Genomic DNA, 55,765 nt, shown 5'->3' with positions numbered 1-55,765 from the left:
CGCCTACACCGTGCGCCGACGGCGCGCCATGTCGGGCGCCGCGGGAGCGGACGCCGCCGCGGCCGCGCGGCGGACCCCGCTGCTGCCCCTGTTCGTCGTCGGCTTCCTCGCCATGATCGCCGTGCGCAGCACCGGCGTCCTGCCGGCCGGCGTGCTCGACGGCGCGCAGCAGCTGCAGCAACTGCTGCTGGCCATGGCCATGGTGGGGCTCGGCAGCATGGTGAACCTGCGCGCCCTGGCGCGGACCGGGCCGCGCGTGGCCGCCGTCGGCCTGATCTCCTGGACCCTCATCGCCACCGTCTCCTACGCCGGCGTGCTCCTCACCAGCTGACGCCCGCACCCATGTGCCCGCCACCCCGCCGGGGCAGGCCTCTAAGGTGAGCGCATGCCGACACCGCAGACGGACCCCGACGACGCCCTGCTCCTGCTCCCGGACACCCGCCGGGCCCTGCTGCACCGCGTCGCGGTCGCCCAGTCCGGCAGCCGCACCCCCTCCCTCGTGGGGGCCGTCGTCCGGGACGGCGACACCGTGTGGACCGGGGCGCGTTCCTGCGTGGACGGGCACGCCCCGGACGGGGACACCCAGTACCGGATCGGCTCCATCACCAAGACCTTCGTGGCCGTGCTGGTGATGCGGCTGCGCGACGCGGGGCGCCTCGGGCTGGACGACCCCGTCGAGAAGCACATCGGCGGCACCCCCGCGGACGGGGTCACTGTGCGCCAACTCCTCGCGCACACCGCGGGACTGGCCGCGGAGACCCCTGGCCCCTGGTGGGAGCGCACCCCCGGCGGGCTGCGCCCGGAGACGGCCGACCTCCTCGGCGAGGCCTCGCGGCTGCACCCCGCCGGCGAACGCCACCACTACTCCAACCCCGGGTACGCCCTGCTCGGCGCGGTCGTCGAGACGCTCCACGACGGCCGGCCCTGGGACGAGGTGCTGACCTCCGAGGTCCTCGAGCCGCTGGGGATGACCCGTACGACGCGGCGCCCGCAGGCCCCGCACGCCGGCGGCTGGGCCGTCCACCCGTACGCGGAGCTGATGATGGCCGAGTCCGTGCAGGACACCGGACTGATGTCCCCTGCGGGCGAACTGTGGTCCACCGCCGACGACCTGTGCCGCTGGGCCGCCTTCCTCGCCGCGGGTGACGAGCGCGTCCTGGTGCCCGCGACGCTGGAGGAGATGCGGCGACCGGCCGCCCCGGGCGGCGACCAGGGCCTCGGCGTGCAGCTGATGCGGGGCCCGGGCGGCCGCGTGCTGGTGGGCCACGGAGGCTCGATGCCCGGCTTCGTGGCCGGGCTGTGGTGCGACACGGCGGAGGGACTCGGCGCGGTCGTCCTCGCCAACTCCACCACCGGCGCCCCGGCGACGACGATCGCCGCCGACCTGCTGCGCATCGTCGCCGAGCGCGAACCCCGCATCCCCGAGCCCTGGCGGCCCGTCTCCGACCCCGACCCGGAGCTGCTCGCCCTCACCGGCCCCTGGTACTGGGGCACGGCCCCGCACGTCCTGCGCCTGCGCGCCGGCCGCGACCTGGAACTGACCGCCCTGTCCGGCACCGCCCGCGGCGCTCGCTTCCGCGCGCAACCGGACGGCACCTGGACCGGCCTGGACGGCTACTACGACGGTGAGACCCTCCGTGCGGTGCGCACCCCCGACGGCACCGTCAGCCATCTCGACCTCGGCTCCTTCGTCTTCACCCGCACCCCCTACGAGCGGACGGCCCCGGTCCCGGGCGGAGTCGACCCCTCGGGCTGGAGCTCCCCCCTCGGCTAGAGCCCGTCGTCGAATCGGCTCTGCCGGCTCCGCCGGGGGCGTCTCGGTCACGCCGCGGAGGCCACCCGGACCGCCCGCGCCTCGGACGTGAGCACGCCCCCGTGGAGGCGCGGTGAAGGGACGTTCACGAGGAGGGCGCCGGCGAGCGTGATGGCGCGCGGCCCGTCGAGGCGGTGGCGACCGTGTCGAGCACGGCGGTGTCCGGGGAACCGCCCTCCCTGCTGCGCGGGCGCCGGGCGAGCGCGCGGGCCACTCCCGTGTTCGTGATCAGCAGGGTTCGCCACCCGCGCCCACCGGCTGTCGGCAGGGACGTCGCCGACGGGAGCCCCACGACTGCCGGAGACGGCGGCACCGATGACGCCTGCCCGGCGGACCGGAGGCACTGCCGGCGGCCCGGCCTGCCGTCCCGGGGCGGTCGGACCGTCAGGCCGACAGCGGGAACTCCCGGCCCAGCGCCGCGAAGACCGCAGAGTTGTACGCGAAGGCCCGCCGGCACTCCTCCACCACACGCTGCTTCTCGAGCTCGTTGACCGGCACGGCGTCCAGCAGGGCCCGGTACTCGCGCTTGAAGGCCGCGGGGTTGCCGATCGCCTCGAAGACGTAGAAGCGCACGCCGTCACCCTTGCGGGCGAAGCCCCAGGTCCTCTCCGCGATGCCGCGGATGACCTGCCCCCCGGACAGGTCGCCGAGGTAGCGGGTGTAGTGGTGGGCGACGTAGCCGGCCGGCCAGTCGCGGGCGGTCGCGGTGATACGGGCGGCGTAGGCGAGGGTCTCCGGCAGCGCGGCGGCGCGGTCCCGCCACCCGGGGACGAGGAGGTGGTCCAGATCGCGTTCCAGGGCGACGACCCGCATCAGCTCGGGCCTCAGGAAGGGACCGGCCACCGGATCGCCGGCCAGCGCGCCGGTCGCGTCCTCCAGCGCCCGGTACACGAACCACAGCTGCTCGGTGTAGCGGGCGTACGCGGCGACACCGAGGCGGCCGCCGAGCAGGTCGCTGATGAACGTCGAGTTCTCCGCCTCGGTGTGCCGGTCGTGGCCGGCGGTGCGGATGACGGCCGAGAACGGTGCGGCGGCGGGGCCGGGGGCTGGCGTCAAGGAAATCCTCCTGCGTCGGGCCTGCAGGAATCGTCGCAACTTAGGTAAGCCTAAGTCAATGGCTTGCCGACAACCTGTCGGAAAACGGGTGTCGGGGACCCTCGCCGGTCGGGGGCGGCGCGTCGTGTCGCGGGTGATGGTGGTCACGAGGGGGCGTGGGTGGCGGGCGGTTCGGTGGGCGCCGTGAGCTGCGGCGCGCTGAAAATTGTGACTCATACCCGTTAAGTCACTCATGGAACGCTAGACGTGTTTGTCATGATTAGCGGGGCCGAAATGGGCCATTCGGGGGTCTCCTGACCGGGGGGACCCCGAGTGCGGCCGGAATGCCGACCAGGAGCAGGATGGTTTCAACCATCCGTGGATTCCGCATACGGCCTTTCCCTCGTTACGTAGGGTGGAGCAGGGGTTCACGGGGCGAGGAAAGGGGCTCGATGGTCACCAAGGGCAGGTTGTCCGACTGGCTGCGCCGCAAAGCGGGGGAGCGTGGAGCCGGCGGAGTGGACGGGGCCGCGGTCCGCGCGGCCGCGGGTGGCCGGAACGGGGACGATCTGCGCCGGGACGAGCTCCTGCTGGAGGCCGCGGCTGCGGGCCTGCCGCTGGCGCCCGCCGCCCATCCGTCCCCCGTCTCCGGCTATCGCTGTTCCTGTGACCGGATCGGCTGCCCCACCCCGGGCACGCACCCCGTCTCCTTCGCCTGGCAGACCCAGGCCACCACCGACCCCGATCAGGTCAGGCGCTGGCTGCGCGCCCATCCGCTGGCCAACTTCATCACCGCCACCGGCATCGCCCACGATGTCCTGGACGTACCCGCCGAGGCGGGCCGGATCGCCCTGGAACGGCTGGCCGTCGAGGGCGCCGAGGCCGGTCCGGTCGCCGTCAGCGACGGTCGGATGCTCTTCTTCACGGCCAGCCGCGCCACCGCCGACGAGGACGAGTGGTGGCCGTGCGAGCTGGACTGCCATCCCGAGACCCTCGACGAGCACCCGGGGCTGCGCTGGCACTGCCGCGCCAGCTATGTGCTGCTGCCGCCCTCCCGTCTGCCGTCCGGCGCCACCGTCGCCTGGGTCGCCGGCCACGGGCCGGACCGCGCCCTGCCCGATCCGCTGCCGCTGCTCGGCGCGCTGACCGACGCCTGCGCCCAGGTCGAGCCCGAGCCGGAGGCGGCCGGCTGGCTGCACTGATCCCCCGGCTGCCGCCCGGGGTGCCTGTCCGGGTGCGACCGGGGCCGGCTGCTACTCCCCGCGTGCCGCGACCAGCCCCGTGGTGCGGCTGAGGAAGATGACCTGGCCGCCGCCGTCCTTCTTCGCCGGGACGAGCACGACCTGACGGGCGACCCGGCCCAGGGTGACCGACTTCTTCGCGGTGCCGGTCATCAGCGCCTTCGTGTACGAGTCGACCGGCGGCGCGACACCCGGCCGCAGCATGGTGATCTTCGCCGTGTGGTGCGAGGCGAAGAAGACCAGCGCGCCGCCGCCCTCGGTCCGCAGCCCGACCGGGGCGAAATCCCCCTCCTCGGCGGGCTGGTCGGCGTACTGGGTGGCCGAGTCGGCCGTACGGACGGTCTTCACCCGGCTCGTGATCAGCTGCGAGGTGGACGAGCCCGGGGCGAACAGGGATGTGTCCTTGGCGTCGCCCTTGCCCAGGTAGCCGGTGTAGGCGCCGCTCAAGTCGCCCGGATCCAGCAGCAGTCCGGACCGGTCGGCGGACACCGGTTCGACGTGGCCCCGCGCGTCGCGGGTGAACTCCGGTACGGCGGAGGCCCGGACGGGGCTCACGTACGGCGCCCGCCATGCCTCGCCCGAGCTGTTCCGTTCGAAGACCATCAGCCACCGGGTCGTGCCGGCGCCGGACCCGCCCACGCTCGGCGCGACGTCGGCCACGAACCACTTGGGCCAGCCGCGCTGGCGGGGTATCAGGAAGCGCGCGTCGCTGAGGGCGAGCTTCTTGTGGTCGGGGTTGCCACCGGAGGCGACGGCGTGCCGGGCGCGCAGACCGGCACTGTCGACGGCGCCGAGGGGGCCGGTCTCGACGGTGCCGATCAGCTTCGCGTCGAGGTTCTTGTTCGCCTCGTTGTTGACCTCGATGAAGCGGTCCAGGGCCTTGGCGGCCTCAGCCTTCGTCACCGACGGGACGAGCGCCCGTTCCCCGTGCACCGTCACGCATCCGGTCAGCGGTGCCGCCGTCAGAGTCAGCAGGACGAGCGCTGGCAGGAATCGCGACCTGCGGGTCATCGGAGGTGGGCTCCTTCGGGGCAGCGGCGGACGGCTTCACGGCCGGCGCGGTAACCCTACCGGGGCGGAGGAAGAGGAACATCGTCGGTGCGAGATACAGAGCCCAGAACACGACCTGCAGCCAGGTCGGGTTGGGCTGGAAGTTGAACACGCCCTTGAGCAGCGTCCCGTACCAGGAGTCCGGCGGGATCTGCTCGCTGATGTCGAAGGCCCGCGCGTCCAGCCCCGGCAGCCAGCCCGCCTCCTGCAGGTCGTGGAAGCCGTACGCGAGCACGCCCGCCGCGACCACGACCAGCATGGCGCCGGTCCAGGTGAAGAACTTGGCCAGGTTGATGCGCAGCGCGCCCCGGTAGAACAGCCAGCCCAGCACCACCGAGGTCAGCAGTCCGAGCACCGCGCCCACCAGCGGACGCACACCGTCGTCGGTGGCCTGCACGGCGGTCCAGATGAAGAGCGAGGTCTCCAGTCCCTCACGCCCCACGGCGAGGAAGGAGGTGACGACCAGCGCGCCGGTGCCCATGGCGATGGCGGCGTCGAGCCTGCCGTGCAGCTCGGTCTTCATGTGCCGCGCGGTGCGCCGCATCCAGAAGACCATCCAGGTCACCAGGCCGACGGCGATGATCGACAGCGAACCGCCCAGCGCCTCCTGCGCCTCGAAGGTCAGGGTGGAGGAGCCGAACTGCAGCGCGGCGCCGAAGGCCATGCTCAGCAGCACCGCGCTGCCCACGCCGAGCCAGACCGGCGGCAGCTTGTCCTTGCGGTCGGTCTTCACCAGGTACGCGACCAGGATGCAGACGACCAGGCTGGCCTCCAGGCCCTCACGGAGCCCGATCAGGTAGTTGCCGAACACCGCCTGTCACTTCCTCTCAGTTGTTCTGGAAGAGCTCGCGGCCCCACCAGTCGTCCTTGCCACGGACGCCCGGCGGTACGGCGTAGACGGCCGAACCCACGTGCTGGATGTACTCGTTGAGCGAGTCGAGCTTCGCCAGCCGCGTCTGCAGCGGGATGAAGCCGTCCCGGACGTCGCGCTGGTACGCGATGAAGAACAGCCCCGCGTCCAGGCGGCCAAGGCCGTCGGTGCCGTCCGTGAAGGAGTAGCCGCGGCGCAGGATCGTCACGCCGCTGTTGTCCGGATGCGCCAGCCGTACGTGCGCGTCCGGGAGCATCGCCTTGAAGTCCGGGGCGTCGTGCTCGCGCTGCTTGCCGATCGGGGCGCCCTCGCCCTTCGTCCGGCCGAAGATCTGCTCCTGCTCCCGCAGCGAGGTGCGGTCCCAGGTCTCGATGTGCATCCGGATGCGGCGGGCGACCAGGTACGAGCCGCCGGCCATCCAGGCCGGGCCGTCCTTGCCGGACACCCACACGTGCTTGTCCTGGGTGGCCTTGTCGGAGCCCGCGACGTTGTGCGTGCCGTCCTTGAAGCCCATCAGGTTGCGCGGGGTCTGCGCCTCGGGGGTGGTCGAGGAGGTCTTGCCGAAGCCGAGCTGCGACCAGCGCATCGCGACCTTGCCGAAGCCGATCCGGGCCAGGTTGCGGATGGCGTGCACCGCCACCTGGGGGTCGTCTGCGCAGGCCTGGACGCACAGGTCGCCGCCGCTGCGGTTGGGGTCGAGGGCGTCGCCGGAGAACTTCGGCAGGTCCACCAGAGCCTCGGGACGGTGCTGCTTCAGGCCGAAGCGGTCCCTGCCGTCCTTCGTCGTGAACAGCGAGGGGCCGAAGCCGATGGTGAGGGTCAGCCGCGAGGCCTGCAGGCCCAGCGCCTCACCGGTGTCGTCCGGCGGGGCCTCGGCGAGGCCGCCGACCGCGCCCTCGCCGACGGGCCGGCCCTGCGTCATCTTGCGGGCGGCGTCGGTCCACTCCTTCAGGAGGGCGATCAGCTCCTCGCGGTCCTCGGTCTTGACGTCGAAGGACGCGAAGTGCAACCGGTCCTGCACCGGGGTCGTGATGCCGGCCTGGTGCGCCCCGTGGAAGGCGATCGCACTGCCCGCGGCGGCCGCGGGCTGCACGTCGTTCCCGGAGCGGACGGCGGCCACGGCGCCCCCGGCCGCGGCCGCGGCGACAGCGACGCCCGCCCCGGTCCAGCCGAGCACCTTGCGACGCGACGTGACGGTCTCCTCGGACATGGTCCGATGCTCCCTTGGATTACTTGGCGACGGCCGCGGCGAGTTTGGACAGGGGCTCGGCGAGCGCGTTGACGGCGTCCGAGAGCTCCTTGCGCTGGTCCTTGCCGACGGTGTCGTAGGAGACGAACTCCGTCGAGCTGCCGCCCTTGCGGTACTTGTCCAGCAGCGTCTTCAGGGCCGGGAACTGCTTGTCCAGTTCCGCGACGAGCTCGGGGTCGTTCTCCGCGGCGACCGGCTTCAGCAGCTCGTACGCCTTCAGGGCGCCCTCGACGTTGGCGTTGAAGTCCGACAGGTCGGTGTGGGAGTAGCGGTCCTCCTCGCCGGTGACCTTGCCGGTGGCGACCTCGTCCAGCAGCTCCTTGGCGCCGTTGGCCATGCTGGTCGCGGTGATGTCGGCGGTGCCGACCCGGCTCTGCCAGTCCTTCAGGTCGTTGACCAACTGGTCGGCGAGCTCCTTGTCGCGGTCGGTGAGCTTCTTGTCCTTCCACAGGGAGCGCTCGAGGCGGTGCCAGCCCGTCCAGTCCTTCTCGACGTCCTGACCCTCCTCCAGGCCGTCCTCGCGGACGTCGACCTTGGGGTCGATGTCGCCGAAGGACTCGGCGACCGGCTCGGTCCGCTCCCAGCCGATGCGAGAGGTGGCGAACTCGGCCTTGGCGGCCTCGAGGTTGCCCTGCTTGACGGCCTCGGCGAACTCGGTGACCGCCGGGAGGGTCAGATCGGCCTGCTCCTGGGCGTACTTGCGGTACGCGGCGACCGCGGCGTCCAGGCGCGAGTCGCTCTTGGCGGCGCCCTTGCCGGTGACGGTGATCTTCTGGCGGATGCCGTCGCCCTGCATACCGGGCTTGCAGGCGATCTCGTACGCACCGGCCTTGATCTCGGCGCTGATGGTGGCCTTGGTGCCGGGGCCGATGTTCTCCCGCTCGGTCACGATCTCGTCGCCGGGCGTGTAGACGTAGACCTCGGTGACCTTCGAGCCCTTGTTCTCCACGGCGAGCTGTACGTGCCCGGCCGGGAAACTGGTCTTGGAGACCTCGCACTTGGAGTCCGTCGCGGTGATCGTGATGGCGTCGGAGGACTTGCCGTCCGCCTTCTCCGCGCAACCGGTGACGGCCGTGACGGCGACCACTATGCCGGCGGCGGCTACGGCGGACATGCGGACGGCGGACATGCGGTCTCCTGGCGGTTCGGACGAGGACGGCTTAGGCAAGCCTTTCCTGTGGAAGGCTTGCCTAACCTATCCGAGGCCCACCTCGCCTTGCCCTCATTTATGCAAAGGAAAGGTAATGGAAGGGTCAAGGCAGGGTCAGCACCTCGGCGCCTGTGTCCGTCACCACAAGGGTGTGCTCGAACTGCGCGGTGCGCTTGCGGTCCTTGGTGACGACCGTCCAGCCGTCGTCCCAGATCTCGTACTCGTGGGTGCCCAGGGTCAGCATCGGCTCGATGGTGAAGGTCATCCCCGGCCTCATCACCGTGGTCGCGCGCGGGTCGTCGTAATGCGGAATGATCAAGCCGGAGTGGAAGGCGGTATTGATGCCGTGGCCGGTGAAGTCGCGCACGACGCCGTAATCGAATCGTTTGGCGTAGGACTCGATGACCCGGCCGATCACATTGATCTGCCGCCCCGGCTTGACCGCCTTGATGGCGCGATTCAGGGATTCCCGGGTGCGTTCCACCAACAGCCTTGACTCCTCGGCGACTTCACCGACGAAGTAGGTGGCGTTGGTGTCCCCGTGGACCCCGTGGATGTACGCCGTGACGTCGAGGTTGACGATGTCGCCGTCGCGCAGCTCGGTGGAGTCGGGGATGCCGTGGCAGATGACCTCGTTGATGGAGGAGCACAGCGACTTGGGGAAGCCCCGGTAACCGAGGTCCGAGGGGTAGGCCTGGTGGTCGCACATGTACTCGTGCGCGATCCGGTCCAGCTCGTCGGTGGCGACCCCGGGCGCGATCGCCTTCGCCGCCTCCTCCATGGCTTGCGCGGCGATCCGCGAGGCGATCCGCATCTTCTCGATCGTCTCCGCCGACTGCACCTCCGGGCCGTCGTACGGCCGAGGCGCCGGCCTGCCCACGTACTCCGGACGCGGGATCGAGGCGGGCACGTGACGGGTGGGGGAGAGCTTGCCGGGAACCAGGACAGACATGTCAGTGAGTGTATCGGCGGCCGGTCGGGCAGCATGGCGGCAGGACGTCGTACGAGGAGGCACGATGGCGCTGTTCAGGCGAGTCCGCAAGCCCGCGGGGAAGCCCGGTGAGTGGTTCTACTGCATCGAGCACCACAAGGTCGAGGAGGGCCCGGAGTGCCCGGCGAAGGACCGGATGGGGCCGTATCCGAGCCGCGCGGAGGCGGAGCGGGCGATGGAGCTGGCGGCCGAGCGGAACCTGCAGTGGGAGAACGATCCGCGGTGGAAGGACCGCTCCCGCGAGGACGAGGGGGACTGACCCGGCCGGAGGCCGCCGGGTGCACGATGGAAGGGTGAAGCTCGGTCTGGCCGGCGACACCATGCTCGGCCGCATGGTCGCCGCGCGGCTGGCCGAGGCCCCTCCGGAGGCGCTGTTCTCCGAGGAGGTCGTGGCCGTCGCGCGGGAGGCGGACCTCTTCGTCCTCAACCTGGAGTGCGCGATCTCCGATCGCGGTGAGCCCTGGCCCGACCCCTTCAAGCCCTTCTTCTTCCGGGCTCCGCCCGTCGCCGTGCGCGCACTCCGGCACCTCGGCGTGAGCTGCGTCAACCTGGCCAACAACCACGCCCTGGACTACGGCCGGGTGGCGCTCCTGGACACCCTGGAGCATCTGGCCGCCGCCGGGATCACCGCCGTCGGGGCCGGACCGGACGAGTCGGCGGCGCGCGCCCCGGCGGTGATCGGCGGCCCCGGCGGTCTCGGCGTCCTGGGCGTCACCGACCATCCGTCCGACTACGCCGCGGGACCGGACCGCCCCGGTGTCGCCTACGCCGATCTGCGCGAGGGTGCCCCGCCGTGGCTCACCGACGGCGTCGCGCGACTGCGCGAGGAGACCGCGGCGGTGCTCGTCACCCCCCACTGGGGCCCCAACATGACCACCGGCCCGGCCCGCTACATCCGCGACGCCGCCTCGGCCCTGCGTACGGCGGGCGCCGCGCTGGTCGCGGGCAGCTCCGCGCACGTCTTCCACGGCGTGCGGGACGGGGTGCTCTACGACCTCGGCGACTTCGTCGACGACTACGCGACCGATCCGCGGCTGCGCAACGACCGGGGCCTGCTCTTCCTCGTCACGTTCGACGGCGCCGGCTGCCGCCCCGTCCGGGTGGAGGGGGTGCCGATCGCCCTCGACTACTGCTTCACCCGGCTGGCCAACGCCGGTGAACGCGCCTGGATCGCGCGGCGGTTCCGGCGCGCCTGCGCCGAGTTCGGGCACCGGGTCACGGAGGAGGGCGGACGGCTGGTCGTCCGCTGGGACGGCGAAGCTACCGGCCCGTAGCACAGAGAGCCCTTCCGTGTCCGAAATTCCGAACCGATTGAGGTCCAGACCAACGGCGCTCCGTTTCTGAGGACATGCGGACCGGATCCGATCGACGGCCGGTCGGAGGAAAGGGGCCCCATGTCCAGGAAACGCACGATGAGCACCAAGCAGAAGATCGCGCTCATGGCCGGCGCGGCCACCCTGGCCGGCGGCTTCGCCGTGGTCACCATGAGCATGGGCCACGCGTCGGTCGTGTGCGACGGGCTCGACCAGGCGCTGCGCAACAACGAGAACTTCATCGCGGGGCAGAAGGCCAACCCCGACGCCCAGTCGGCGGCGCGGATCGCCAACCGCGAGGCGGTGATCAAGCAGATCAACGTGCAGCGCGCGGCCGCCGGATGCGGGGCCGCCCAGGCCGCGCCCGCCGCGCCTGCCGCGCCTGCCGGTCAGGGTCAGGGGCAGAACCAGGGGCAGAACCAGAACCAGGGTCAGGCCGCGCCGCCGGCGAACGGCGCGACGGGTCAGGTGGTCTGCGCGGGCTCGACGGTCACCCTGTCCGGGGAGAGCGGCGCGCCCGCCGCCTCCAGCAACCAGTTCCCGCTGGGCACCAAGCTCAAGGTGACCAATCTGGACAACAACAAGTCGACCACGGTGTCGGTCACCTCGACCTCCGGGAGCTGTGCGCTGCTGAACAACGCGGCCTTCGAGCAGGTCCGTGAGCCCGGCAAGTTCCTGATCAGGAAGGCGCGCATCGAACGCGTCGGCTGACCGGGACCCCGCGGCCGGTCCGGGCCACTGCCGTACCAGGAAGCGGCAGTGGCCCGGACCCCTTGACGAGAGCACGACACTCCGCTTCAATCCGCGTGACAGGTCCAGACCAACGGTCCAGACCACTCGCACAGCGCAGCCCCCCGCCCCCCACAGGGAGGTCACGTGCTCTTCCGTCGTCATGTCCCCCGTACCGGATCGCGCAGATCCCGCATCCTCGCCGGCGTCACCGCCGCCTTCCTCGCCGCCGCGGGCACCCTGATCGCCCTGCCCGGCACCGCCCACGCCGCCAACCTCGTCAGCAACCCCGGTTTCGAGAGCGGCACCCTCTCCGGCTGGTCCTGCTCCGGCGGATCGGTCGTCGGCAGCCCCGTGCACAGCGGCACCAAGGCACTCGCCGGTGCCGTCAGCAGCAGCGACACCGCCCAGTGCACCCAGACCGTCTCCGTGCAGCCCAACACCGCGTACTCGCTGACCGGTTGGGTGCGCGGGGCGTACGTCTACCTCGGTGTCACCGGCGGCGCCTCCACCTGGACGCCGTCCGCCACCTCGTACACCCAGCTGACCGTCCCCTTCACCACCGGCGCCTCGCAGACCAGCGTCCAGATCTACGTGCACGGCTGGTACGCGCAGGGCACCTACAACGCCGACGACATCAGCCTCGACGGTCCGGGCGGCGGAGGCGGCGGTGACACCCAGGCGCCCACCGCGCCCGGCGGCCTCACCTCCACCGGCAAGACCTCCTCCAGCGTCTCGCTGTCCTGGAACGCCTCCACCGACAACGTCGGCGTCACCAGCTACGACGTCTACCGCGGCAGCACCCTGGCCACCACCGTGACCGGCACCTCGGCCACCGTCAACGGCCTCGCCGCGAGCACCTCGTACACCTTCACCGTCAAGGCGCGCGACGCCGCCGGAAACACCTCGGCCGCCTCCAACGCGGTGACCGTCACCACCAGCGCGGGCGGCGGCGGGGGCACCGGCTTCAAGCAGGCCGCACCCTATCTCTACCTCGGCTGGGGCGACCCGCCGAGCCCGTCCACGGTGATGAGCGCCACCGGCGTCAAGTGGTTCACGATGGCCTTCATCCTCTCCTCCGGCGGCTGCAACCCCGCCTGGGACGGCTCCCGTCCGCTGACCGGCGGCAACGACCAGTCCACCATCAACGCCATCCGCGCGGCCGGCGGCGACATCGTCCCGTCCATCGGCGGCTGGAGCGGCAACAAGCTCGGGCCCAACTGCTCCACGCCCGAAGCGCTCGCCGGGGCCTACCAGCAGGTGATCAACGCATACGGCCTCAAGGCGATCGACGTCGACATCGAGAACACCGACGAGTTCGAGAGCGAGGCCGTCCAGGACCGCATCCTGAACGCGCTGAAGATCGTCAAGCAGAACAACCCCGGCATCCGTACGATCCTCACCTTCGGCACGTCCACGACCGGCCCGACCTACTGGGGCGGCCGCCTCATCGACCGGGCCAACGCGCTCGGCGCCGACATCGACGTCTTCACGATCATGCCGTTCGACTTCGGCGGCGGCGCCGACATGTACGGCAACACCGTCAACGCCGCCGAGGGGCTGAAGACCAAGCTGAAGTCCACCTTCGGCTGGGACGACGCCACCGCCTACGCCCACATCGGCATCTCCGGCATGAACGGCCTGAGCGACCAGCAGGAGAACACCACCCCGGCCATCTGGACCCAGATCCGGGACTGGGCCAACTCCCACCACATCGCCCGGCTCGCCTACTGGGCCGTCAACCGGGACCGCCCGTGCCCCGGCGGCGGCGTGACCAGCAACTGCTCCGGCATCAGCCAGAGCACCTGGCAGTTCACCTCGATCACCGCCGGGTTCACCGGCTGATCGGACCGCAGGCCCGCCCCACGGGTCAGGCGGCGGAGGGCACCGTGTCCTCCGCCGCCTTCCGCATGCTCACGGCGTGCTCGTTGGTCCGGGCGTCGTACGCCATCAGCGTCGGCAGGCAGGCGGCCAGCGCCCCGACCGCGGCCACGCACGCCAGCCCGCCGGTCCAGACCGAGGTGCGCAGGCCCAGCACCGCGGCCGAGCCGCCGGCCCGCACCTGGCCGAACTGCGGGCCGATGGTGAAGGAGAGCAGTTCGATGCCGGCCAGCCGGCCGCGCAGCGAGTCGGGGATGGTCTGGTTCCAGATCGTGGCCCGGAACACCCCGCTGACCATGTCGAACGCGCCGGCCAGCGCCAGGAAGGCCAGCACCAGCCACACGTTGCGGGACCAGCCGGCCGCCGCCATGCACAGGCCGAAGCCCGCCGCGGCCAGCACGATCGCCCGTCCGTGCCGGTGCACCCGCGACGACCAGCCGCCGGTGAGGCTCATCAGCAGCGCACCGGCCGGCAGGGCCGCGTACATCAGGCCCAGCGACCAGGGCGCGCCCAGGTCGTCCGCCATGAACGGGAACACGGCGATCGGGAACGCCAGCCCGGTCGCCGCGATGTCCACCACGTACGTGCCCAGCAGTTCCTTGCGGCTCCACGCGTAGCGTGCCCCCTCCGCGATCGAGCGCAGGGACGGGCGCTTCGCGTCGTGCGAGGGCGGCGAGGGCCGCAGTCCGAGGCCCAGGACGACCGAGACGGCGAAGGTGACGGCGTCGATGGCGTACGCCCACCGCAGTCCGGCGTACGCGATCAGCACACCCGCCAGGGAGGGGGCCGCGATCGCGCCGATCTGCCAGCGCAGTGCGTTCAGCGAGGCGGCCGCGGTCAGCTGCTCGTGCGGGACGATGCGCGGCACGATCGCGTCCAGTGCCGGCCGCTGCAGCCCGCCCAGCGCGCTGGTCAGCGCGGCGACCACGTACAACGGCCAGATCACCGGCCGTGGCAGCAGGGTGTTGACGAGCAGCACGGCCGACAGCACACCGAGGGCGGCCTCCGTCCACAGGATGAGCTTGCGCCGGTCCAGGGCGTCCGCGAGCGCCCCTCCGTAGAGCCCGCAGACGATCAGCGGCACGAGTTCGACGGCGCCGAGGGCGCCGACCGCGAGCGTCGAGCCGGTCAGCGTCTTGATCTGGACCGGGACGGCCACGAAGGTCAGGAAACTGCCGAAGTTCGTGATCAGGCCCGCGCACCACATCAGGCGGAAGTCACGCGAGGTCCGCCAGGGTGCGAGGTCGGGAAGGAGTCGGGGCACGGTGTCGCATGCTCCGCGCGCGGGCCGCCCGGCGCAACCGGGTTTTCGCCTGTCCGCACCCCGCCGGGGCGCTCGGGAGAGGGCCGCGAGGCGGTCGGTCCCCGCACTGCCGGGGAGCCGCGCGGCCGGCGTTCCCTTCACGCAGGCCCGCCATGGCGCACCCGCCGCTACGGCATCAGCCCCGCGGCCGCCAGGCGCTGCCGGATCACCGCGACCGCGGTGTCGTCCAACGGCACCTGCGGGGGTGCCGTGGCCCCGCAGGTCAGGACGCCGCGCAGCCGCAGCGCCGCCTTGAAGGCGCCCAGCGCCGAGGAACTCGGGCCCATCGGCGCGGAGGCGGCGCCCGCGTCGACGATGGCGTAGAGCGCCGCGAGCCGGTCCTGCTCCGCCGCCGCCTCCCGCCAGCGCCCCGCGACGGCGTGCTCGTAGAGCCGCACATAGCCGTGCGGGTCGACATTGCCGAGGCCGGGCACGACACCGCGCGCGCCCGCCAGAAGGGCGCCGTCCACGGCGAGTTCGGACCCTGTGAGCAGGGAGAAGGCGGCGTCCGCGGCGCGGCGGCGGAGCTCGACGAGCAGCCGGCGCATGGGGCCGTCGGCGCCGCTGCTGTCCTTGAGGCCGGCCAGGGTGCCCTCCTCCGCGAGGGTCAGCACGGTCGCCGCGGGCAGCTTGGTGTGCACCGCCGAGGGGATGTCGTACGCGAACAGCGGCACCCCGCCCGCACCGTCCCGCACCCGCCGGAAGTGGTCGGCGATCTCGACCGGATGCGTCGCCGCGTAGAAGGGCGCGGTCGCCACCAGGGCGTCGGCGCCCGCCGCGACAGCGGCCCGCGCGTGCTCCAGGACGCGCGGGGTGGTCATGTCGACGACCCCGGCCAGCACCGGCACCCGGCCCGCCACGGCCTCCACGACCGCCGTCAGCGCGGTGCGCCGCTGCGCGTCGGTGAGGAACGCCGTCTCGCCGCTGGACCCCAGGGCGAAGACCCCGTGCACCCCCGCCGACAGCACATGGTCGACCAGGGCGCGGAGCCCCCCGGTGTCGACGTTCCCCGTCCGCGTGAGCGGGGTGCACAGCGGCGGCACGACGCCGCGCAGCGGACGGAGCGGATCGGTCCCGGTTCCGGTCATGGAGCGCTTCCTACCAGCTCGCCGGGGGCGGCGTCACCAACTGCTCGGCGAGCCGCGCGAGTCGCGGCAGCCGGTCGCGCAGCCGTACCCGGCGTCCCGCCGCCGCGCTGACCAGATGCTGCAGCACGTCCATGCCGACCTCGGACGGCTCCGGCGGCGCGGTGAGGGCGTCGTGCGCGAGACCGCGCAGCTCCGGGTCGCCCGCGTCCATCGCCAGTACGGTCGCGCCGGCGCGCCGTGCGTCGTCGACCCGCTCCAGCAGCGCGGCCTCCGCCCGCTCGGGCGTCACCACCAGCACCGTCTCGCCCCTGCGCACCGCCGCCAGCCGGGCCGTCCCGACCGCGAGATGCGGGGGCGCGCCCGGCGGTACGCGGTGCCGCACCAGGGTCGGTGACAGTTCCGGCAGCCCGCTCCAGGCGGCCTCGTCGTCCAGGTGGGCCGCCATGTGCCACGGCTCGTAACCGCCGCTGCCGACGAGCAGCAGCCCGCCCGCGGGTCCCCGCCGGACGGCCCCGCGCAGTGAGCCCGCGAAGGACCGGGTCAGCTCCGGCCACTCGCTCCCGGCCAGCAGTTCACGGACGACCTCGACCCGTACGGCATCCATGCTCCGCATCCTCGCGGACCGCGCCCCCGCCCGGCCCCGCTTCGCGCCGTGCTCACCCGAACGTGGTCAGTCCGCCTGGTCCGGGGGCAGTGTCCTGTTCACCCGCTCCCGCACGTCCGTGAAGTGCCGCCGCATGGCGGCCCGCGCCGCGCCCGCGTTCCCGGTGCGCAGCGCGCCGACGACGGCCCGGTGGTTGGCGATGAGGCGCTCGACCGGGTCGTCCGCGGGCGCGAGGGCGGCGCCGACCTCGTGGTAGGCGCTCCAGAACAGGTCGATGAGCTGCAGCACGAGTTCGTTGCCGCAGGACTCGTAGAGCAGTGCGTGGAAGGTGCGGTCGGCGTCGGGGTCGTGGACCATCCGGGCGGCGAGCGCGTCGAGTTCGTCCAGGCGCTGCGGCGGTATCGTCCCGGCCACCTCGCCTATCAGGCCGACCTCGAGCAGTTCGCGGACCGCGACCAGATCGGCCAGGGCCCGCACCCGGGAGCGGAGCTGGAAGGTGAGCGAGGGCATCAGCACCCGCAGTGGCGCCTCGCCGACGAACGTGCCCGTACCGTGCCGGATCTCGACGATGCCGAGTGCCTGCAGCGCCCGCACGGCCTCGCGCACGCTGTTGCGGCTCGCGCCGAGGAGGTCCATCAACTGCGGCTCGGTCGGCAGGGTGGCGCCGGGGGCGAGCCGCTGCTCGTGGATCAGCTCGATGATGCGGTCCTGGAGCCTCGGGCCGCGGCTTCTGCCGACGGTTCTGGTCACGGGTGGCCGCCCTTCCCTGTGCTGTCGCGCCCTCTTGACGTTCCGTCAATACCTCCGTGCGTCGTCCGCGCGGGACAAGGGACGTCCTGCGTCCGCCCCGCGGAGCGCATCGGGAGGCACCACCGATGTCATACCTCACATCCGTCGCCTTCCGAGCCGATACCGGCGCGTACGCGGGCTTTCGCGGGTCGCGCACACCCGCGGGGCGAGCGGTGGGTCACAGCGTGACCGGGAGGCCATGGACCGCCCTCACCTGGCAGGATCGGCGGTATGACTGTTGACAGTGGCAATGAGACCCCCGCCCCCAAGGCCCCGGCGAAGGACCCCTGGGAGCTGCCCGACGTGTCCGGCCTCGTCGTCGGTGTCCTCGGCGGCACCGGCCCGCAGGGCCGCGGCCTGGCGTACCGGCTCGCCAAGGCCGGCCAGCAGGTGATCATCGGCTCGCGCGCCGCGGACCGCGCCCAGGCCACGGCCGACGAGCTCGGCCTCGGCGTGCAGGGCGCCGGCAACGCCGAGACCGCCCGCCGCAGCGACGTCGTCATCGTCGCCGTCCCCTGGGAGGGCCACGCCAAGACCCTGGAGTCGCTGCGCGAGGAGCTCGCCGGCAAGCTCGTCGTCGACTGCGTCAACCCGCTGGGCTTCGACAAGCAGGGCGCCTACGCCCTGAAGCCGCAGGAGGGCAGCGCCGCCGAGCAGGCCGCCGCGCTGCTGCCGGAGTCCCGGGTCACGGCCGCGTTCCACCACCTGTCCGCGGTGACGCTGGAGGACCCGGAGATCGACACGATCGACACCGACGTCCTCGTCCTCGGCGAGAGCCGGGCCGACACCGACCTGGTCCAGGCCCTGGCGGCCCGCATCCCCGGCATCCGCGGTGTCTTCGCGGGCCGGCTGCGGAACGCGCACCAGGTGGAGGCGCTGGTCGCCAACCTGATCTCGGTCAACCGCCGCTACAAGGCCCACGCAGGTCTGCGCCTGACCGACGTCTAGGCCCGGGAGGGCATGGGGGACAATGAGCGGGTTCGTGACCGACCCGACAGGAGCCGCCCCCCATGCCCCGCCTCGCCCTCTACGCGCTCGTCCTGTGCGCCCTCGCCGTGGCCGCCGCCGTCGTGTCCTTCGTGCAGGGCAGCTGGCTCGGCGTCTTCTGGATCCTGATCGCGGGCCTGACCAGCAACATGTGCTGGTACTACCTGCGCAAGGCGAAGGCGGAGCGGGCCTCCGGTCAGAGCTGAGGGTCGCCGTCCCAGAAGCGGAAGAAGCTGTAGCCCAGGCCCGACAGCCCGTCCGGGACGCCGAAGACCCGGGTCACCGAGTCCACGAAGTCGAAGAACGCGACGTTGACCTCGGGGATCCACAGCACACCGAAGACGGCCAGCAGACCGAACTGCGCGAACGGCTCCATCTGGCGCCGCACGCCGTACGACAGCCACGGCTCGATCACGCCGTAGCCGTCCAGCCCCGGCACCGGCAGCAGGTTCAGGATCGCCGCCGTGACCTGCAGCATCGCCAGGAACGCCAGCGCGGCCGCGAAGGGTGCCTGCGCCCGGTCGTACGGGTCCACCACGTGCAGCGTGAACGGCAGCAGCAGGACGATCGCGAACAGCACGTTCGTCAGCGGCCCGGCGGCCGAGATGAGGCTGTGCTTCCAGCGGCCCCGGATCCTGCCGCGCTCGATGAAGACGGCACCGCCGGGCAGGCCGATGCCGCCCAGGATCACGAAGACCACCGGCAGCACGATGCTCAGCAGCGCGTGCGTGTACTTCAGCGGGTTCAGCGTCAGATAGCCCTTGGCGCCGATCGAGATGTCGCCGCCGTGCAGGGCGGTACGGGCGTGGGCGTACTCGTGCAGGCACAGGGAGACGATCCAGCCCGACACGACGAAGAGGAACACGGCGAAGCCGGTGCTGGTGGAGAAGGCCGTCCACACCGCCCAGCCCGATACGGCCATGATCGCCACCAGCCCGAGGAAGATCGGGCTGATCTGCCGCTCACTGCGGGTTGCTGCGGTGGTCATCGTGCGGGCTCCTGCGGAGGGCGGTACGGGATCGGTCGTCGTGCTGGCCGCCCGATCATGCCATCCGGCCGTCGCCGGGCACACCCACGGCGGCATAACGCCTGGCGAACGCCGGACGTTCCTGGGGCCCGTCGGACGTCCGGGTCGCGACGGCGTTGCGATATGTCATCGATCGCGCACGTTCCGTCCTGCGGGGGCCGCGGTGGGCGCACCCTGGAACCGTCCGGGGCCGGGGGGCCCGGGGCGGGGTCAGGACGGGGGAGTCATGACACGGAAGAGGTTCGCTGTACCGGCGCTGCTCGGCATCGCGGCACTCGGCCTGTTGCCGGGCTGCGGCGTGCCGCTGGCGGGGGTCACCGGCATCGCCGTGAGCGAGGACGGCAGGCCGCTGGGGGTGATACTGGTCTGCCACGACCACATCGACGCGGCCGTGCTGTACGACTCCGACGAGGAGGACACCTCGGCGGCCCGCCTCGGCAGGTGGAGCCGCAGCAAGCCGGCCACGGGGTTCACCGTGTGGTCGCTGGAGAGCGGCGGCAGGGGCTGGAACGCCGAGGTGCCGGCGTCCGTCCCCTTCGAACCGCAGCGCACCTACAGCCTGTTCGGCGGGACCCGGGACAACTCCTGGTCGACGAGCCATGTCGATTTCACCGCGGCCCAGTTCGCCCGCCTCGAACCCGGCCAGGTCCGCTGGTACAAGGGGATGGGGAGGCCCGGCACCGATCGGGACGGCTTCGCCACGGTGCCGGTGGGGGAGTTTCGTGCGGAGGGATGCGAGGGTCGGTGACCCGGCATTCGTCTGCGGCGCCGCGGTGGTTGCGGTCGCGGTTTTCCCGTGCCGCCAGGTTGTTGCGTGCGGGTGCGTCGCGGTTTCCGTAGGCGTGTTCCCCGCCCTCCCGCCGCGGGCGCAGGGAACCCGCACACGAGGCACGGGCGGGGCCCCCGTGGGGAGGAGGCGATCCTGGTTGCCGCGGCTTCACAACCCGGGGGCGGCCGCACAGCCGCCTCCGACAGAATGGGGGCGTGCGCTACGGCATTCTCGGGACGACCCAGGTACACCGCGAAGACGGCACCGCCGTACCGCTCGCCGGTACGCGGCTCAGAGCGCTGCTCGCCGCGCTGGCGCTGCGGCCGGGGCGGGTGCGGACCACCGAGGCGCTGATCGACGAGGTGTGGGAGGGCGAGCCGCCCGCCGACGCGACCGGGGCGCTGCAGGCGCTGGTCGCACGGTTGCGGCGGGCCATCGGGCACGAGGCCGTCGGCTCGGTGGACGGCGGCTACCGCCTCGCCGCCGTGCCCGACGCCGTGGACCTGTACCGCTTCGAGCGGCTCGTGGAGGACGGCGGCCGGGCGCTCGCGGACGGCGACGCCGCCAAGGCGGCCGAGGCCCTGGACTCCGCGCTCGCGCTGTGGCGCGGCCCGGTGCTGGCCGACCTGCCGGACCGCTCCTCCGTCGCACCCCGCTACGACGCACTGCGGCTGGACGCCAAGCGGCTGCGGATCACCGCCGAGGTGGCACTGGGCCGCGCCGAGCAGGTGCTGCCGGAGGCCGTGGAACTGGCCGTGGCGCATCCGCTCAACGAGGCCGTGCAGGTGCTGCGGCTGCGTGCGCTGCGCGAGGCCGGCCGGGCGGCGGACGCGCTGGTGGCGTACGAGGAGGTGCGGCGCGAGCTCGCGGAGACCCTGGGCACCGACCCGGGCCCCGAACTGCGGGCGCTCCACGCCGAGCTGCTCAACCCGGCGGAACCGGTCCCGGTTCCGGCCCCCGCGGCCGCGCCCTCCCCGCCCCCCGTCGTGCCGCGGCGGCTCGGCAACGCGCGGGCCCGGCTGACCAGTTTCGTCGGCCGCGAGGCGGAGCTGGACGCCATCGCCGCGGACCTGGCCGCCGCCCGGCTGGTCACGATCACCGGCCCCGGCGGCACCGGCAAGACCCGCCTGTCCCAGGAGACCGGCGACCTGGTGGCCGGTCGCTGGCCGGACGGCGTCTGGTTCGCCGAGCTGGCGCCCGTGGAGGACCCGCGCACCGTGGCCGTCGCCGTGGTGAACGCGCTCGGCCTGCGCGAGACGCTGCTGCACGCGGCCTCGGCGACCGAGGCCGCACTGGCCGCCGAGGCGAAGGGCGCCGCCGCCAAGGACCCGCTGCTGCAGCTCACCGAGTACTGCTCCGGGCGCCGCATGCTGCTGGTCCTCGACAACTGCGAGCACGTGATCGGCGCCGCCGCCGAGCTCACCGAGCGGCTGTTTGCGCACTGCCCCGACGTGGCGGTGCTCGCCACCAGCCGTGAACCGCTCGGCGTTCCCGGTGAGCTGATCCGTCCGCTGGACCCGCTGCCGCAGCCCCCCGCCCTGCGGCTGCTCGCCGACCGCGGCGCCGCGGCCCGCCCCGGCTTCACCCCGGACGAGGATCCCGAGGCCTGCGCCGAGCTGTGCCGCAGGCTCGACGGACTGCCGCTCGCCATCGAGCTGGCGGCGGCCCGACTGCGGATGATGACCCCCCGTCAGCTCGTGGACCGGCTCGGCGACCGCTTCCGCATCCTCACCGCGGGCAGCCGCACCGTGCTGCCCCGCCAGCAGACGCTGCGCGCGGTCGTCGACTGGAGCTGGGGCCTGCTCACCGAACCCGAGCGGATCGTGCTGCGGCGCTTCGCCGTCTTCGCGGGCGGCTGGGACCTGGCCGCCGCCGAGGCGGTCTGCGGCGACGATCCCGCGGGCGGCGTCGTCGTCGACGCGCGCGACGTCGCCTCCCTCCTGGCCTCGCTGGTCGACAAGTCGCTGGTCGTCGCGGACCTCACCGAGGACGGCGCGCGCTACCGCACGCTGGAGACCATCGGTGAGTACGCCGCGGAACGGCTCGACGAGGCCGCCGAGCGGGACGCGGTGGGCCGCCGCCACACCTCGTACTTCCGTGAGTACGTCCGCACCGCCGACCCCGAACTGCGCGGTCCCCGCCAGCTGTTGTGGCTGGAGCGCCTGGAGCGCGAGCACGAGAACCTGCGGGCCGCGATCCGCCGGGCCGTGGAGACCGGGGACGAGCAGGAGGCGCTCTGCCTGGTGCTGGCGTGCAGCTGGTTCTGGGAGATGCGCAACTACCGCAGCGAGATCGGCCACTGGCCCGGCGTCGTGGCGGCGATGAGCCCGGTGGACCCCTTCGCCGGCCCGCGCGAGCTGCCGCCGCTGGACCGCGGGCCGCTGGACGGCCCGCTGCCGATGACCCCCCAGCTGCTGACCGAGGCCCGACGGTGGGCGCGCACCGCCGAGGTGTTCGCGTACATGGGGGAGCGGGACGTCTGGAACGACCCGCAGTTCGTGGAGCTGGGCGAGGCGATCATCGAGGCGTATCCGCCGCATCTGCCGCAGTCCAGCCTCCGGCCGGGGCTCTTCCGCATGCTGGGCGCCATGCTGACCGGGCGCTTCGACCGGATGCCCGAGCTGATCGACGCGTCGGTCCAGAGCTGCCGTACCCATGGCCGGGTGTGGGAGCTGGCGTTCGCGCTGCAGTTCCGGGCCAAGGTGATGAACGACGTGGAGGACCGGCTCGACGCCTCCATGGAGGACATCCGCGAGGCGAGGGAGCTGTTCAGCAGGGTCGGCGACGACTGGGGCATGGCCGAGGCGCTGTCGGCGGAGGCCGAGGCGACCGCCAACGGCGGCGACTGGGCGCGGACCGTGGAGAGCTGCCGGGAGGCCATCGCGCTCGCCCGCAAGCTCGGCGCCCACCAGCATGTGCCGATCCTGATGGTCCGCCTCGGCGACGCCCTCGCCAACAGCGGCGACGACGTCGAGGGCGAGCGGCTGATCCGGGATGGCGTGGCGGACGCCGAGCGCTTCCGCCCCGTCGGCGACGACGCCAGCTACTACGGCAGGGTGCTGCTCGTCGCCATCCTCGGCCGCCGCGGCGACCTGGACGAGGCCTTCGAACTGCTCGACGCCATGCAGGCCGATCCGCCGCGGGGCATGCCCTCGTTCATCTTCGGCCTGCTGGCCGCGATCCGCGGCTGGCTGACCGGCATGGCGGGCGATCCTTACGGCGGACTGCCCCATCTCGCCGAGGCCGTCGCCTACATGGACGCGCATCCGCTGAGCCCGGTCATCGGGCCGCGCCTGGGCGTACTGCTCTTCCCGCCGGCCGTCTCCCTCTTCACCGGGATCGCCGGGCTGCGGGGCGGGGGCGAGGACGCCGAAGGGCCGGCCCGCCGCGCCGCGGTGGTGCTGGGCGCGCACGACAGCCTGCGGCAGACCGCGTGCACCCCGTGGGAGCGGCTGAGCCTCGACGAGGACGCGGCACGGCTGCGCGGGCACCTGGGCGAGGAGGCGTTCGCGGCGGCGTACCGCGAGGGCGAGGGCCTCACGTTCCCCGAGGCGAACGAGCTGCTGCGCGAACACCTGTGACGCCGTCGAGCCGGACGTCCCCGCCCGCGTGACCCGGGCGGCGCCCACCGTACCGGTTTCCCCGGCCTCCGGGCCGGCGCGGAGGGCGACGAGGGAAGGGGGCCCGCGAGCCCGCCCGCGGGCTCCTCCCGGTGGGCCTGTACGCAGCGGTCAGCCGGCCTTCTTGCGGGCCGTCGTCTTCTTGGCCGCGGTCTTCTTGGCCGCCGCCTTCTTCGCGGGGGCCTTCTTGGCGGCGGTCTTCTTCGCCGGGGCCGCCTTGCCCGCGGCGGCGGTCTTCTTCGCGCCGGCCTTCTCGCCGCCGCGGGCGTCGATGCTGGCCTGGAGCGCGGCCATCAGGTCCACCACGTTGTCGGGGGCGGCGGTCACCTCGGCCATCTCGGGCACCGGCTCGCCCTCCAGCCGGGCGGCGACCAGTTCGTCCAGCGCGTGCTGGTACTCGTCGTGCATCGACTCCAGGTCGAAGTCCTCGGAAAGGGTGTCCATCAGGCTCTGCGCCATCTTCAGTTCCTGCGGCCGCACGGTGACCTTCTCCGACGGCGCCAGCCCTTCGGCGGCGCGGAGCTCGTCGGGCCAGTACATGGTGTGCAGGACCAGCACGTCCTGGTGGACGCGCAGCAGCGCGAGCGATTCACGGGTGCGCAGCGCGATCTTGGTGACGGCGGCCTTCCCGCTGCTGTTCAGGGCCTCGCGGAGCAGGACGTACGGCTTGGCGGCGGCGGTCTCGGCCCCGACGTAGTAGGCCCGGGACAGGGACAGCGGGTCGATCTCGTCCGCGTCGACGAAGGCGAGCACGTCGATCAGCTTCTTGCTGGGCAGCGGCAGCGCGGCCAGGTCCTCGTCGGTGAGGACCACCGCGCGCCCCGCCTCGTCCTCGTACCCCTTGGCGATCTCCGAGTAGGGGACCTCCTTGCCCTCCTTCTCGCAGAACCGCTTCATGCGGATGCGGCCGCCGTCCTCGGCGTGCACCTGGTGCAGGGAGACGCCGTGTTCCTCGGTGGCCGCGTAGAGCTTGACGGGAATGGAGACCAGCCCGAAGCCGATCGCACCTTTCCACATGGATCGCATACTTTCGTCCCTTTCCGGGGACTTTCCAGACTATGCCCGCCCCGTCAGCCTCGCCCGACCGGCAGGCGGTCGAGGTGGACGGCCGCCGCGTGGTCCTCACCCACCTGGACAAGGTCGTCTTCCCCGCCACCGGCCACACCAAGGCGCAGCTGCTGCAGTACTACGCACGCATCGCCCCGGTCATGGTGCCGCACGCCGCCGGGCGCCTCGCCTCCTTCGTCCGCGCCCCCGAGGGCCCGTACGCCCAGCGCTGGTTCGCCAAACGCCCGCCCGCCGGCACGCCCGACTGGGTGACCACCGCCGGGGAGGCCGACGAACCGCACATCGTCGTCGACTCCACCCCGGCCCTGGTCACCATGGCCAACCTCGGCGCCTGGGAGGTCCACGTCCCGCAGTGGAGCGTGGCGGGCGGCCGCGACGCCCACGACCGGCTCGTCCTCGACCTCGACCCCGGCGAGGGCGCCGACCTCGTCCTGTGCTGCCGGGTAGCGGAACGCCTGCGGCAGATGATGGAGGACGACGGCCTCACCGCCTTCCCCGTCACCTCCGGCAGCAAGGGGCTCCACCTGTACGCCCCGCTGCGGCCCGCGCCCGAGGCCGCCGCCACGGGCTACGCCAAGGCGCTGGCCGCCCGCATGCGCGACGAGCACCCCGGCCTCGTCCTCTTCTCCATGACCCGCAGCCTGCGGGCGGGCAAGATCTTCATCGACTGGTCCCAGAACGCCTCCGCGAAGACCACCGCCTGCCCCTACACCCTGCGGCTGCGCGACCGCCCCGGCGTCGCCACCCCGGTCACGTGGGAGGAGGTCGCCTCGTGCCGGAAGGCCGAGGATCTCGCCTTCGCCCCGGAGGAGGTCCTGGAACGCGCCGCCGGGCACGGCGACCTGCTGGCCGCCCTCGACGACGACTCCGTACGCGGCAGCCTGCCGTGACGGGCACGCCCTCGTGACCGACCCCATCGCGCTCCCGGTCCGGGTCGCCCTGGCCCGGCGCGTCGACACGGTCCCCGCGGCCGACGCGCTCCCCGGCGGATGCGCGTACGAGCCCAAGTTCGACGGCCACCGCATGGTCGTCCTCACCGACCCGGTCCGCCTGCAGACCCGCTCCGGCCGCATGGTGACCGCCACCTTCCCCGAGATCGCGGACGCGGCCGGGGTCCTGCCGCCCGGCACCGTGCTCGACGGCGAGGTCGTCATCTGGAGGGACGGCCGCATCGACTTCGGCGCCCTCCAGCGCCGCGCGCTCGGCGGCGCCCGCCGCCGCCCCGTACTCCCCGCCAACTACGCGGCCTTCGACCTGCTCGCCGCCGGCGGCACCGACCTGCGCGGCCGGCCGTACGACGAGCGCCGCGCCGCCCTCGTCGCCCTGCTGGAGCCGCTCGGGCCACCGCTGCAGGCCGTGCCCATGACGACCGACCGGGACGAGGCCGTCCAGTGGTACGCCTCGCTCGCTCCGGCCGGCATCGAGGGCCTGGTCGCCAAGGGCCGCGGCCAGCGCTACCGCCCCGACCGCCGCGACTGGCTCAAGCTCCGCCACGCCGTCCCGCAGGACGCCGAGGCCATCGGCTTCACCGGCACCCCCCGCACCCCCCGCGCCCTCGTCCTCGACCTGGGCGACGGACCCTTCGCCTCCGCACCCCTGGACGCCCCCCTGCGTGCCGAACTGGCCGCGCTCCTCGTCGGCCCCCCGCCCCCGGACACGGTCGGCGCCGCCCTCGACGACGGCACCCCCTACCGCCCCCTCCCCGCACCCCTCCCCGTCGAGATCCTCCAGGGCGAGGGCCGCCACGCCCTCACCACGGTGCTCCGCCTGCGGCCCGACGCGTGACCGCGGGGAGGAGCTCACCACCGCGCCCCGGAAAGGCCGTTGAGCAGCGGTCGGCGCGGGAATAGCATGGCGCGTCGCCGCTCGGCCCGTCGCGCGCGACTCCCCCCGGTTCCGAGGAGACCCCTTCCGGCATGCGCGCGTTCCTCCAGGCCCTCCGGCTGCTTGTGCTGCTGCTCGGCTTCTACGTCATGGCCGTCGGCCTGCTCGCGTCGATCGTCGCCGCGGATGTCGTCGCCACCGACGTCGCGCTGCGACAGGGCTACGTGACCTTCCTGTTCCTGGGCATCAGCGTCGCCTTCGCCTCACCGCTGGTGTCGGGCCTGTTCGCCTCCGTCCGCGGCGTCAACCGTCACCTGCCCGCCGGGGTGCGGGTGACCGCCGAAGAGCAACCGGAGCTGTGGGCGCGCGTGCTCCGGGTGGCCGAGGCCATGGAGACGGCGGCCCCCGTCGAGCTCTGGCTCGTGGCGGAGCCGGTGGCGGCCGTCTGGCAGAGCTCCTGGGTGCTCGGACTGGTCCCCGGGCGCCGGCGGATGGTGCTGGGCATCCCGTACCTGACCGGACTGACGGAACGACAGATCGACGCGGTCATCGCCCACGAACTCGGTCACTTCGCCCGGCGCGACACCCTCCTGGCGGGGCTGGCCGCCCGCAACCGCGCAGGCCTGATGCGGGTCCTGGAGCGGTACGCCGAGGACGGCAACGGCATCGGCCACGCGAGGGGCTCGCTGTTCGCCGGTTACGCCCGCTTCTGCCTGCGGACGACGCAGGCCCAGGCGCGCCTCGGGGAACTCGCCGCGGACCGCGCCGCCGCGCGGATCGCCGGACGGGACACCACCGCCGCCGCACTGCGGCGCATCCCCCTGCTCGACGCGGCGCACACCCGCTACCTCCGGGAGTACGCCGGCATCGGCACCGCGCTCGGTCTGCTCCCTCCGGCCGAGGAGGTGCACCCCGGCTTCGGCGCGTTCCTGGACAGCGCCACCTGGCGGGAGGAGGAGCGGCGGCTGATCGCCGACCCGCCCCGGGAGAAGACCTCGCCCTACGACTCGCACCCCCCGATGCGCGAGCGGATCGCGGCGATCGAGGCGCTGCCCGCGGACGCCCCCGGGACGTTCCCCGGCGAGCCGTCACCGCCGGCCGCCGGCCTGCTCGGGGATCCCGCGGGAACCGGTGCCCGCACCGTGCTGGCGCTCCCCGGGGCCGCCACGCTGCGGCAGCTGCCCTGGGGGGACCTGGCCGCCGAGGTGGGGACGGCGGAACTCGACGCCGAGACGACGCCGGTGCTCCGGGCCGCCCGCGCGGTCCTGCGCACCACCGCGGACCTCGGGATGCTGCTGGACGCCCTCGACGCCGGGCGCTGGCCGGAGGTCGTCGACTGCATGCCGCGCCCCGGCCACGGGGGACACATGCTCCTCGACGACTCCCTGCGGGCACGCGCCCGCGCCGATGCCGCGGACGGGCTGTACTCCCTGGCGCTGGCGGCCCTGGTCGAGGACGGCCGGGCCCGCTGGGAACTGGACTGGGAGCGCGGCAGTCACCTGGAGTTCGACGAGGGCGTCCACGCCGCCCTGGACCGTGCTGTGGACGCCGCGATGTCCCCGCCGGAGGGAGCCGAACCGGACAGCTCGGGCCTCCGGGAACTCCTCGGGCTGCCCGCGGACCGGGCAGCGGCTCAGACCTGAGACGCCGCGGCGGGCACCTCCCGGGTCCGGGTCCAGCGCAGCAGCGTGTCCGCGTCCCAGGTGTTGACCACGCGCTCCGGGGGGACGCCGCACTCTTCGGCGCGGGCACAGCCGAAGATCTGCCAGTCCAGCTGGCCGGGGGCGTGGGCGTCGCTGTCGATGCTGAAGAGGACCCCGGCCTCCACGGCCTTGCGCAGCAGCCGTCGTGGCGGGTCCAGCCGGTCCGGGCGGCTGTTGATCTCCACGGCCACCCCGAACCGCTCACAGGCGGCGAAGACCAGGTCCGCGTCGAACTCCGACTCCGGGCGCTGCTTGCCCGCCACCAGCCGCCCCGTGCAGTGCCCGAGCACGTCCACCAGCGGGTTGCTGATCGCGGAGATCATGCGCCGGGTCATCTCGTCCCGTTCCATCCGCAGCTTGGAGTGGACGGACGCGACCACGACGTCCAGCCGGTCCAGCAGCTCCGCGTTCTGGTCGAGCGCGCCGTCGGCGAGGATGTCGCACTCGATGCCGGTCAGCAGCCGGAAGGAGTCCGGGAGGCGTTCACCGAGCTCGGCCACGATCGCCAGCTGGGCACGCAGCCGCTCCGCGGTCAGCCCGCGGGCGACGGTCAGCCGGGGGGAGTGGTCGGTGAGCGCCGCCCACTGGTGGCCGAGGTCCACGGCGGTGCGGGCCATCGTCTCGATCGGGCTGCCGCCGTCGGACCAGTCGGAGTGCAGATGGCAGTCGCCGCGCAGCGCGGCCCGCATCCGCCGGCCGGCGTCCCCCTCGGGCCGGGGCACCGCGTCGGCGGCGCCCTCCTCCAGCCGGGTCAGATAGTCCGGCCTCCGGCCGGCCAGCGCCTCCCGCACGACGGCGGCGGTCTTCGGGCCGAGCCCCTTGACCTCCTCCAGGCCGCCCGGCCGCTCCCCGCGCCGCCGGAGCTCGCCCGGAGGCAGCGCCGTGACCGCGGCGGAGGCGCCGCGGAAGGCACGGACCCGGTAGGTCGGGGCGCCGTCCCGCTCCAGCAGGAAGGCGATCCGGTCCAGCGCCTCGACGGGGTCCATGCCTCCAGGATCAGGTCTTGTTGCGGAACCTCGCCACCGCCAGCGGCGCGCTGATCACCGTGATGCCCACCGCCCAGGCCAGCGTCATCCACACCGAGTGCGCGACGGGACCCCCGTTGATGAGGTTGCGGGACGCGTCGGCGAGGTTGGACAGCGGGTTGTAGCGGGTGAAGGCCTCCAGCCAGCCCGGCATGGTGGTCGGTTTGGCGAAGATCGAGCTCCCGAACTGCAGCGGCAGGACGACGATCATGGCGAGCCCCTGGACGGACTGGGGGGTCCTGGCGACCAGACCCAGAAGGATGAAGACCCACATCAGCGAGGCCCCGAAGACCAGCGACAGCACCACCGCGCACACCAGCCCGAAGAAGCCGTTGTCCACGTGCAGGCCCAGGACGAAGCCCATGGCGAAGAGGATCAGCGAGGCGACCAGCGACCGCCCGATCTCGACGACGATCTTCGCGATCAGCACGGAGGAGCGGGCGATCGGCATCGTCCGGAAGCGGTCCATCACCCCGGTCTTGAAGTCCGAGTTGACGCCCGTGCCGACGGCCATCGCGATGTTCATGCCCATCATGGCCATCAGGCCGGGCACCATGTAGTTGACGTACTTCTCCTGACTGCCCTCCAGCGCGCCGCCGAAGACGTACACGAACAGCAGCGTGAAGACGATCGGCATCAGCAGCGCGTCGAACATCGACTCCGGGTCCTGCCGGATCTGCAGGACGTTGCGCCGTACGAGGGCACCGACGTGCCGCAGGTTGGCGCGCAGCCCGATCCGCGGATCGGCGCCCGCGGCCCCGGCCTTCGCGGCGGGGACGGTGATGGCGGTCATGCGGCGAGCTCCTCTCGGTCCCGGGTGTCGCTGCCGCGCGTGACGGCCAGGAACACCTCGTCCAGGCTGGGCAGATGGGTGTCGATGCCGGCGATCGCGAAACCGTGCGCGCCGAGCGCGGCCACGACGTCCGTCAGCTGTTCGTCGCTGAGGATCGGCACGTTGAGGACTCCGCCCGCGTGGTCCGGTACGGCCTGCGCCCCCGTGCCGAGGGCCGTCGCCATGGCGTCCAGCGCGCCCGGGTCGACCGGCCGCACCTGCAGGGTCCGGCCGCCGACCTTGGCCTTCAGCTCCTCGACCCGGCCGCCGGCGATGACGCGGCCACGGTCGATGACCGTCAGCTCGTGGGCGAGCTTCTCGGCCTCCTCCATGTACTGCGTGGTCAGCAGCACGGTCGAGCCGTCGGAGACCATGTTCTGCACCTCGTCCCACACCTCGTTGCGGGTGCGGGGGTCGAGACCGGTCGTCGGCTCGTCCAGGTACAGCACCGCGGGGCGCCCGATCATGGACGCCGCCAGGTCCAGACGGCGGCGCATGCCGCCCGAGTACTGCTTGGCGGGCCTGCGGGCGGCGTCGGTCAGCGAGAACCGCTCCAGCAGCTCGTCCGCCCTGGCCCGGGCGTCCCGCCGCGGCAGGTCCAGCAGCCGGCCGATCATGTACAGGTTCTCCCGGCCCGACAGCGACTCGTCGACCGACGCGTACTGCCCGGTCAGCCCGATCACCCGGCGCAGCTGCCGGGGCTGCGCCACCACGTCGTGGCCGGCCACCGTCGCCGTGCCGGCGTCCGGCCGGATCAGCGTCGACAGGATCCGCACCAGCGTCGTCTTGCCCGCCCCGTTGGGGCCCAGCACGCCCAGTACGGTTCCCTGCCGCACGTCCAGGTCGATCCCGTCGAGGGCCTTCGTCTCCCCGTAGCGCTTCACGAGCCCCCGCACCCTGACGGCGGCGTCCGCGCTCTTGGCATCCCGTTGTGTCATGCCCCCACGGTCGCGTGCCCCGCCGACACGCCACCGACATATCGCTGACAGCGGCACCGACACGGCGCCGACGCGTCCGCCCGGGACGGCCGAGGGGGGACGCGCGCCGCGCGTCCCCCCTGGGTCATCGGCCCCGTGGGGCCTACGTGGTGACCGACACCAGCCGCTGCCCCTGCGAGGTGATGACGTCGAACCGCGAGATGTCGTCCGGCTGCATTCCGGCGGACCCGTCCAGCGTGAGCGGGTTGGGCTGGTCCGAGGTGCCGTAGCCGGCCGTCGGAACGCTCCAGGTGGAGACCGTCTGCTGCGAGCCGTCCTTGCCGACGGCCACGAGGCGGCAGGTCAGCGGACCCTGGACCCCGGCGAGGGTGAGGCCGATCTCGCTGCCCCACTTCTTCTCGTTGACCCCGACCGTGGCCTTGACGCCCGTGGAGTTGTCGGCGCCCTTGAACTGCTCCGCGAAGACCCTGGCCTGGGCGCCGTCCGAGCCGCCGGAGGCGACCACCGCGATGGTCGGGCCCGCGACGATCAGTGCGACCGAGGCGGCGAGCGCGAACATCCTGCGCCGGGCCCGGGTCTTGCGGTCGTCGGCGACCTTGCCGACGAGGCGGCCGAGCATCTTGTCGCCGCTGGGCGGCACCGGGGCGCCGGCGCCGGCGGGGGCGAGTTCGGCGAGCACCGGCACGAGGCCGCTCAGCTCGTCGAGCTGCTGCCCGCACTGGTGGCAGATGGCGAGATGCTGCTCGAAGCGCGCCATGTCGGCGTCGTCGAGCACGCCGAGGACGTACGCCCCGACATCGACATGCGGGTCATGGGGAGTACCTGCCCCGGAGCCGTAACCGTAGACCGTCACGAGGTGGTCACACCCCTTTCCTCAAGAGCGATTTTCAGGGAGCGGAGGGCGTAGAAGACGCGCGAGCGCACGGTGCCGGGCGGTACCCCCAGCGCCGCCGCGGCCTCGTTGACCGTCCGGCCCTTGAAGTACGTTTCGATCAGCACCTGGCGGTGGGCCTCGGTGAGATCATCCAGTGCGTCGGAGATCGTCATCAGCCTCAGGGAGCGTTCGAGTTCGTCCTCGGCCGGGAGCTGGTCGAGGGCGGCCGGGGAGGCCTCCGGGGGCCGTGCCTGACGGCTGCGGTGCCCGTCGATCACGATCCGCCTGGCGACCGTCACCAACCAGGGCCTCAGGGAACGGGCCCCCGGGTCGAGCCGGGATGCGCTCTTCCACGCGCGCAGGAGCGTCTCCTGCACGACGTCCTCGGCCAGGTAGCGGTCACCGCCGACCAGCCGAAGGACGTATGCGAAGAGCGCACCCGCGTGTTCGCGGTAGAGCGCCCGCATGAGGTCCTCTTCGGGGACCCCACCTGAGCGATGGTCGGCCACGAGCGCATCCTGCCCTACTGATCGCTGCGGGTCGAGTCCTCTCAATGCCTGCTGTCCCATCAGTACCCGTCTGACCCGTTCTCGGTGGAGCTGCTCTTCGCCTGCGCGGGTGCCCCGGCCTTCGCGCCGTCCGGGGTGGCCGCGTACCAGGCGCGGTTCACGCCCTGGCCGTTGGTGTCGCCCGGGTTCTTGTCGCCCGCGAAGCGGTAGAGCGGCATGCCGTTGAGCGTGAGCTGCACGGTGCCGTCGGGACGCTTGACGCTGCCGACCAGGTTCTGGTCCACGCCCTGCACCTGGGTGTCCGAGACCGCGGCGGCCGGCTGCCACTGGGTCGCGCACTCGCCGGTGCAGTTCGAGGTCGGCGGATTGGACTTGTCCTGCTCGTAGCGGTACAGCACCCGGCCCTCCCCGTCGGTGACCAGCTTGCCGAGCTGGGCGTTGTCGACGGTCCTGAGGCCGGGCGACGCCTGCGCGGGCTGTGACGCCTGGATCGCGCCCACCGGGGGACTGGCGCTGTCGGCGCCCGCATTGCAGGCGGTGGCGACGATCAGCATCGCGGCGGCGAAAGCGCCCGCCGTGACCGATCGGCGCAACTTCGGAACGTTCATGCCAAGGCCCCCGGCATTGTCTCGTCGGTGCTCCGCCCCTGGTGGGCGGTTGCCAACTCATACGTGCACAAGGGCGGGTGTGCTCAACGTCCCCAGAAAAAACTTCCGCCCCGGGGAGGGGGTGCCCGGGGCGGAAGCCGGCGGTGGGTCGCACCGCCTCAGGGGGAAGTCGCGCATGGCGCCGCGACAGGTCTGCGGGAGATCAGTGGAAGCTGTGCTCCGGGGCCGGGTACGCCCCGCCCACGACGTCCTCGGCGAAGGCCTTGGCCGCGCCGCCGAGCGCCTCGCGCAGCGCCGCGTACTGCTTGACGAAGCGCGGCACCCGGCCGCCGGTCATCCCGGCGAAGTCCGTCCAGACCAGCACCTGGGCGTCGCACTCCACGCCCGCCCCGATGCCGACCGTCGGGATGTGCAGGCTCCGGGTGACCTCCGCGGCCAGCTCCGCCGGGACCAGCTCCAGCACGACGGCGAAGGCGCCGGCGCTCTGCACGGCCTTGGCGTCGCGCAGCAGCTGCTGCGCCGCCTCCTCGCCGCGGCCCTGGACCGGGTAGCCGCCGAAGGCGTTGACCGACTGCGGGGTGAGGCCGATGTGGGCCATCACGGGGATGCCGGCCTGGACGAGCAGCTCGATCTGCTGGGCGGAGCGCTCGCCGCCCTCCAGCTTCACGGCGCCCACCCCGGCCTCCTTCACCAGCCGGGTCGCGCTGCGCAGCGCCTGCGTCGGGCCCTCCTGGTACGAGCCGAACGGCAGGTCGCCGATGACCATGGCGCGCTTGGTGCCGCGCACCACGGCGGCGGACAGCATCGTCATCTCGTCCATGGTGACCGGGACGGTGCTGTCGTAACCGAGGTGACAGTTGCCCATCGAGTCGCCGACCAGCAGCACGGGGATGCCGGCCTCGTCGAAGACGGAGGCGGTCATGGCGTCGTAGGCGGTGAGCATGGGCCACTTCTCGCCGCGCTCCTTGGCGGCGGCGATGTCCCGGACGGTGATCCGCCGCGTCCCCTTCCCTCCGTACAGCGCCTTGCTGCTGTCGGAGACGGGCTGGGCGGGCGTCTGGGCAGCCGAAACGGCGTGCGTCATTGCAACGGCTCCTTGTGTCATCTCGAGGCGCCCTCACGGCGTCCCCGGACCGCTTCCATGCTGACACGCCCCGCCGTTCGCGCAAAGGGGGGCGTCGGTCACTCACCCCTTTGCCGAGGTTTTACAATACGAGACGGTCCCGTATCGGAAATCGGGTCTACGTTGGCCGCATGCCCGCCGACACGCCGCAGCCACAGAGCCCCAGCGTTCCCGAGGCGGTCCACCGCCGCCGCTGGGCGATCCTGACCGTCCTGCTGTTCAGCCTCCTCGTGGTGGTGCTGGACAACTCGATCCTCAACGTCGCGATGAAGACCATCGCCGAGCCCGCCCCGACCGGCCTGGGTGCCACCCAGAGCCAGCTGGAGTGGGCGATCAACTCCTACACGCTGGTCTTCGCCGGCCTGCTGTTCACCGCGGGCCTGCTCGGCGACCGCCTGGGCCGCAAGAAGGTGCTGCTCCTCGGCATGGCCGTGTTCGGCGTCGGATCGGTGCTGTCGGCCTTCGCCGGCTCCTCCGCCGAGCTCATCGGCTTCCGCGCGGTGATGGGCTTCGGCGGCGCCTTCGTGATGCCCGCCACCCTCGCCATCATCATCAACGTCTTCGAGCGCGAGGAGCAGCCCAAGGCGATCGGCATCTGGACCGGTGCCGTGGGCCTCGCGATAGCCATCGGCCCGGTCACCGGCGGACTGCTGCTCCAGCACTTCTGGTGGGGCTCGGTCTTCCTGGTCAACGTGCCGATCATCGTGGTCGCCCTGGTCGCGATGGTCCTCATCGTCCCCGACTCCCGCGACCCGCGGCCGGGCCGGCTCGACCCCCTCGGCGTGCTGCTCTCCATCGTCGGCCTGGTGCTGCTGGTGTACGGCATCATCAAGGGCGGCCAGCTCGCCGACTTCACGGCCCCCCAGGCGTGGACGACCATCGTCGGCGGCCTGGCCGTGCTCGGCGCCTTCGTCTGGCACGAGGCCCGCAGCAGCCACCCCGCCTTCGACGTGTCGTACTTCCGCAACCCGACCTTCTCGGCCTCGGTCTCCGCGATCGGCCTGGTCTTCTTCGCGCTCATGGGCGTGACCTTCTTCATGGTCTTCTACACCCAGAGCGTCCGCGGCTACAGCGCCCTGGACTCCGGCCTGCTGCTGCTTCCGCTCGCCATCGCCCAGCTCGTCTTCGCGCCGCGCGCCCGGCTGGTCGTCGACCGCTTCGGCGCCCGCGCCACCTGCGCCGCGGGCCTCGCGCTGATCGCCCTGTGCTTCCTCGGCTTCCGGACGCTGACGGCCGACAGCCCGATCTGGCTGCTCGAGGTGCTGTTCTTCTTCATGGGCACGGCCATGGCGCACGTGATGCCGCCCGCGACCGTCGCCATCATGTCCTCCCTGCCGCGTGAGAAGGCCGGCTCCGGCTCCGCCGTCAACAACACCTTCCGGCAGGTCGGCGGCGCGCTCGGCGTGGCAGTCCTGGGCTCGCTGATGTCGACGGTCTACCGTGACGGCATCGAAGACCACCTCACCGGCCTCCCGGCCGGTGTGCAGCACCAGGCCGGCGAGTCCATCGAGGCCACCCGCGCCGTGGCCGAGCGGCTCGGTCCCGCGGGCAAGGCGCTGCTCGCCCCGGCCACCGACGCCTTCCTGGACGCCATGCACATCACGGCCTACGCATCGAGCGGCGTCGCGCTGCTCGGCATGCTCGTCGTCCTGTTCTTCCTGCCCGGCAAGACCCCCGGCGCGCGCCCCGCGGGCGGCGGGGAACGCGAGTCCAGCCCGGTGGGGGCGGAGCGGTGACCGAGGCCCGGGCGGCGACGGAAACGGCCGGCGGCGCGGTCTGCGGGCCCGCCGTACGCGTCCCGCGCGGCCGTCCGCGCAGCGCCGCCGCCGACACCGCGATCATCGAGGCCGTCCTCAGCCTGCTGGAGGAGGGCGCGACGATCGCCGAACTGTCGATGGAGCGCATCGCCCGCGCCGCCGGGGTCGGCAAGGCCACCGTCTACCGGCGGTGGTCGGGCAAGAACGCGCTGATGCTCGACGTCATGAAGTCCGTCGACGAGCAGACCCCGGAGCTCGCCGGCCGCTCGGTCCGCGACGACCTGGTCACGTGCGTGGAGTTCATACGGCGCAGGGCGCTGGTGAAGCGCTCGTCCGCCCTGCTGCGCAACGTCCTCGCCCAGGCCCAGAACGAGCCCGAGCTGTGGGCCGCGTACCACGACACCGTCATCGCGGCGCGGCGCGGCCAGGTCCGTGACGTGCTGCGGCGAGGCATCCGCACCGGCGAACTGCGTGACGACGTCGACCCGGAGCTGCTCGGCGACCTCTTCATCGGCCCCATGCTCTCCCGTTCCATGCTGCGGCCGGACGCCGCGCTGCCGGAGGGACTGTCCGAGCTGGTCGTCGACTCGGTGCTGGAGGGCGTGCGCAGCGAACGCTGAACCCGTGCGGGAACAGGGGGGAATGTCCTGGTTCTGTCACAGCCGGGCGCTCTGTCGGGCGATGGGGAACCTGTCGCCCGGCGAGTCCCGTCCTCCGGTCGTCGATCCCCTATGGTCGACTCAGCACCTGGCAAGACAGTGAGGACTTCCCCCATGGCGCAGGCGTACGAGGCGGACGTGACGGCCGACGGCGGTTCGAAGCCGCAGAGTTCGGACACGAACGGACGTTTCGGGCGCATCGGCCGGTTCCGGTGGTTCGGTGACGGTATGTGGCGCCGGGGGATCGTCATCGCCGTACTGGCCGTGGCCGTCGCCGTGCTGATGGCGTTTCACGGGGCGGTGCCCAACCGGGTCGGCAACCTCGGCAGTCTGCTGGAGACCTTCCTGCCCTGGCTCGGGCTGTCGATCCCGGTGCTGCTCGTGGCCGGAGCGCTGCGGCGCTCGGCGACCGCGCTGGTCGCCGTCCTGCTGCCGGTGCTGGTGTGGGTGCACTTCTTCGGCGGACTGGTGTCGGACAAGCACGGCGGCGGCGGCGACCTGACCGTGGTGACCCACAACGTCAACGCCGGTAACCCCGACCCCGCAGGCACCGCCCGGGACCTCATCGGGTCCGGGGCCGACATGATCGCGCTCGAGGAGGTCTCCGCCGACCAGGTCCCCGTCTACGAGGCCGAGCTCAAGGGCCGCTTCCCGTATCACTCGGTGCAGGGCACCGTCGGGCTGTGGAGCAGGTACCCGCTGAGCGGGGCGCGCCCGGTGGACATCCGGCTCGGCTGGACCCGCGCGATGCGTGCCGTCGCCACCACGCCGCAGGGGAAGGTCGCCGTCTACGTCGCCCATCTGCCCTCGGTGCGGGTCAAGTTCAACGCGGGCTTCACCGCCGGTCAGCGCGACCGCAGCGCCGACGCGCTGGGCGAGGCCATCGCGGACGAGAAGCTGCCCGACGTCGTCCTGATGGGCGACCTCAACGGCACCATGAACGACCGTGCGCTCGCCAACATCACCTCCCAGATGCGCTCCACGCAGGGGGCGGCGGGCGACGGCTTCGGCTTCAGCTGGCCGGCCGGGTTCCCGATGGCCCGCATCGACCAGATCCTCGTCAGGGGCGCCGAGCCGACCGCCTCCTGGGTGCTGCCCGCCACGGACAGCGACCACCGGCCGGTGGCGGCGAAGGTAGCACTCTCGTAACGAGTTCTTTCCCTGCGGGAAGAATGGGTGGGGGAGACTTTGTTCCGTAGCTAAACTAAAGGCTGCTGCGAAGCTCCCCGACCCTGCTGCCCCGGAAAGGTCTGTCATGCCTCTCGCCCTGCTCGCACTGGCGATCAGCGCATTCGGCATCGGTACGACGGAGTTCGTGATGATGGGCCTGCTGCCCGACGTCGCGGACGACCTGCACACCTCCATCCCGACCGCCGGCTACCTCGTCTCCGGCTACGCCCTCGGCGTCGTCATCGGCGCCCCGCTGCTCGCCGCGGTCACCACGCGCATGCCGCGCAAGGCCCTGCTCCTCTCCCTCATGGGCCTGTTCACGGTCGGCAACGCACTGTCCGCCCTCGCCCCCGACTTCGGCTGGCTGCTCGCCGGACGCGTGCTGTCCGGGCTCCCGCACGGCGCCTTCTTCGGCGTCGGCGCGGTCGTCGCCGCCGGCATGGTCGACCCCGCCCGCAAGGCCCGCGCGGTCTCCCTGATGATCGCCGGGCTCACCGTTGCGAACATCGTGGGCGTGCCCGTCGCCACCCTCCTGGGCCAGCATCTCGGCTGGCGGGCCACCTTCCTCGCCGTCGGCCTGATCGGCGTCGCCGCCATCGCGGGCATCGCCCTCCTCGTGCCCCGCATCCCGGTCGTGCCCGGCGGCGGCCTGCGCCGGGAACTGTCGGCGTTCCGCAGCGGGCAGGTCTGGCTGGCGCTGGGCACCACGATCTTCGGGTTCGCCGCGGTCTTCGCGGTCTACAGCTACGTCACCCCGCTGCTCACCCGGGTGGCCGGCTTCGGGGACAGCAGCGTCACCCTGGTGCTCGCGCTCTTCGGTGTCGGCGCGACGATCGGCAATCTCCTCGGCGGCCGCCTGGCCGACCGCGCCCTGCGGCCCGCGCTGCTCGGCGGGCTCGGCGCGCTCGCGGCGGTGCTGTTGCTGTTCACGGTCACCGCGCACGCGCGGTGGAGCGCGGCGCTCACGGTCGTGCTGCTCGGTGTCGCGGCGTTCGCGACGGGGTCGCCCATGATGATGCTCGTCATGGAGAAGGCCCGGCACGCCCCCGCGCTGGCCTCCTCCGCCAACCAGGCCGCGTTCAACCTGGCCAACGCGGGCGGCGCCTGGCTCGGCGGGGTCGTCATCGCCCACGGCCTCGGCTACACCGCCCCGGCGGTGGCGGGTGCGGTGCTGGCGGTCACGGGGCTGGTGATCGCCACGGTCGCGGGCCTGTGGGAGCGGCGTGCGGGTGCGGGGTCGTCCTTGTCCCGGGTCGTCGTCGTGTCCGGGCACCCCGCAGTGCGTGAGCCCGTGCGCTGACCCCCGGTCCGGGGTGCGTTCTGTGGGGCCCGGTTGTCGTGTGCGGCGCCGTTGTGGTTGCCGTTGCGGTTTCCGCCCCGCCCTCCCGCCCGGTTGCCCCGCAGTGATCATGCCGGGCAGTCGGGAGGGCGGGTGGGGGATGCCCGCCGCAGGCGCGAACAACCCGCACACAGCGACGGGCCGCAAGGGGCACCCCAACGGTCAGGCGCCGCAGGCGTTACGCGTGCTCGCGCCAGCGGTTCGTGATGGGGAGCCGACGGTCCTTCCCGAACCCCTTCGCGGAGATCTTCGTCCCCGGCGGGTACTGCCTCCGCTTGTACTCCGCCGTGTCCACCATCCGCAGCACCTTCGCCACGAGCTCCGCGTCGAACCCGGCGGCGACGATCGCGTCGCGCCCCTTGTCCTGGTCGACGTACATCGCCAGCATCCGGTCCAGGACGTCGTAGTCCGGCAGGGAGTCCGTGTCGACCTGGCCGGGCCGGAGCTCCGCGCTCGGGGGCTTGGAGATGGAGTTCTCGGGGATGGGCGGGGTCTGGCCCCGCTCCTCCGCCGCCTGGTTGCGCCACTTCGCGAGGCGGAAGACGGTGGTCTTGTAGACGTCCTTGATCGGGCCGTACGCGCCGACCGAGTCGCCGTACAGCGTGGAGTAGCCCACCGCCAGCTCGCTCTTGTTGCCAGGGGCGAGCACGATGTGCCCCTCCTGGTTGGAGATGGCCATCAGCATCGTGCCGCGCAGCCGGGACTGGAGGTTCTCCTCGGCGAGGCCGGTGAGCCCTAGGGCGCCCATGTAGGCGTCGAACATGGGGGCGATCGGCACGGTGCGGAAGTTGAGCCCGGTGCGGCGGGCCAGCTCGGCGGCGTCGCCCTTGGAGTGGTCGGAGGAGTACCGCGAGGGCATGGAGACGCCGTACACGTTGGCGGCCCCCACCGCGTCGCAGGCGATGGCCGCGACGAGGGCGGAGTCGATGCCACCCGAGAGGCCGATCAGCACGGAGCGGAAGCCGTTCTTGGCGACGTACGCCCGCAGGCCGACGACCAGCGCGGTGTAGATCTCCTCGTCGTCGCCGAGCCGGGGGGCCTCCTCGCCGCGCACCTCGGGCTCGTAGGCCGGCAGCGGCTCGGCGGAGAGGGTGACGTGCTCGATCTCCAGGCCGTCGTCGGCGATGCCGCCCGGCACCCGCGAGGCGTCCGCGGCCGGCAGGTCGAGGTCGACCAGGACACAGCCCTCCTCGAACTGCGGGGCGCGCGCGATCACGTCGCCGTCCGCCGCGACGACGATCGAGTCGCCGTCGAAGACGAGCTCGTCCTGGCCGCCGATCATGGCGAGGTAGGCGAGCGTGCAGCCGGCCTCCTGGGCGCGCTTGCGCACCAGCTCCAGGCGGGTGTCGTCCTTGGCGACCTCGTACGGGGAGGCGTTGACCGCGAGCAGCAGCCCGGCCCCCGCGGTGCGGGTGGCGGGCACGCGGCCGCCGTCCTGCCAGAGGTCCTCGCAGATGGCGAGGGCGACGTCGACCCCGTGCACCCGGACCACCGGCAGGGTGTCGCCGGGCACGAAGTAGCGGAACTCGTCGAAGACGCCGTAGTTCGGCAGGTGGTGCTTGGCGAACTTCAGCGCCACCTTCCCGCCGTACAGCACGGCCGCGGCGTTGCGCGGCGAGCCGGCCGGCTGGCCGTACCGGGGCTGGGCCTTCTCGCTGCGGTCGAGGTAGCCGACGACCACCGGCAGCTCCCCGAAGCCCTCGGCCGCCAGACGCGCGGCGAGCGCCTCCAGGGCGGCGCGGCTGGCTTCGACGAAGGAGGAGCGCAGGGCGAGGTCCTCGACGGGGTACCCGGTCAGCGCCATCTCCGGGAAGGCCACGAGGTGGGCTCCCTGTTCGGCCGCGTGCCGGGTCCAGCGCACTACCGACTCCGCGTTCCCGGCGAGGTCGCCGACGGTGGAGTCGATCTGATTCAGGGCGAGGCGAAGTTGGGGCACGCGCCCAGTGTAATCGTCAAATCGACACGATGTCGTGGGAGACGTGTGTGCCGTCGGGCACTCGGGCCCGCAAGCGCGGGCTTCCCGGGCCTTTCCGGGGTCGGCCCCCTGTGTCAAGATCGAAAGGGTGCATCACAATGGTGGCGAGGGGTGTCCGGCGGTTCCGGCCGCCGCCGAAACAGACCGGTAATCCCGCGACGTGATACTGGTCTGGCCCTCGCTCGAGCCGGCACGGACAACAGGCCCCCATGACCTGTGAGGTTGGATAGCTATGGATAAGCAGCAGGAGTTCGTGCTCCGCACCCTCGAGGAGCGCGACATCCGTTTTGTGCGGCTGTGGTTCACCGACGTGCTGGGCTATCTCAAGTCGGTCGCCGTGGCGCCCGCCGAGCTGGAGCAGGCCTTCGACGAGGGCATCGGTTTCGACGGCTCGGCGATCGAGGGTTTCGCCCGGGTGTACGAGTCGGACATGATCGCCAAGCCCGACCCCGGCACCTTCCAGATCCTGCCGTGGCGCGCCGAGGCCCCCGGCACCGCTCGGATGTTCTGCGACATCCTCATGCCGGACGGCTCCCCGTCGTACGCCGACCCCCGCTTCGTCCTCAAGCGGTCCCTGGCCAAGGCCTCCGACCTCGGGTTCACCTTCTACACGCATCCCGAGATCGAATTCTTCCTGCTCAAGAACCTGCCGCTGGACGGCAGCGTCCCGGTGCCGGCCGACAACTCCGGCTACTTCGACCACACCCCGCAGAACGTCGGCCAGGACTTCCGCCGCCAGGCCATCACCATGCTGGAGTCGATGGGCATCTCGGTGGAGTTCTCCCACCACGAGGGCGCCCCCGGCCAGCAGGAGATCGACCTGCGCTACGCCGACGCGCTGTCCACCGCCGACAACGTCATGACCTTCCGCCTGGTCATGAAGCAGGTCGCGCTGGAGCAGGGCGTGAACGCGACCTTCATGCCCAAGCCCTTCAGCCAGCACCCCGGCTCCGGCATGCACACCCACCTCTCCCTCTTCGAGGGCGACCGCAACGCCTTCCACGAGTCCGGCGCCGAGTACCAGCTGTCCAAGGTCGGCCGGTCCTTCATCGCGGGCCTGCTGCGGCACGCCGGGGAGATCTCCGCGGTCACCAACCAGTGGGTCAACTCCTACAAGCGCATCTGGGGCGGCGCGAACCGTCCCGCCGGCGCAGGCGGCGAGGCCCCCTCGTACATCTGCTGGGGCCACAACAACCGCTCCGCGCTGATCCGGGTCCCCATGTACAAGCCCGGCAAGACCGGCTCCACCCGCGTCGAGGTCCGCTCCATCGACTCCGGCGCCAACCCCTACCTCACCTACGCCGTCCTCCTGGCCGCAGGCCTCAAGGGCATCGAGGAGGGCTACGAGCTCCCGCCCGGCGCCGACGACGACGTGTGGGCCCTCTCCGACGGCGAGCGCCGCGCCCTGGGCATCGAGCCCCTCCCGCAGAACCTCGGCGAGGCCATCTACCTCATGGAGCGCAGCGAGCTGGTCGCCGAGACCCTCGGGGAGCACGTCTTCGACTTCTTCCTGCGCAACAAGAAGCAGGAGTGGGAGGAGTACCGCTCCGAGGTCACGGCGTTCGAGCTCCGCAAGAACCTGCCGAACCTGTAGCCGCAGGTCAGCGGGGTCATCCCCGTACGACGGGATCCGGGCCGGCAGCGCGATGCTGCCGGCCCGGCGTCGTCTCATTCGCCCTGGGCCGTCTGCGTGCCGTCCCCGGCCAACCGACCAACGATGACAGCCGACGGCCACGACAACGCAGGTCGGGAACCTCAGTACTCCAGCCGTAGATCGCGATCACGAGTTGAGCCGTAGGGGCCATGGGCCTCATCAGTCATCACGCGGGAAGACTCACTGGCCGCCGAGTCGGAGTACAGCGACCATGTACAGGCTCCCGGACACCGTCAGAAGCAGAAAGGAGAGAATCGTGTGAACGACGAGCCCTCGCCTTGAGGCAAGGCCGAGATGTGCCCGGGCCGCACGGCTCACGCGGGGCCCGGGGACACCTCGCGCGGCGTTCGCGTCCGCCTTCTCGATCGCTCGGCGCAGCTTCCTGCGGCTTCTCTCGGTCGTGACACCCAGTCGCACACCGTGGGCGTCGCGCACCGACAGGGTCCGGTAGGTGCTGCCGTACGAGAAGGTCGTCAGCAGCCGGACGGTGGTGATCCGGTCGAGGTCGACGGACCGTTCGCCGGTCAAGGTGTGCGCGGTCAGGTGCGACGATGAGTGCCGGAACGGGGCTCGCTCCTCGCCCAGTTCCGGCAGCAGGACGAAGCCGGCGATCGCGGACAGCAGGCCGAGCGCGATCGGTGCGCCTTCGGGGACGACCCCCGCCCTGGCCAGCCCGTAGCCGCCGAAAGGCAGCAGAAGGACCGTCACCGCCAGGCCCGATCCCATGCGTGCCCGCGCCACGCTGCGGGTTGTGGTTGCCTTCACTGACACCCCCCGTTCCTGCCGGCAGACATCAGCATGCATGCGCGGCGGGCCTCTGCGCATCGCCGGTGTCCGGCAATCTTCGGTTTGAGACCCATCGGGTCCAGGCCCCAGTACAGCAGGACGTATGAGGCCGTGCGTCGGCCCAGCCGCGGGGATGGCTCACCACTTCCAGAAGTACCGCCGAGGAGCCCCGGCACCCCGCCCGCTGCCGGGTCGTCTGTGCGTGGCGGATAGGCTCCGAACATGCGTAGGAGATGGCCCGGCTGGCCTGTGATCGGGGCGTTCGCGGCGGCATGGATCGTGTTCACCGTCTTGATCCGGCTCGTGAGCACGATCATCGATGACGGCTCCGTGAGTTGGATGAGCTCCGCCTGCTTCGCACTGGTGGCGATGGCCGGCGGCCACCTTGGAGCGAAGTCTCAAAAGCGTCGGCAGGCTCGTGGAGCCAAGTAGCGCCCTATCGTGACACGGAGCCGGCTGGTCTCAGGCACTTCCAGCGGTTCAGTACCAGAACGTCTTGACGACTGCCTGGCCCGTCGGGGCCACTCGGGAGTAGAAGGCACGCAGGTCGGCGTGGTGCGCAAGGAAGCTGTCCTTGTCCTCGGCCCAGTTGAAGGCGGGCTTCGAATGGGCGCCCGCCCACAGGGTTTCGAAGGATGCCGCCGTCAGGAAGTCGGCTGCCTGGCGCACCTTGGTGGGGTCGAGTATCAGGAACGGTGCCTGGTTGTAGGTGGCGTGGTACACAGGCCTGCCGCCGAGAACCGGGAGCTCCCAGTCGTGCGGTCCCTGGGGGCTGTACGCCGTCCCGTAGACCTTATGGAGGGCGTGAAAGTGGTACTCGACGACTTCGGCGATACCGGCCCGGCGTCCGGCCTGGAATCGATCGAGGTCCCCAGCCTCTCCCATGAACTCCTCCAGCCAGTTCCAGTCCTCCCGGATCTCGGACTCCGGCATGGCACGCAGCTGCATCTCGATGCTCATGGCAGGCATTCTGATCGAGCCCACCGACAACAACGCCAGTGCCGATGTGGTGCTGCCACCCGTCGTAACGGGCGTCACCGGCGCGATCGGCATGGTGTTCACCTGGCTGGCGGGAGCACAGGGGCGGAAACATGTCGAACGTCTGCTCCACGAGGCGCGCAAGACCGAACGGCAAGCCCATTGGCTGCCTGGCGCAGTCCGCTACCGGTCCTTCTGGGACCTGATGAACGACGAGTACCGGCGTTTCCGAGGGGACTGGTGACGCCCAGGTGCTGCAGGGCAGGTAAGCCAGGGCGCTTGTCGCATGCGTGTCGACGCTCCCAGGAACCGCTCCACCGGCCGCGCTCTTCGCCCAGGTCGACTGGTACGACTCCGGATGCCCGGGCCTTGATCTTGTGCCGCCCGTGAGTGGCGCCGTGCCAGTCACGGGCCAGATGGACCACCGACGCCGGCCGCGCCGGATGCGATGCTGGACAGGGCCGGTCATCGCCGTTGGAGATGATCGCCCGGGTCGGATGACGGGAAAGGGTCGGCGGCGGTTCGCATGGATCTGCGGCAGATGGAAGTGGCCGTCGCGGTCGCCGAGGAGGGCGGGTTCACGGCGGCGGCGCGGCGGCTGCACGTGGTGCAGTCCGCGGTGTCCGGTACGGTGCGGGCGCTGGAGCGGGAACTGGGCAGTGCCTTGTTCGAGCGGACCACGCACCGCGTGTCGCTGACCCCGGCGGGGGAGGCGTTCGTGCCCGCCGCTCGTGCGGCGCTCCGCGCGGCCGAGGAGGCGCGAGCGGTGGTCGACGCCGTACGGGGTGAGGTGCGGGGACGCGTGACGGTCGCCATCATGCAGGGCGTCTGGGCCGGCCTGCACCGTGCCCTGGCGGGGCTGCGTGCGGAGCACCCGGGGGTGAGCGTACGTCTGCAGCAGGCACCGGTGGCCAACGTCCGGCAGGCGCTGAGCGAGGGCACGGTGGATCTCGCCGTCGTGGCGCTCGACCGGCAGCAGCAACGGGGACTGGTGACCCGTCTGCTGTCGCGCGAGGAGATGCTGCTGGTGTCGTCGCCCGCGCGCGCCTTCGCCGAGGACGACCTGGTGACCCTCGGCGAGATCTCCCGCATGCCCTTCGTGGACTTCCTGCCCGGCTGGGCCATTCGCTACTCGGTGGACCGGGCCTTCAGGGCCGCCGCGGTGGAGCGGTCCACGGTGTTCGAGGTGAACGACATCGTGGCGGCGTCCGAGCTGGTCCGGCACGACCTCGGGGTGTGCATCATGCCGGCGTCGATCGCGGCCCGTTTCCCGGATCTCGCCGTACGCCGGTTCGTGCAGCACGCCCCCGCGTGGAAGGTCATGGTGGTCCGCCGCCGGGGGGACATGTCCCCCGCGGTCGAGGCGCTGCTGCGGCACATCACCCCCCGCACGGCGGCGGAGACGGCGGGATGAGCGCGGGGCGGGCCCGCCGGTAAGGGGCGTTACCGGATCGGGGCCGCCGCGGTCGTGGTCCCGGTGTCCTTTCGGCCGGAGCGGCGCTCGGTCGCCCAGTAGGCGAGGGCGATCAGCGGCAGAGCGGCACCGAGGACGCTCACCGCCGTCCAGCCGGCGGCGTGGTAGGCGAGCGACCCGAGCTGGGAGCCGAGTGCGCCGCCCGCGAAGAAGACGGCGATGAAGACGCTGTTGAGCCGCGAACGGGCGCCGGCGTCGAGCTGGTAGATGGTGTGCTGGCCGAGGACGAGGGTGGTCTGCACGGCCATGTCGATCAGGATCGCGGCAAGGGCGATCAGGATGATCTGGTGCTGCCCGAATCCCGCCAGGGCGAAGGCCAGCGCCGCCACGGCGAAGGCGATGCCCGTCACGGGACGTACGAGCTCGCGGTCCGCCCAGCGGCCGGCCCGCGGTGCCACCGCGGCACCGGCGACGCCCACGAGCGCGAACACTCCGACGCCGATCGGCGAGTAGTGGAACCGCGGTCCGGTGAGGACGAAGGAGACGGTGGTCCAGAAGGCGCTGAACGCGGCGTACATCGCCGCCTGGTACAGGCCCCGGCGCAGCAGCGCGGGATGGATGCGCACCAGCCGGAACGTGGAGCGCAGCACCTGGCCGTAGGGGAGCGACGTGGTGGGGGCCTGCTGCGGCAGTGCCGCGCGCAGAGCCAGGGCGAGGAGGGTCATCAGGGCCGCGGAACCGAGATACACGTAGCGCCAGCCCGCGACATCGGAGACCAGACTGCTGACCGTGCGGGAGAGCAGGATGCCGGCGAGCAGGCCGCTCATGACGCGGCCGACGACGCGGCCGCGGGCGTGGTCGGGCGCGAGGCTCGCGGCGAACGGCACGAGGATCTGGGCGACCACCGATGTGGCGCCGCTGACCAGCGACGCGGCGAGGAGCATCGGGAAGCTGGTCGCACAACCGGCCACCGCGAGCGCGACGGTGGTGACGATGAGCAGTGTGGTGACCAGCCGGCGCTTCTCCAGCCGGTCGCCGAGCGGCACGAGGAAGAGCATGCCGGCCACGAAGCCGATCTGGGTCGCGGTGATCAGGGCGCCGGCCGTGGCCGTGTCGAGGTGGAAGACCTGGCTGAGCGAGGACAGCAACGGCTGGGCGTAGTACAGGTTGGCCACGGTCATGCCCGTGGCCACGGCGAGCAGCCCGATCAGCCATCCCGGCACGCTGTGGGCGGACTCTGCGGACGCGGGCCGCTGCGGGGACTGGGGAGCAGGGGAAGCGGACACGGAACCCTCTCGTGACGGGAACCGGCGTGGGCGGTCCTGGTGGGCTGGACGGTGGCCGAGCGGCTTTTGGCTGCTCGGCTGCCTCGTCCAGCGTCGGCACGGTGGGGATGCTTCCTCGATGCGCGAGATGAATCCTGATGTCTGTCATCTCGAACAGAGATGAACCAGGGGGCCCACGGTTCCGAATCGAGAGACGAGTTTGGATTCGGCACCGCCCCGAATTTCAAGTAATCCAATTCTCTCGATTCCCGCTGTTCAGGCTGAAATTGTTGCCCGAAGGTCCGGGTCAAGGGAGTCCGAAGTGGTGTGGTTTTGTCAATTCTGACCCACTTGAATGAATTTATTTTATTCTCTCCGTGGCGCATCTCTTGGTATTGAGGGTCTGTGTCGATTTCACTCCAAGGTGTGTTGAAGCGGGAGTCGAAAATTCTCGCACAGTAGTCCGAACCGGGGCCGCCCGAGCTGGGGGAATGCTGAGGTTGTGGCCTCCCGGGCGTCGTCGCACATTTCTTGACGGTGCCCTATTTGGCGGACCTTCGCCGCGAAGCGTGAATGACTTCCGGTTGGCTATCGGCTAGCTTCGGCTTCGCATCAGGGAATTCCCATCTCCAAGGGAGGAATGCAGTGAAAGGTCTTGCACGAGCCGCGGCTACGGTCGCTTTGGCGGTATCAGCCATGGGGGTCCCCCTGGCCGGTACGGCGCTGGCCACCCCCGCGAATGGTTCGGGGTATGGCTGGGACGACGACTGTGGAGGCCGGGGCTACGGCTATGGAGGCTACGACCGCGGCTACGGCCATGGAGGCTATGACGACCGTGGAGGTTACGGCCACGGTGGCTACGGCCACGGTGGCTACGACCGTGGAGGTTACGGCCGCGGTGGCTACGGCCACGGTGGCTACGACCGCGGTGGCTACGGCCGCGGTGGCTACGGCCGCGGAGGCTACGGCGGTTGGGGCGAGGACTTCCGCTTCTTCAGGTTCACCAAGAAGTCGCTCAAGTCTGCGCATGTGAAGGCCCACAACGAATCGGAGTCGGCCAACGTCTTCTCCCCAGGGGCAGTCGCGCAGTCCGAGGCGGTCCAGGCCATCAACATCCGTCAGTAGCTCCCGAAACTGACCGGTCGTCCTCGGCGGGACGGCCGTGTCAGGACCCGGACACACTCGACGGGGATCACCTGGCAAAGGCCTGACCGCGACCGACCCTGGCTGGTCGGTCGCGGTCAGGCTCGTCGTGTCATGGCCGGCGATGCTCTGCGATGAGGTCGGGAACCAGCCCGAGCCGCGGCCGGCGTACGGGCCCCGATCGCTCGCCCCGTGGCAGCCGCAGCCCGCTCCGTCGGCCTTGGGAGTTTCGGCGCCTGCCTCGATCATCGGCCGGTGACCGACGACGCGGTCGTGGAACGGGTCCGGGCCTACGCACGAGCCCATGAGCTGCCGCCGGAGGGATCGCGTAGGTGAACAGCGGAATCGCACCACTCAGATGCATGGCGCGAAGGTGACGTGCGGCCCGACGGAGACCTTCTGATGACGCGCCGCCCGGCCGGAGGCCGCGGGTGGCTCCGATGCGCGCGGTGGTCCGCAACCTCGGGGCAGGAACCGAACTTGTGAAGCGGCGGTCGGGGCAGGGCAGCTGAGATGATCTTTGATGGCGCAGGCTGGGTCCGGTCCGCCCGCGGTGCCGCGATCCGGGCGGGCGGCGGGATGCTGCCGGCCCGGAGTCGTCTCCGCCACCCTGGGCGGACGCCGGTCGTCCCCTCGCCGGGGCACGACCGTGCCGGCTCACCACCAGGCGGTGGGGTAGACCGCTCGCCGCAGGCGGGAGGAGACCGTCTGCACCGCGACGAGCAGCACCGCGCCGGCGGCCAGCAGGGGCACGAAGTGGGTGGCGGGCGGGTCGGTGAGCATGATCATGACGGCGGTCGCCATGGCCGGCGGGTGGGCCGCCTTCAGGATGAGCACCAGTCCGCAGGCGATGCCGCAGGCCACGACGGCGGCCCAGGGGCCGTGCCAGCCGAGGGCGAGCACCGCGAAGCAGACGAGGCAGGACAGCATGTGACCGCCGATGACGTGGCGGGGCTGCGCGAGAGGGGAGTCGGGGGCAGCGGTGACGATCGCCGTCGTCGCCGCGAGCGGCGGTACGAGCACGGTCTGGTGGGTGAGCGCCCCCACAGCCACCAGCACGGCCAGGCCGACCGAGGTGGTGATGGCCGCGTACGAGACCGCGCGCCGGGGCGGCCGTGGCTCGTCGAGTCTCCACCGGCGGGTGGCAGGCCGCTTCGCCGGGCGGGTCGGGACGTTCACGGCTTCCGCTGTCGCGGGCGCTTCACGTGCCATGGATACGGCGTTTCCGGGTCAGGTGGACGGGAGGCGCGGCGATCTCCGGACTGCCGGGCGGGGCGCAAGCCTGCGGGGTGCGCGGAATGAGCACGGGAACTCCTCGGAAGGATCCTCGGAACCATCCCCGCTTCCGGGCCACGGCGGCTCGTCGTCCGTGAAGACGGGGATCACGCCCAGCATCGTGACGTCGCCGTCCGGCGCCCGTCCAAGACCACCTCCTTATCGCTCGATCGAGGGTCTCTATCGAACCGCCCCGTCGGCGTCACCGGGCAACCCGGCGACCGGTGCCGGGTCCTGCCGCGAGAAGTGGTCCGTCAGTGCGTCGAGTACCGACCGGACCGCCGGGGAGGTCCAGCGGCCGCGCTGACGGACGAGCTGGACCGGGACGTCGGGAATGCGGGGCCCGGGCACGGCGGTGAGGGTGCCGTCGCGCAGGGCGGCGCCGACGGTGGCGCGGGGGAGGACGCCGAGGCCGAGGCCGGCCGCCACGCAGGAGCGGGCTGCCTCGCTGCTGCCGAAGCGGGTCAGCCGGGGTCGGGCCTCGGGCAGGTTCAGGAGCTCGCGCGCGACCCGGTCGCTGTAGGAGCAGCCCTCTTCGTGGAGGAAGAAGGTCTCCCGGGCGAGCTCCTCCCAGGTGACGGGCCGGCCCGGCGCGGCCAGCGGGTGGCCGGGGGCGCCGATGAAGACCAGCGGCTCGGTGGCGAGGGGCCTGGCGGTCATGTCGGGCAGGGCGACCGCGTCCTCCAGCAGCAGCGCGACGTCCAAGCGCCCGGCCCGCAGGCCTTCCACGCAGGTGTCGGTGCTGCCGGGGAACAGATGGACGTCGATGTCCGGGTGGGTGCGGCGCAGCGCGGCGACGACCCGGGGCAGATGTGTCGAGCAGAGCGTTTCGCCGGCGCCGACGACGACGATCCCGCCCGACTGGGCGTCCCCGGCAGCCGTCCCGCGCAGGCGCGCCTCCGCCTCCAGGACGTCCGCGGCCTCCGTCATCAGGCGCCGCCCGGTCGCGGTGAGCTGCGCGCCGCGCGGCATCCGGTCGAAGAGCCGTACGCCCAGGTCCTTCTCCAGCGCCTTGATCTGCGCCGTCACGGTGGACTGCGACAGGTGCAGCTCGGCGGCGGCGCCGGTGAAGTTCTCCGTCCGCGCGAGGGTGAGAAAGGTGGTGAGCAGCCGGGTGTCCACCGTTCGACCGTAGACGAATCCATCGGAGACATCAATCGGTGCGATGAATATCCATCGTTTCCTTCAATGGCCCGGCTGTGACAGCGTGGACGCCATGACCCCTGGGACCCTCACCGACGTGCTGCGGTACACCGCTTTCAGCTCCGACCCCGCCGGCGGCAATCCGGCCGGCGTCGTCCTCGACGCGTCCGCCCTCGACGAGGGGTGCATGCTCGCCCTCGCCGCCGAGGTGGGCTACTCCGAAACGGCGTTCGTCACGGGCGGGGACACCGCACGACGACGGTTCACCGTGCGCTACTTCAGCCCCCTCGCCGAGGTCGACTTCTGCGGTCACGCGACGATCGCGACCGCGGTCGCGCTGGCGGAGCGGATCGGCCCGGGCGAACTGGTCCTCGACACCCCGGCGGGGGAGATCCCGGTGCTGACGGCCGCCGACGGAGAGGGGGCCCTGCACGCCACGCTCACCAGCGTGCCGACCCGCTCCCGCCCGGCCGAGGACGCCGAGTCGGCGGCGGCGCTCGCCGCGCTGGGCTGGGGGCCGGCCGACCTCGACCCCGCGCTGCCGCCGCACGTCGCCTTCGGCGGGGTCCACCACCTGGTGCTGGGCATCGCCGACCGGTCGCGGCTGGCCGGCCTGGCGTACGACTTCGACGCCCTGGCGGAGGTGATGCGCCGCCACGGGTGGACCACGGTGCACCTGGTGTGGCGGGAGTCCCCGACCCGCTTCCACGCCCGTGACCCGTTCCCGGTGGGCGGTGTCGTGGAGGATCCGGCGACGGGCGCGGCCGCGGCGGCGTTCGGCGGTTACCTGCGCGCGCTCGGCCTGGTGGCGGAGCCCGCCCGCGTGCTCATCCGGCAGGGCGAGGACATGGGCCGCCCCAGCGAGCTGGTCGTGGACGTCGACCCCGGGGACCCGCGTGTGCGGGTGACCGGCCGGGCGGTGCCGCTGGTCACGCGGCAGGGGGTCTGATCCAGCCGATGGAGCGCTCGACGGCGCGCTGCCAGTTCTCGTACTCGCGGCGGCGGTGCTCCGGGTCCATGTCCGGCAGCCACTGGCCGGCCCGGTGCCAGTTGCTGCGCAGCACCTTCAGGTCCGGCCAGTAGCCGGAGGCCAGGCCGGCGGCGTAGGCGGCGCCCAGGGAGACGGTCTCGGCGACCATGGGGCGGACCACGGGGACGTCGAGGACGTCGGCGATGAACTGCATGAGCAGGTTGTCCGCGGTCATCCCGCCGTCGACCTTGAGCTCCTTCAGCCCGAGCGAGGAGTCGGCGTTCATGGCGTCGACGACCTCGCGGGTCTGCCAGCCGGTTGCCTCCAGTACGGCACGGGCCAGGTGCCCCTTGGTGATGTACGAGGTGAGGCCGACGATGACGCCGCGGGCGTCGCTGCGCCAGTGAGGGGCGAAGAGACCGGAGAACGCCGGCACGATGTAGCAGCCGCCGTTGTCCTCGACGGTGCGGGCGAGGGTCTCGATCTCCGGGGCGCTGCTGATCAGGCCCAGGCGGTCGCGGAACCACTGCACCAGCGAGCCGGTGACGGCGATCGAGCCCTCCAGGGCGTACACCGCCGGCTGGTCGTCGATCTTGTACGCGACCGTGGAGAGGAGCCCGTGCCGGGACCGGATCATCTTGGCCCCGGTGTTGAGCAGCAGGAAGCTCCCGGTCCCGTAGGTGCACTTCGCCTCGCCCTCGGAGAAGCAGGTCTGGCCGAAGAGGGCCGCCTGCTGGTCGCCCAGGGCGGCGGTGATGCGGACGCCGGGGAGGACCGCGCGGGCGGCGCCGTAGTTCTCGGCCGAGGCGTGGATCTCCGGGAGCATGGCCCGGGGGACGCCGAAGAAGTCCAGCAGCTCTTCGTCCCAGGTCAGCGAGCGGATGTTCATCAGCATGGTGCGGCTGGCGTTGGTGGCGTCGGTGATGTGCAGGCCGCCGTCGGCACCGCCCGTCAGGTTCCAGATCAGCCAGGTCTCCATCGTGCCGAAGAGCACCTCGCCGTTGCGGGCGCGCTGCGCCAGCCCGGGCACCTCGTCGAAGAGCCAGCGGATCCGCGGCGCGGAGAAATAGGTGGAGGGCGGCAGGCCGCAGCGCTCCAGGAAGAAGTCGTCACCGGGGTCCTGGCGCAGTCGCTCGACGAGCGGCGCGGTACGGGTGTCCTGCCAGACGATCGCCTTGCCCAGGGGTACGCCCGTGCTCGGGTCCCACAGCACGGTCGTCTCCCGCTGGTTGGCGATGCCGATCGCGGCCACCTCCTCCGCCGCGATCTCGGCCCCGGACAGCGCCTGCGGCACGATGCGCTGGAGATTGCGCCAGATCTCGAGGGCGTCGTGCTCGACCCAGCCGGGCTTGGGGAAATGCTGCTGGTGCTCGCGCTGGGCGACCGACACCAGCCGCCCCCGGTGGTCGAACAGGATGCATCGGGTGGAGGTGGTGCCCTGGTCGATGGACATCACATACCGTTCAACCATGATCGGGGCCTGCTTTCCGATGCGTTCGCTGTGTTCGGTGCGGTGAGACTCACCAGCGGGCCGCGCCCAGGTCTCTGGAGATGGCCCGCGCGGCCTCGCGGAGCAGCGTGACCAGGGACGGGAGGGGACGGCCCTTGGTGTCGCAGATCCGCTCGACCGGGCCGGACAGGCCGATCGCGCCCACGACGAGGCCCCCGGATCCGCGGATCGGCGCGGAGACCCCGGCCTCGCCCATCGACATCTCCTGCACTTCCGCGGCCCAGCCCTGGTCACGGACCTCGGCGAGGGCCTGGGTCAGGTCCTCCGGGACCACCAGGGTGTGCCGGGTGTAGGCCTCCAGATCCTCCTTCAGCAGCGGCTCCAGCGGTGCCGTCCCGTACGCCAGCAGGATCTTGCCGAGCGAGGAGGCGTGCAGCGGCAGCAGGGCGCCGACGTCCAGCGTCTGCAGGGTGTCGTCGGGCCGGAAGACGTGGTGGACGATGAGGACCTGGCCCTCCAGCGGCGTGCCCAGGCGGACCGCCTCGCCGCTGCGGGCGGCCAGGGCGTCGGCCCAGTTGATGGAGCGGGACCGCAGCTCGTTGACGTCGAGGTAGCTGGTGCCCAGGTGCAGCAGGGCCGCCCCGAGCTGGTACTTCCCGGTCGCCGCGTCCTGCTCGACGAAGTCCACGTGCTGGAGGGTGCGCAGGATGCCGTGGGCGGTGCCCTTCGCCAGACCGAGCGAGGCGGCCACTTCGCCCAGGCCGAGCCGGCGGGGACCGCCGGCCAGGAGCCGGAGGATCGCCGCCGCCCGTTCGATGGACTGGAGCGGGCCGGCCATGACTCGATCCTATCCCTGGGATTATCGATGGGCATCAGCGGCATTTCCGCAGGTCGTTCGGCCTGTGAAGGCAGCGTTCGATAATGACGACCGCGATTCATTGACCGCGATGTCCGCTCTCCGTAGCTTTCGTCCAGGTCCGGGAGTCCACCCGGCAGGACTCCCGGGGAGGAGGGCACCATGACGGCACAGCCTGAGACGATGCCGCAGCGCGAGGACGAACACGTCTGCGCGCTGTCGCACATCCCCGGCGCCCTGTCCGTCGTGCGTCGGCGGGTGCGGGGTGTTCTGGCCGAGTGGGAGCTGTGCCCGGAGGTCGCGGAGGACGCGCTGCTGGTGATCTCGGAACTGACCACGAACGCGATCGTGCACGCAGACGGCCCCGCTGCCCTGCGGCTGTCCTGGACCGACGTCGACGGGCGCAGCGCCCTGCGCATCGAGGTGACCGACTCGGGCCCGGCGGCGGAGCCCTGCCTGCCCGGGGGTACCACCGACCCGGACGAGCACGGCCGGGGGCTCGGCATCGTCAGCGCCCTCTCCACGCGGCACGGCATCCGCACCGATTGCGCCGGGTTCACCCGCTGGGCGGATCTGGTCACCCCCTGAGGGGTCGCGGGCGGGGCCGGACCGCCGCCCGGGCCCGGGGCGGGCGGCGGGTCGCTCCGCCCGGAGCGCGCTGGGCGGGCTTACGGTGCCGCTCATGGCACTGACCATTCGCAACCAGATCGACGGCAAGGTCGCCTCGGTGGTCCCCGGCGAGGTGATGGCCGTGGTCACGGTCCGCCTCGACGGCGGGGGACCGGACTTCACGGCGGCCGTGACCGCCGAGGCCGTCCGGGAGCTCGGCATCATCCCCGGGGGCGGTGTGACCGTCCTGATCAAGGCGACGGAGGTCTCCCTCGCCACGGCCCCGGTGCAGGGCATCAGCATCCGCAACCGGATCCCCGGGACGGTCACCTCCGTGACGGCGGGCGAGGCCATGGCGACGGTGCGGATCGCCTTCGCGGGCGGCCGCGAGCTGACCGCCGTGATCACCAAGGAGGCGCTCGACGAGCTGGGCATCGCCGAGGGCGCCGAGGTCGTCGCGCTGGTGAAGGCGACCGACGTGTCGCTGGCGACCTGAGCGGGCGGCTTCCGGCGCCCCGACGACGGGCTCTAGCCCAGGTACGCCGGGGCCAGCGCCGCCGTCATCATGCGGCGGGCCGTGCCGGTGCCGTCGGCGGGGACGGTCCACAGGTCCGCGCCGAAGTCCCCGGCGAGGGCGTAGACGATCGTGCGGTCGTCCCGCCAGACGACCTGGTCGTCGACGCTGCGCGCCTCCGCGAGCGGGGTCTCCCGCATGGTGGCCAGGTCCAGGACGTACAGCCGCCAGGGCGCGTCGGGAGAGAGCCCCTCGACGCGCTTCTTGAACACCAGCCGGGTGCCGTCCGGAGAGAGCGAGGGGCACTCCACGTTCGTGCGCAGCGTGCGGACCGAGCGGGCCGCGGTGTCGCCTTGGACCAGGTAGGTGCGGCCGCCGGTGCCGAGGGTCGCGTAGAACCGGTTGTCGTCGGCGAAGGTGACGCCCCAGAAATTGACGTCGGCGGCGTGGTAGGGCCGGCCGTCCTTGGTGACGCGGAAGTCCTCCAGGTTCTTGACCAGGGTCCAGGTGCGGGTGTCCAGGACGGACGTACGGGTGGAGAAGTTCGTGCCCGCGTAGGAGTCGCCGCCGACGAAGACGGTCCAGGCGACCATGCGCCCGCTGGGCGAGACCCGGGCCCGGGTGGGGATGCCCGCGAGGGGGTAGCGGCGCAGCTCGTGCAGTCGCGCGTCGAGGACGACGGCCCGGTAGGTGTCCTGTACGGCCCCCTTGACCGACTGCAGGCAGATGCCGGTGCCGGCGGCCGCGTAGAAGCGCAGGCACTTCACGGCGGAGGCGGTGCGCGCGGCGCCGGG

Annotated in this window: 53 protein-coding genes and 1 pseudogene (2 of these 54 cut by a window edge); 25 read left to right on the top strand and 29 right to left on the bottom strand. The window is 72.1% G+C overall.

All coding sequences use genetic code 11. The annotated features are described in order from the left end of the window. Window positions 1-331 carry the 3' portion of a YeiH family protein gene (locus ACWDAS_RS08665; protein ID WP_450388127.1) on the top strand. Its footprint begins 803 nt before the window's first position, so 331 of the gene's 1,134 nt are visible here — the last part of the coding sequence; the start codon falls outside the window, past its left edge; the stop codon is at window positions 329-331. A 54-nt stretch (window positions 332-385) separates the two neighbouring features. Next, window positions 386-1,774: a serine hydrolase domain-containing protein gene (locus ACWDAS_RS08660; protein WP_450388126.1), complete on the top strand. Its 1,389-nt coding sequence runs from the start codon at window positions 386-388 to the stop codon at window positions 1,772-1,774. A gap of 423 nt (window positions 1,775-2,197) precedes the next feature. On the opposite strand, the gene ACWDAS_RS08655 is transcribed toward ACWDAS_RS08660, so the two are convergent. Continuing rightward, window positions 2,198-2,869, bottom strand: a complete 672-nt coding sequence (locus tag ACWDAS_RS08655) for a biliverdin-producing heme oxygenase (protein ID WP_450388125.1) — start codon at window positions 2,867-2,869, stop codon at window positions 2,198-2,200. A 431-nt stretch (window positions 2,870-3,300) separates the two neighbouring features. Between ACWDAS_RS08655 and ACWDAS_RS08650 the strand changes: the two genes are divergently transcribed. After that, a complete protein-coding gene (locus ACWDAS_RS08650; protein WP_450388124.1) occupies window positions 3,301-4,050 on the top strand; it encodes a bifunctional DNA primase/polymerase in 750 nt (249 codons plus the stop codon). A 51-nt stretch (window positions 4,051-4,101) separates the two neighbouring features. Here the strand turns inward: ACWDAS_RS08650 and ACWDAS_RS08645 are convergent, their stop codons facing one another. From ACWDAS_RS08645 to map, 5 genes are all read right to left on the bottom strand, one after another. After that, on the bottom strand, window positions 4,102-5,040 hold the full coding sequence (locus ACWDAS_RS08645; RefSeq protein WP_450388221.1) for a hypothetical protein: 939 nt from the start codon (window positions 5,038-5,040) through the stop codon (window positions 4,102-4,104). After that, entirely contained in the window at window positions 4,979-5,950 is a 972-nt protein-coding gene (efeU, locus tag ACWDAS_RS08640; protein ID WP_450388123.1) for an iron uptake transporter permease EfeU, read from the bottom strand. The genes ACWDAS_RS08645 and efeU overlap by 62 nt, the downstream gene beginning before the upstream one ends. Before the next feature lie 16 nt (window positions 5,951-5,966). Then, window positions 5,967-7,220 (bottom strand): iron uptake transporter deferrochelatase/peroxidase subunit, encoded by a 1,254-nt coding sequence (efeB, locus tag ACWDAS_RS08635; RefSeq protein ID WP_450388122.1) that lies wholly within the window; start codon window positions 7,218-7,220, stop codon window positions 5,967-5,969. A 19-nt stretch (window positions 7,221-7,239) separates the two neighbouring features. Further along, on the bottom strand, window positions 7,240-8,388 hold the full coding sequence (gene efeO / locus ACWDAS_RS08630; RefSeq protein WP_450388121.1) for an iron uptake system protein EfeO: 1,149 nt from the start codon (window positions 8,386-8,388) through the stop codon (window positions 7,240-7,242). 124 nt (window positions 8,389-8,512) lie between these two features. Then, window positions 8,513-9,361 (bottom strand): type I methionyl aminopeptidase, encoded by an 849-nt coding sequence (gene map, locus ACWDAS_RS08625; RefSeq protein ID WP_450388120.1) that lies wholly within the window; start codon window positions 9,359-9,361, stop codon window positions 8,513-8,515. Window positions 9,362-9,425: 64 nt separating this feature from the next. Here map and ACWDAS_RS08620 point away from each other — a divergent pair, with 64 nt between their 5' ends. The 4 genes from ACWDAS_RS08620 to ACWDAS_RS08605 all read left to right on the top strand — a co-directional run bounded on the left by ACWDAS_RS08620 (window position 9,426) and on the right by ACWDAS_RS08605 (window position 13,287). Further along, entirely contained in the window at window positions 9,426-9,659 is a 234-nt protein-coding gene (locus ACWDAS_RS08620; RefSeq protein WP_450388119.1) for a hypothetical protein, read from the top strand. 34 nt (window positions 9,660-9,693) lie between these two features. Next, complete coding sequence (locus ACWDAS_RS08615) at window positions 9,694-10,674, top strand: CapA family protein (RefSeq protein ID WP_450388118.1); 981 nt, start codon at window positions 9,694-9,696, stop codon at window positions 10,672-10,674. Window positions 10,675-10,794: 120 nt separating this feature from the next. After that, window positions 10,795-11,424 (top strand): hypothetical protein, encoded by a 630-nt coding sequence (locus tag ACWDAS_RS08610; RefSeq protein ID WP_450388117.1) that lies wholly within the window; start codon window positions 10,795-10,797, stop codon window positions 11,422-11,424. A gap of 165 nt (window positions 11,425-11,589) precedes the next feature. Next, window positions 11,590-13,287 (top strand): carbohydrate binding domain-containing protein, encoded by a 1,698-nt coding sequence (locus tag ACWDAS_RS08605; RefSeq protein ID WP_450388116.1) that lies wholly within the window; start codon window positions 11,590-11,592, stop codon window positions 13,285-13,287. 25 nt (window positions 13,288-13,312) lie between these two features. Here the strand turns inward: ACWDAS_RS08605 and ACWDAS_RS08600 are convergent, their stop codons facing one another. The 5 genes and pseudogenes from ACWDAS_RS08600 to ACWDAS_RS08580 form a co-directional block, all read right to left on the bottom strand. After that, window positions 13,313-14,587 (bottom strand): MFS transporter, encoded by a 1,275-nt coding sequence (locus ACWDAS_RS08600; protein WP_450388115.1) that lies wholly within the window; start codon window positions 14,585-14,587, stop codon window positions 13,313-13,315. 167 nt (window positions 14,588-14,754) lie between these two features. Beyond that, window positions 14,755-15,714, bottom strand: a complete 960-nt coding sequence (locus ACWDAS_RS08595) for a dihydrodipicolinate synthase family protein (RefSeq protein ID WP_450388114.1) — start codon at window positions 15,712-15,714, stop codon at window positions 14,755-14,757. 10 nt (window positions 15,715-15,724) lie between these two features. Continuing rightward, window positions 15,725-16,318, bottom strand: a complete 594-nt coding sequence (locus tag ACWDAS_RS08590) for a hypothetical protein (RefSeq protein WP_450388113.1) — start codon at window positions 16,316-16,318, stop codon at window positions 15,725-15,727. A 66-nt stretch (window positions 16,319-16,384) separates the two neighbouring features. Next, complete coding sequence (locus tag ACWDAS_RS08585) at window positions 16,385-16,834, bottom strand: FadR/GntR family transcriptional regulator (RefSeq protein WP_450388220.1); 450 nt, start codon at window positions 16,832-16,834, stop codon at window positions 16,385-16,387. A gap of 30 nt (window positions 16,835-16,864) precedes the next feature. Continuing rightward, window positions 16,865-17,068: pseudogene (locus ACWDAS_RS08580) on the bottom strand (FadR/GntR family transcriptional regulator); the annotation flags it as partial. A 270-nt stretch (window positions 17,069-17,338) separates the two neighbouring features. On the opposite strand from ACWDAS_RS08580, the gene npdG reads away from it, so the two are divergent. Together npdG and ACWDAS_RS08570 are read left to right on the top strand one after the other, a co-directional pair. Then, window positions 17,339-18,055, top strand: coding sequence for an NADPH-dependent F420 reductase (gene npdG, locus ACWDAS_RS08575; protein WP_450388112.1), 717 nt, complete (start codon window positions 17,339-17,341; stop codon window positions 18,053-18,055). A gap of 62 nt (window positions 18,056-18,117) precedes the next feature. Then, the gene (locus ACWDAS_RS08570; protein ID WP_450388111.1) at window positions 18,118-18,300 is read left to right on the top strand and encodes a hypothetical protein; all 183 of its coding nucleotides are present in this window, start codon (window positions 18,118-18,120) and stop codon (window positions 18,298-18,300) included. Here ACWDAS_RS08570 and ACWDAS_RS08565 read toward each other — a convergent pair. Then, complete coding sequence (locus ACWDAS_RS08565) at window positions 18,291-19,082, bottom strand: site-2 protease family protein (RefSeq protein ID WP_450388110.1); 792 nt, start codon at window positions 19,080-19,082, stop codon at window positions 18,291-18,293. The genes ACWDAS_RS08570 and ACWDAS_RS08565 overlap by 10 nt on opposite strands. A gap of 265 nt (window positions 19,083-19,347) precedes the next feature. On the opposite strand from ACWDAS_RS08565, the gene ACWDAS_RS08560 reads away from it, so the two are divergent. Both ACWDAS_RS08560 and ACWDAS_RS08555 read left to right on the top strand, forming a co-directional pair. Then, window positions 19,348-19,869, top strand: coding sequence for a hypothetical protein (locus ACWDAS_RS08560; RefSeq protein WP_450388109.1), 522 nt, complete (start codon window positions 19,348-19,350; stop codon window positions 19,867-19,869). A 236-nt stretch (window positions 19,870-20,105) separates the two neighbouring features. Next, window positions 20,106-23,471 (top strand): BTAD domain-containing putative transcriptional regulator, encoded by a 3,366-nt coding sequence (locus tag ACWDAS_RS08555; protein WP_450388108.1) that lies wholly within the window; start codon window positions 20,106-20,108, stop codon window positions 23,469-23,471. A gap of 150 nt (window positions 23,472-23,621) precedes the next feature. On the opposite strand, the gene ku is transcribed toward ACWDAS_RS08555, so the two are convergent. Further along, a complete protein-coding gene (gene ku / locus ACWDAS_RS08550; protein ID WP_450388107.1) occupies window positions 23,622-24,527 on the bottom strand; it encodes a non-homologous end joining protein Ku in 906 nt (301 codons plus the stop codon). Between the two features lie 41 nt (window positions 24,528-24,568). Between ku and ligD the strand changes: the two genes are divergently transcribed. The 3 genes from ligD to ACWDAS_RS08535 all read left to right on the top strand — a co-directional run bounded on the left by ligD (window position 24,569) and on the right by ACWDAS_RS08535 (window position 28,045). After that, window positions 24,569-25,468: a non-homologous end-joining DNA ligase gene (gene ligD / locus ACWDAS_RS08545; protein ID WP_450388106.1), complete on the top strand. Its 900-nt coding sequence runs from the start codon at window positions 24,569-24,571 to the stop codon at window positions 25,466-25,468. A 13-nt stretch (window positions 25,469-25,481) separates the two neighbouring features. Next, window positions 25,482-26,363, top strand: a complete 882-nt coding sequence (locus ACWDAS_RS08540; protein WP_450388105.1) for an ATP-dependent DNA ligase — start codon at window positions 25,482-25,484, stop codon at window positions 26,361-26,363. A 131-nt stretch (window positions 26,364-26,494) separates the two neighbouring features. Next, window positions 26,495-28,045, top strand: a complete 1,551-nt coding sequence (locus ACWDAS_RS08535; protein WP_450388104.1) for a M48 family metalloprotease — start codon at window positions 26,495-26,497, stop codon at window positions 28,043-28,045. Here the strand turns inward: ACWDAS_RS08535 and ACWDAS_RS08530 are convergent. The 7 genes from ACWDAS_RS08530 to panB all read right to left on the bottom strand — a co-directional run bounded on the left by ACWDAS_RS08530 (window position 28,036) and on the right by panB (window position 33,975). Next, window positions 28,036-29,091, bottom strand: coding sequence for a PHP domain-containing protein (locus ACWDAS_RS08530; RefSeq protein WP_450388103.1), 1,056 nt, complete (start codon window positions 29,089-29,091; stop codon window positions 28,036-28,038). The genes ACWDAS_RS08535 and ACWDAS_RS08530 overlap by 10 nt on opposite strands. Window positions 29,092-29,101: 10 nt before the next feature. Further along, window positions 29,102-29,923, bottom strand: coding sequence for an ABC transporter permease (locus ACWDAS_RS08525; protein WP_450388102.1), 822 nt, complete (start codon window positions 29,921-29,923; stop codon window positions 29,102-29,104). Next, a complete protein-coding gene (locus ACWDAS_RS08520; RefSeq protein WP_450388101.1) occupies window positions 29,920-30,900 on the bottom strand; it encodes an ATP-binding cassette domain-containing protein in 981 nt (326 codons plus the stop codon). Before ACWDAS_RS08520 ends, ACWDAS_RS08525 begins: the two co-directional genes overlap by 4 nt. A 142-nt stretch (window positions 30,901-31,042) precedes the next feature. Beyond that, on the bottom strand, window positions 31,043-31,753 hold the full coding sequence (locus ACWDAS_RS08515) for an anti-sigma factor family protein (RefSeq protein WP_450388100.1): 711 nt from the start codon (window positions 31,751-31,753) through the stop codon (window positions 31,043-31,045). Beyond that, complete coding sequence (locus tag ACWDAS_RS08510; protein WP_089221762.1) at window positions 31,750-32,343, bottom strand: sigma-70 family RNA polymerase sigma factor; 594 nt, start codon at window positions 32,341-32,343, stop codon at window positions 31,750-31,752. Before ACWDAS_RS08510 ends, ACWDAS_RS08515 begins: the two co-directional genes overlap by 4 nt. Then, complete coding sequence (locus tag ACWDAS_RS08505; protein ID WP_450388099.1) at window positions 32,343-32,891, bottom strand: hypothetical protein; 549 nt, start codon at window positions 32,889-32,891, stop codon at window positions 32,343-32,345. The genes ACWDAS_RS08510 and ACWDAS_RS08505 overlap by 1 nt, the downstream gene beginning before the upstream one ends. 202 nt (window positions 32,892-33,093) lie before the next feature. Next, on the bottom strand, window positions 33,094-33,975 hold the full coding sequence (panB, locus tag ACWDAS_RS08500) for a 3-methyl-2-oxobutanoate hydroxymethyltransferase (RefSeq protein ID WP_450388098.1): 882 nt from the start codon (window positions 33,973-33,975) through the stop codon (window positions 33,094-33,096). Between the two features lie 170 nt (window positions 33,976-34,145). On the opposite strand from panB, the gene ACWDAS_RS08495 reads away from it, so the two are divergent. From ACWDAS_RS08495 to ACWDAS_RS08480, 4 genes are all read left to right on the top strand, one after another. Then, window positions 34,146-35,750, top strand: a complete 1,605-nt coding sequence (locus ACWDAS_RS08495; protein WP_450388097.1) for an MFS transporter — start codon at window positions 34,146-34,148, stop codon at window positions 35,748-35,750. Further along, window positions 35,747-36,391, top strand: a complete 645-nt coding sequence (locus tag ACWDAS_RS08490) for a TetR/AcrR family transcriptional regulator (protein ID WP_450388096.1) — start codon at window positions 35,747-35,749, stop codon at window positions 36,389-36,391. The genes ACWDAS_RS08495 and ACWDAS_RS08490 overlap by 4 nt, the downstream gene beginning before the upstream one ends. 267 nt (window positions 36,392-36,658) lie before the next feature. After that, the gene (locus ACWDAS_RS08485; RefSeq protein WP_450388219.1) at window positions 36,659-37,579 is read left to right on the top strand and encodes an endonuclease/exonuclease/phosphatase family protein; all 921 of its coding nucleotides are present in this window, start codon (window positions 36,659-36,661) and stop codon (window positions 37,577-37,579) included. Between the two features lie 106 nt (window positions 37,580-37,685). Further along, window positions 37,686-38,900 (top strand): MFS transporter, encoded by a 1,215-nt coding sequence (locus ACWDAS_RS08480; protein WP_450388095.1) that lies wholly within the window; start codon window positions 37,686-37,688, stop codon window positions 38,898-38,900. Between the two features lie 217 nt (window positions 38,901-39,117). On the opposite strand, the gene ACWDAS_RS08475 is transcribed toward ACWDAS_RS08480, so the two are convergent. Next, the gene (locus ACWDAS_RS08475; protein ID WP_450388094.1) at window positions 39,118-40,875 is read right to left on the bottom strand and encodes an NAD+ synthase; all 1,758 of its coding nucleotides are present in this window, start codon (window positions 40,873-40,875) and stop codon (window positions 39,118-39,120) included. 271 nt (window positions 40,876-41,146) lie between these two features. On the opposite strand from ACWDAS_RS08475, the gene ACWDAS_RS08470 reads away from it, so the two are divergent. Then, window positions 41,147-42,508: a glutamine synthetase family protein gene (locus tag ACWDAS_RS08470; RefSeq protein ID WP_450388093.1), complete on the top strand. Its 1,362-nt coding sequence runs from the start codon at window positions 41,147-41,149 to the stop codon at window positions 42,506-42,508. Window positions 42,509-42,748: 240 nt separating this feature from the next. Here the strand turns inward: ACWDAS_RS08470 and ACWDAS_RS08465 are convergent, their stop codons facing one another. Further along, window positions 42,749-43,333, bottom strand: a complete 585-nt coding sequence (locus tag ACWDAS_RS08465) for a hypothetical protein (protein WP_450388092.1) — start codon at window positions 43,331-43,333, stop codon at window positions 42,749-42,751. A gap of 501 nt (window positions 43,334-43,834) precedes the next feature. Then, window positions 43,835-44,314, bottom strand: coding sequence for a DUF1877 family protein (locus ACWDAS_RS08460; RefSeq protein WP_450388091.1), 480 nt, complete (start codon window positions 44,312-44,314; stop codon window positions 43,835-43,837). On the opposite strand from ACWDAS_RS08460, the gene ACWDAS_RS08455 reads away from it, so the two are divergent. Next, window positions 44,313-44,576 carry a hypothetical protein gene (locus ACWDAS_RS08455; protein ID WP_450388090.1) on the top strand — a complete coding sequence of 88 codons (264 nt, stop codon included), beginning with the start codon at window positions 44,313-44,315 and terminating at the stop codon, window positions 44,574-44,576. The two genes, ACWDAS_RS08460 and ACWDAS_RS08455, sit on opposite strands and share 2 nt — an antisense overlap. 282 nt (window positions 44,577-44,858) lie before the next feature. Next, on the top strand, window positions 44,859-45,746 hold the full coding sequence (locus tag ACWDAS_RS08450; protein WP_450388089.1) for a LysR family transcriptional regulator: 888 nt from the start codon (window positions 44,859-44,861) through the stop codon (window positions 45,744-45,746). Between the two features lie 29 nt (window positions 45,747-45,775). Here the strand turns inward: ACWDAS_RS08450 and ACWDAS_RS08445 are convergent, their stop codons facing one another. Next, window positions 45,776-47,032, bottom strand: coding sequence for an MFS transporter (locus ACWDAS_RS08445; RefSeq protein WP_450388088.1), 1,257 nt, complete (start codon window positions 47,030-47,032; stop codon window positions 45,776-45,778). 624 nt (window positions 47,033-47,656) lie between these two features. On the opposite strand from ACWDAS_RS08445, the gene ACWDAS_RS08440 reads away from it, so the two are divergent. Further along, window positions 47,657-48,136: a hypothetical protein gene (locus tag ACWDAS_RS08440; RefSeq protein WP_450388087.1), complete on the top strand. Its 480-nt coding sequence runs from the start codon at window positions 47,657-47,659 to the stop codon at window positions 48,134-48,136. A 675-nt stretch (window positions 48,137-48,811) separates the two neighbouring features. Here the strand turns inward: ACWDAS_RS08440 and ACWDAS_RS08435 are convergent. Together ACWDAS_RS08435 and ACWDAS_RS08430 are read right to left on the bottom strand one after the other, a co-directional pair. After that, complete coding sequence (locus ACWDAS_RS08435) at window positions 48,812-49,366, bottom strand: HPP family protein (RefSeq protein WP_450388086.1); 555 nt, start codon at window positions 49,364-49,366, stop codon at window positions 48,812-48,814. A gap of 243 nt (window positions 49,367-49,609) precedes the next feature. Continuing rightward, entirely contained in the window at window positions 49,610-50,551 is a 942-nt protein-coding gene (locus ACWDAS_RS08430; RefSeq protein WP_450388085.1) for a LysR family transcriptional regulator, read from the bottom strand. Window positions 50,552-50,645: 94 nt separating this feature from the next. Between ACWDAS_RS08430 and ACWDAS_RS08425 the strand changes: the two genes are divergently transcribed. Beyond that, the gene (locus tag ACWDAS_RS08425; protein ID WP_450388084.1) at window positions 50,646-51,521 is read left to right on the top strand and encodes a PhzF family phenazine biosynthesis isomerase; all 876 of its coding nucleotides are present in this window, start codon (window positions 50,646-50,648) and stop codon (window positions 51,519-51,521) included. Here ACWDAS_RS08425 and glpK read toward each other — a convergent pair. Both glpK and ACWDAS_RS08415 read right to left on the bottom strand, forming a co-directional pair. Then, complete coding sequence (gene glpK, locus ACWDAS_RS08420; RefSeq protein ID WP_450388083.1) at window positions 51,502-53,013, bottom strand: glycerol kinase GlpK; 1,512 nt, start codon at window positions 53,011-53,013, stop codon at window positions 51,502-51,504. The two genes, ACWDAS_RS08425 and glpK, sit on opposite strands and share 20 nt — an antisense overlap. Window positions 53,014-53,062: 49 nt before the next feature. After that, window positions 53,063-53,830 (bottom strand): IclR family transcriptional regulator, encoded by a 768-nt coding sequence (locus ACWDAS_RS08415; RefSeq protein WP_450388082.1) that lies wholly within the window; start codon window positions 53,828-53,830, stop codon window positions 53,063-53,065. Between the two features lie 180 nt (window positions 53,831-54,010). Here ACWDAS_RS08415 and ACWDAS_RS08410 point away from each other — a divergent pair, with 180 nt between their 5' ends. Together ACWDAS_RS08410 and ACWDAS_RS08405 are read left to right on the top strand one after the other, a co-directional pair. Then, on the top strand, window positions 54,011-54,436 hold the full coding sequence (locus ACWDAS_RS08410; RefSeq protein WP_450388081.1) for an ATP-binding protein: 426 nt from the start codon (window positions 54,011-54,013) through the stop codon (window positions 54,434-54,436). 94 nt (window positions 54,437-54,530) lie between these two features. Further along, the gene (locus tag ACWDAS_RS08405; protein ID WP_450388080.1) at window positions 54,531-54,953 is read left to right on the top strand and encodes a TOBE domain-containing protein; all 423 of its coding nucleotides are present in this window, start codon (window positions 54,531-54,533) and stop codon (window positions 54,951-54,953) included. Between the two features lie 32 nt (window positions 54,954-54,985). Here the strand turns inward: ACWDAS_RS08405 and ACWDAS_RS08400 are convergent, their stop codons facing one another. Continuing rightward, window positions 54,986-55,765, bottom strand: partial view of a TolB-like translocation protein gene (locus ACWDAS_RS08400; protein WP_450388079.1) — the 3' portion only. 240 nt of this gene lie beyond the right edge of the window; the window shows 780 of its 1,020 coding nt (coding positions 241-1,020); its start codon lies beyond the right edge, outside the window; it ends in the stop codon at window positions 54,986-54,988.

This window comes from Streptomyces sp. NPDC001070, assembly GCF_053598835.1.
Note: the sequence above shows the minus strand (reverse complement) of the source record. Positions and strands in the feature narration are given on the sequence as shown.

What these genes read in the sequence shown, in the direction of transcription:
- ACWDAS_RS08405 (WP_450388080.1), top strand. Translation starts at nt 54,531, where the DNA reads ATGGCACTGACCATTCGCAACCAGATCGACGGCAAGGTCGCCTCGGTG.
- ACWDAS_RS08460 (WP_450388091.1), bottom strand. Translation starts at nt 44,314, where the DNA reads ATGAGCATCGAGATGCAGCTGCGTGCCATGCCGGAGTCCGAGATCCGG.
- ACWDAS_RS08530 (WP_450388103.1), bottom strand. Translation starts at nt 29,091, where the DNA reads ATGGACCCCGTCGAGGCGCTGGACCGGATCGCCTTCCTGCTGGAGCGG.
- ACWDAS_RS08480 (WP_450388095.1), top strand. Translation starts at nt 37,686, where the DNA reads ATGCCTCTCGCCCTGCTCGCACTGGCGATCAGCGCATTCGGCATCGGT.
- panB (WP_450388098.1), bottom strand. Translation starts at nt 33,975, where the DNA reads ATGACGCACGCCGTTTCGGCTGCCCAGACGCCCGCCCAGCCCGTCTCC.
- ACWDAS_RS08590 (WP_450388113.1), bottom strand. Translation starts at nt 16,318, where the DNA reads ATGGATGCCGTACGGGTCGAGGTCGTCCGTGAACTGCTGGCCGGGAGC.
- ACWDAS_RS08565 (WP_450388110.1), bottom strand. Translation starts at nt 19,082, where the DNA reads ATGACCACCGCAGCAACCCGCAGTGAGCGGCAGATCAGCCCGATCTTC.
- ACWDAS_RS08415 (WP_450388082.1), bottom strand. Translation starts at nt 53,830, where the DNA reads ATGGCCGGCCCGCTCCAGTCCATCGAACGGGCGGCGGCGATCCTCCGG.
- npdG (WP_450388112.1), top strand. Translation starts at nt 17,339, where the DNA reads ATGACTGTTGACAGTGGCAATGAGACCCCCGCCCCCAAGGCCCCGGCG.
- ACWDAS_RS08510 (WP_089221762.1), bottom strand. Translation starts at nt 32,343, where the DNA reads ATGGGACAGCAGGCATTGAGAGGACTCGACCCGCAGCGATCAGTAGGG.
- ACWDAS_RS08495 (WP_450388097.1), top strand. Translation starts at nt 34,146, where the DNA reads ATGCCCGCCGACACGCCGCAGCCACAGAGCCCCAGCGTTCCCGAGGCG.
- ACWDAS_RS08470 (WP_450388093.1), top strand. Translation starts at nt 41,147, where the DNA reads ATGGATAAGCAGCAGGAGTTCGTGCTCCGCACCCTCGAGGAGCGCGAC.
- ku (WP_450388107.1), bottom strand. Translation starts at nt 24,527, where the DNA reads ATGTGGAAAGGTGCGATCGGCTTCGGGCTGGTCTCCATTCCCGTCAAG.
- ACWDAS_RS08485 (WP_450388219.1), top strand. Translation starts at nt 36,659, where the DNA reads ATGTGGCGCCGGGGGATCGTCATCGCCGTACTGGCCGTGGCCGTCGCC.
- ACWDAS_RS08560 (WP_450388109.1), top strand. Translation starts at nt 19,348, where the DNA reads ATGACACGGAAGAGGTTCGCTGTACCGGCGCTGCTCGGCATCGCGGCA.
- ligD (WP_450388106.1), top strand. Translation starts at nt 24,569, where the DNA reads ATGCCCGCCCCGTCAGCCTCGCCCGACCGGCAGGCGGTCGAGGTGGAC.
- ACWDAS_RS08450 (WP_450388089.1), top strand. Translation starts at nt 44,859, where the DNA reads ATGGATCTGCGGCAGATGGAAGTGGCCGTCGCGGTCGCCGAGGAGGGC.
- ACWDAS_RS08520 (WP_450388101.1), bottom strand. Translation starts at nt 30,900, where the DNA reads ATGACACAACGGGATGCCAAGAGCGCGGACGCCGCCGTCAGGGTGCGG.
- ACWDAS_RS08595 (WP_450388114.1), bottom strand. Translation starts at nt 15,714, where the DNA reads ATGACCGGAACCGGGACCGATCCGCTCCGTCCGCTGCGCGGCGTCGTG.
- efeB (WP_450388122.1), bottom strand. Translation starts at nt 7,220, where the DNA reads ATGTCCGAGGAGACCGTCACGTCGCGTCGCAAGGTGCTCGGCTGGACC.
- ACWDAS_RS08620 (WP_450388119.1), top strand. Translation starts at nt 9,426, where the DNA reads ATGGCGCTGTTCAGGCGAGTCCGCAAGCCCGCGGGGAAGCCCGGTGAG.
- map (WP_450388120.1), bottom strand. Translation starts at nt 9,361, where the DNA reads ATGTCTGTCCTGGTTCCCGGCAAGCTCTCCCCCACCCGTCACGTGCCC.
- ACWDAS_RS08455 (WP_450388090.1), top strand. Translation starts at nt 44,313, where the DNA reads ATGGCAGGCATTCTGATCGAGCCCACCGACAACAACGCCAGTGCCGAT.
- ACWDAS_RS08570 (WP_450388111.1), top strand. Translation starts at nt 18,118, where the DNA reads ATGCCCCGCCTCGCCCTCTACGCGCTCGTCCTGTGCGCCCTCGCCGTG.
- ACWDAS_RS08425 (WP_450388084.1), top strand. Translation starts at nt 50,646, where the DNA reads ATGACCCCTGGGACCCTCACCGACGTGCTGCGGTACACCGCTTTCAGC.
- ACWDAS_RS08435 (WP_450388086.1), bottom strand. Translation starts at nt 49,366, where the DNA reads ATGGCACGTGAAGCGCCCGCGACAGCGGAAGCCGTGAACGTCCCGACC.
- ACWDAS_RS08535 (WP_450388104.1), top strand. Translation starts at nt 26,495, where the DNA reads ATGCGCGCGTTCCTCCAGGCCCTCCGGCTGCTTGTGCTGCTGCTCGGC.
- ACWDAS_RS08505 (WP_450388099.1), bottom strand. Translation starts at nt 32,891, where the DNA reads ATGAACGTTCCGAAGTTGCGCCGATCGGTCACGGCGGGCGCTTTCGCC.
- ACWDAS_RS08610 (WP_450388117.1), top strand. Translation starts at nt 10,795, where the DNA reads ATGTCCAGGAAACGCACGATGAGCACCAAGCAGAAGATCGCGCTCATG.
- glpK (WP_450388083.1), bottom strand. Translation starts at nt 53,013, where the DNA reads ATGGTTGAACGGTATGTGATGTCCATCGACCAGGGCACCACCTCCACC.
- ACWDAS_RS08660 (WP_450388126.1), top strand. Translation starts at nt 386, where the DNA reads ATGCCGACACCGCAGACGGACCCCGACGACGCCCTGCTCCTGCTCCCG.
- ACWDAS_RS08525 (WP_450388102.1), bottom strand. Translation starts at nt 29,923, where the DNA reads ATGACCGCCATCACCGTCCCCGCCGCGAAGGCCGGGGCCGCGGGCGCC.
- ACWDAS_RS08650 (WP_450388124.1), top strand. Translation starts at nt 3,301, where the DNA reads ATGGTCACCAAGGGCAGGTTGTCCGACTGGCTGCGCCGCAAAGCGGGG.
- efeO (WP_450388121.1), bottom strand. Translation starts at nt 8,388, where the DNA reads ATGTCCGCCGTCCGCATGTCCGCCGTAGCCGCCGCCGGCATAGTGGTC.
- ACWDAS_RS08410 (WP_450388081.1), top strand. Translation starts at nt 54,011, where the DNA reads ATGACGGCACAGCCTGAGACGATGCCGCAGCGCGAGGACGAACACGTC.